Origin of the sequence: Acinetobacter sp. SFB (genome assembly GCF_001647545.1) — a bacterium.
GTDB lineage: Bacteria > Pseudomonadota > Gammaproteobacteria > Pseudomonadales > Moraxellaceae > Acinetobacter.
Window position 1 is genome coordinate 115,344 of record NZ_LSZH01000015.1, and the last position, 57,671, is coordinate 173,014.

Annotated in this window: 44 protein-coding genes, 1 tRNA gene and 2 pseudogenes (2 of these 47 cut by a window edge); 31 read left to right on the forward strand and 16 right to left on the reverse strand. The window is 38.8% G+C overall.

What is annotated here, in order from left to right; translation table 11 throughout:
• Nucleotides 1-1,158 carry the 3' portion of an acyl-CoA dehydrogenase family protein gene (locus tag AY606_RS12850; RefSeq protein ID WP_067869342.1) on the forward strand. The gene continues 24 nt to the left of window position 1, outside the view, so 1,158 of the gene's 1,182 nt are visible here — the last part of the coding sequence; its start codon lies off the left edge, out of view; the stop codon is at nt 1,156-1,158.
• A gap of 83 nt (nt 1,159-1,241) precedes the next feature.
• On the opposite strand, the gene AY606_RS12855 is transcribed toward AY606_RS12850, so the two are convergent.
• The 3 genes from AY606_RS12855 to msuE all read right to left on the reverse strand — a co-directional run bounded on the left by AY606_RS12855 (nt 1,242) and on the right by msuE (nt 3,900).
• Nucleotides 1,242-1,856: a riboflavin synthase gene (locus tag AY606_RS12855; RefSeq protein ID WP_067869346.1), complete on the reverse strand. Its 615-nt coding sequence runs from the start codon at nt 1,854-1,856 to the stop codon at nt 1,242-1,244.
• A gap of 143 nt (nt 1,857-1,999) precedes the next feature.
• On the reverse strand, nt 2,000-3,136 hold the full coding sequence (gene sfnG / locus AY606_RS12860; protein ID WP_067869349.1) for a dimethylsulfone monooxygenase SfnG: 1,137 nt from the start codon (nt 3,134-3,136) through the stop codon (nt 2,000-2,002).
• A gap of 29 nt (nt 3,137-3,165) precedes the next feature.
• A complete protein-coding gene (gene msuE / locus AY606_RS12865) occupies nt 3,166-3,900 on the reverse strand; it encodes an FMN reductase (protein WP_067869352.1) in 735 nt (244 codons plus the stop codon).
• Between the two features lie 377 nt (nt 3,901-4,277).
• On the opposite strand from msuE, the gene AY606_RS12870 reads away from it, so the two are divergent.
• On the forward strand, nt 4,278-4,928 hold the full coding sequence (locus tag AY606_RS12870; RefSeq protein WP_067869355.1) for a response regulator: 651 nt from the start codon (nt 4,278-4,280) through the stop codon (nt 4,926-4,928).
• 97 nt (nt 4,929-5,025) lie between these two features.
• Here the strand turns inward: AY606_RS12870 and AY606_RS12875 are convergent, their stop codons facing one another.
• Together AY606_RS12875 and AY606_RS12880 are read right to left on the reverse strand one after the other, a co-directional pair.
• The gene (locus AY606_RS12875) at nt 5,026-5,793 is read right to left on the reverse strand and encodes a hypothetical protein (protein WP_067869358.1); all 768 of its coding nucleotides are present in this window, start codon (nt 5,791-5,793) and stop codon (nt 5,026-5,028) included.
• Between the two features lie 418 nt (nt 5,794-6,211).
• Nucleotides 6,212-9,703 carry a hybrid sensor histidine kinase/response regulator gene (locus AY606_RS12880; RefSeq protein ID WP_067869360.1) on the reverse strand — a complete coding sequence of 1,164 codons (3,492 nt, stop codon included), beginning with the start codon at nt 9,701-9,703 and terminating at the stop codon, nt 6,212-6,214.
• Between the two features lie 183 nt (nt 9,704-9,886).
• Here AY606_RS12880 and AY606_RS12885 point away from each other — a divergent pair, with 183 nt between their 5' ends.
• From AY606_RS12885 to AY606_RS12900, 4 genes are all read left to right on the forward strand, one after another.
• Nucleotides 9,887-10,213 carry a DUF485 domain-containing protein gene (locus tag AY606_RS12885; RefSeq protein ID WP_067869363.1) on the forward strand — a complete coding sequence of 109 codons (327 nt, stop codon included), beginning with the start codon at nt 9,887-9,889 and terminating at the stop codon, nt 10,211-10,213.
• Nucleotide 10,214: 1 nt separating this feature from the next.
• Nucleotides 10,215-11,930 carry a cation acetate symporter gene (locus tag AY606_RS12890; RefSeq protein WP_067869366.1) on the forward strand — a complete coding sequence of 572 codons (1,716 nt, stop codon included), beginning with the start codon at nt 10,215-10,217 and terminating at the stop codon, nt 11,928-11,930.
• Nucleotides 11,931-12,251: 321 nt separating this feature from the next.
• Entirely contained in the window at nt 12,252-12,944 is a 693-nt protein-coding gene (locus AY606_RS12895; RefSeq protein WP_067869369.1) for an ion channel, read from the forward strand.
• A gap of 174 nt (nt 12,945-13,118) precedes the next feature.
• Nucleotides 13,119-15,089 (forward strand): glycine betaine transporter, encoded by a 1,971-nt coding sequence (locus AY606_RS12900; protein ID WP_067869372.1) that lies wholly within the window; start codon nt 13,119-13,121, stop codon nt 15,087-15,089.
• 63 nt (nt 15,090-15,152) lie between these two features.
• On the opposite strand, the gene omp33-36 is transcribed toward AY606_RS12900, so the two are convergent.
• The gene (omp33-36, locus tag AY606_RS12905) at nt 15,153-16,049 is read right to left on the reverse strand and encodes a porin Omp33-36 (protein ID WP_067869374.1); all 897 of its coding nucleotides are present in this window, start codon (nt 16,047-16,049) and stop codon (nt 15,153-15,155) included.
• Nucleotides 16,050-17,160: 1,111 nt separating this feature from the next.
• On the opposite strand from omp33-36, the pseudogene blaOXA reads away from it, so the two are divergent.
• Nucleotides 17,161-18,024: pseudogene (gene blaOXA, locus AY606_RS12910) on the forward strand (class D beta-lactamase).
• 170 nt (nt 18,025-18,194) lie between these two features.
• Nucleotides 18,195-19,895 carry a GGDEF domain-containing protein gene (locus AY606_RS12915; protein WP_067869377.1) on the forward strand — a complete coding sequence of 567 codons (1,701 nt, stop codon included), beginning with the start codon at nt 18,195-18,197 and terminating at the stop codon, nt 19,893-19,895.
• 18 nt (nt 19,896-19,913) lie between these two features.
• Here AY606_RS12915 and AY606_RS12920 read toward each other — a convergent pair whose 3' ends face one another.
• Both AY606_RS12920 and uvrA read right to left on the reverse strand, forming a co-directional pair.
• Nucleotides 19,914-20,756 carry an AbiJ-NTD4 domain-containing protein gene (locus AY606_RS12920; protein WP_067869380.1) on the reverse strand — a complete coding sequence of 281 codons (843 nt, stop codon included), beginning with the start codon at nt 20,754-20,756 and terminating at the stop codon, nt 19,914-19,916.
• A 66-nt stretch (nt 20,757-20,822) separates the two neighbouring features.
• Nucleotides 20,823-23,654, reverse strand: coding sequence for an excinuclease ABC subunit UvrA (gene uvrA / locus AY606_RS12925; RefSeq protein WP_067869383.1), 2,832 nt, complete (start codon nt 23,652-23,654; stop codon nt 20,823-20,825).
• A gap of 259 nt (nt 23,655-23,913) precedes the next feature.
• On the opposite strand from uvrA, the gene AY606_RS12930 reads away from it, so the two are divergent.
• Both AY606_RS12930 and AY606_RS12935 read left to right on the forward strand, forming a co-directional pair.
• Entirely contained in the window at nt 23,914-24,270 is a 357-nt protein-coding gene (locus AY606_RS12930) for a DUF1304 domain-containing protein (RefSeq protein WP_067869386.1), read from the forward strand.
• A 64-nt stretch (nt 24,271-24,334) separates the two neighbouring features.
• Nucleotides 24,335-24,682: pseudogene (locus tag AY606_RS12935) on the forward strand (GlpM family protein).
• Nucleotides 24,683-25,053: 371 nt separating this feature from the next.
• On the opposite strand, the gene tenA reads toward AY606_RS12935, so the two are convergent.
• Complete coding sequence (tenA, locus tag AY606_RS12940) at nt 25,054-25,725, reverse strand: thiaminase II (protein WP_067869389.1); 672 nt, start codon at nt 25,723-25,725, stop codon at nt 25,054-25,056.
• A gap of 235 nt (nt 25,726-25,960) precedes the next feature.
• On the opposite strand from tenA, the gene AY606_RS12945 reads away from it, so the two are divergent.
• From AY606_RS12945 to AY606_RS12975, 7 genes are all read left to right on the forward strand, one after another.
• Nucleotides 25,961-27,046, forward strand: a complete 1,086-nt coding sequence (locus AY606_RS12945) for a DUF475 domain-containing protein (protein ID WP_067869391.1) — start codon at nt 25,961-25,963, stop codon at nt 27,044-27,046.
• Between the two features lie 147 nt (nt 27,047-27,193).
• Nucleotides 27,194-28,558 (forward strand): MFS transporter, encoded by a 1,365-nt coding sequence (locus AY606_RS12950; protein WP_067869394.1) that lies wholly within the window; start codon nt 27,194-27,196, stop codon nt 28,556-28,558.
• A gap of 51 nt (nt 28,559-28,609) precedes the next feature.
• Nucleotides 28,610-29,212 (forward strand): single-stranded DNA-binding protein, encoded by a 603-nt coding sequence (gene ssb, locus AY606_RS12955; protein ID WP_067869397.1) that lies wholly within the window; start codon nt 28,610-28,612, stop codon nt 29,210-29,212.
• Nucleotides 29,213-29,426: 214 nt separating this feature from the next.
• Nucleotides 29,427-29,990, forward strand: a complete 564-nt coding sequence (ahpC, locus tag AY606_RS12960; RefSeq protein WP_067869400.1) for an alkyl hydroperoxide reductase subunit C — start codon at nt 29,427-29,429, stop codon at nt 29,988-29,990.
• A 434-nt stretch (nt 29,991-30,424) separates the two neighbouring features.
• The gene (locus AY606_RS12965) at nt 30,425-31,312 is read left to right on the forward strand and encodes a pirin family protein (RefSeq protein WP_067869403.1); all 888 of its coding nucleotides are present in this window, start codon (nt 30,425-30,427) and stop codon (nt 31,310-31,312) included.
• Nucleotides 31,313-31,745: 433 nt separating this feature from the next.
• Nucleotides 31,746-33,044 carry an FAD-dependent oxidoreductase gene (locus AY606_RS12970; protein ID WP_212838741.1) on the forward strand — a complete coding sequence of 433 codons (1,299 nt, stop codon included), beginning with the start codon at nt 31,746-31,748 and terminating at the stop codon, nt 33,042-33,044.
• A 3-nt stretch (nt 33,045-33,047) separates the two neighbouring features.
• Nucleotides 33,048-33,881 carry an SAM-dependent methyltransferase gene (locus tag AY606_RS12975; RefSeq protein ID WP_067869410.1) on the forward strand — a complete coding sequence of 278 codons (834 nt, stop codon included), beginning with the start codon at nt 33,048-33,050 and terminating at the stop codon, nt 33,879-33,881.
• 78 nt (nt 33,882-33,959) lie between these two features.
• Here the strand turns inward: AY606_RS12975 and AY606_RS12980 are convergent.
• The 5 genes from AY606_RS12980 to AY606_RS12995 form a co-directional block, all read right to left on the reverse strand.
• A tRNA-Thr gene (locus AY606_RS12980) sits at nt 33,960-34,035 on the reverse strand.
• Between the two features lie 136 nt (nt 34,036-34,171).
• Nucleotides 34,172-34,399: a hypothetical protein gene (locus tag AY606_RS12985; RefSeq protein WP_067869413.1), complete on the reverse strand. Its 228-nt coding sequence runs from the start codon at nt 34,397-34,399 to the stop codon at nt 34,172-34,174.
• Nucleotides 34,400-34,668: 269 nt separating this feature from the next.
• Nucleotides 34,669-35,727, reverse strand: coding sequence for a type II asparaginase (locus tag AY606_RS12990; RefSeq protein WP_081408410.1), 1,059 nt, complete (start codon nt 35,725-35,727; stop codon nt 34,669-34,671).
• A gap of 358 nt (nt 35,728-36,085) precedes the next feature.
• Entirely contained in the window at nt 36,086-36,196 is a 111-nt protein-coding gene (locus tag AY606_RS16170; protein ID WP_131267706.1) for a hypothetical protein, read from the reverse strand.
• 535 nt (nt 36,197-36,731) lie between these two features.
• Nucleotides 36,732-37,700 (reverse strand): hypothetical protein, encoded by a 969-nt coding sequence (locus tag AY606_RS12995; protein ID WP_067869419.1) that lies wholly within the window; start codon nt 37,698-37,700, stop codon nt 36,732-36,734.
• A 220-nt stretch (nt 37,701-37,920) separates the two neighbouring features.
• Here AY606_RS12995 and AY606_RS13000 point away from each other — a divergent pair, with 220 nt between their 5' ends.
• The 11 genes from AY606_RS13000 (at nt 37,921) to AY606_RS13055 (ending at nt 47,930) form a co-directional block, all read left to right on the forward strand.
• Nucleotides 37,921-39,663 (forward strand): helix-turn-helix domain-containing protein, encoded by a 1,743-nt coding sequence (locus AY606_RS13000; RefSeq protein WP_067869604.1) that lies wholly within the window; start codon nt 37,921-37,923, stop codon nt 39,661-39,663.
• Nucleotides 39,664-40,152: 489 nt separating this feature from the next.
• Nucleotides 40,153-41,154 carry a YagK/YfjJ domain-containing protein gene (locus AY606_RS13005; RefSeq protein ID WP_067869422.1) on the forward strand — a complete coding sequence of 334 codons (1,002 nt, stop codon included), beginning with the start codon at nt 40,153-40,155 and terminating at the stop codon, nt 41,152-41,154.
• 42 nt (nt 41,155-41,196) lie between these two features.
• Entirely contained in the window at nt 41,197-42,168 is a 972-nt protein-coding gene (locus tag AY606_RS13010) for a hypothetical protein (RefSeq protein ID WP_067869607.1), read from the forward strand.
• Between the two features lie 594 nt (nt 42,169-42,762).
• Nucleotides 42,763-43,023, forward strand: a complete 261-nt coding sequence (locus AY606_RS13015; RefSeq protein ID WP_067869425.1) for a hypothetical protein — start codon at nt 42,763-42,765, stop codon at nt 43,021-43,023.
• A gap of 18 nt (nt 43,024-43,041) precedes the next feature.
• On the forward strand, nt 43,042-43,611 hold the full coding sequence (locus AY606_RS13020) for a hypothetical protein (protein WP_067869428.1): 570 nt from the start codon (nt 43,042-43,044) through the stop codon (nt 43,609-43,611).
• Nucleotides 43,612-43,622: 11 nt separating this feature from the next.
• Nucleotides 43,623-44,003, forward strand: coding sequence for a YajG family lipoprotein (locus tag AY606_RS13025; RefSeq protein WP_067869431.1), 381 nt, complete (start codon nt 43,623-43,625; stop codon nt 44,001-44,003).
• A 120-nt stretch (nt 44,004-44,123) separates the two neighbouring features.
• On the forward strand, nt 44,124-44,426 hold the full coding sequence (locus AY606_RS13030; RefSeq protein ID WP_067869435.1) for a hypothetical protein: 303 nt from the start codon (nt 44,124-44,126) through the stop codon (nt 44,424-44,426).
• Nucleotides 44,427-44,499: 73 nt separating this feature from the next.
• A complete protein-coding gene (locus tag AY606_RS13035) occupies nt 44,500-45,546 on the forward strand; it encodes a DUF932 domain-containing protein (RefSeq protein WP_067869438.1) in 1,047 nt (348 codons plus the stop codon).
• A gap of 194 nt (nt 45,547-45,740) precedes the next feature.
• Nucleotides 45,741-45,971 carry a helix-turn-helix transcriptional regulator gene (locus AY606_RS13040; protein WP_067869440.1) on the forward strand — a complete coding sequence of 77 codons (231 nt, stop codon included), beginning with the start codon at nt 45,741-45,743 and terminating at the stop codon, nt 45,969-45,971.
• Nucleotides 45,972-46,336: 365 nt separating this feature from the next.
• Entirely contained in the window at nt 46,337-46,924 is a 588-nt protein-coding gene (locus AY606_RS13050; RefSeq protein ID WP_067869445.1) for a class I SAM-dependent methyltransferase, read from the forward strand.
• Complete coding sequence (locus tag AY606_RS13055) at nt 46,917-47,930, forward strand: HNH endonuclease (protein ID WP_067869448.1); 1,014 nt, start codon at nt 46,917-46,919, stop codon at nt 47,928-47,930. Before AY606_RS13050 ends, AY606_RS13055 begins: the two co-directional genes overlap by 8 nt.
• A gap of 4 nt (nt 47,931-47,934) precedes the next feature.
• On the opposite strand, the gene AY606_RS13060 is transcribed toward AY606_RS13055, so the two are convergent.
• Complete coding sequence (locus tag AY606_RS13060) at nt 47,935-49,845, reverse strand: hypothetical protein (RefSeq protein WP_067869451.1); 1,911 nt, start codon at nt 49,843-49,845, stop codon at nt 47,935-47,937.
• Between the two features lie 202 nt (nt 49,846-50,047).
• Between AY606_RS13060 and AY606_RS13065 the strand changes: the two genes are divergently transcribed.
• The 3 genes from AY606_RS13065 (at nt 50,048) to AY606_RS13070 (ending at nt 56,182) form a co-directional block, all read left to right on the forward strand.
• Entirely contained in the window at nt 50,048-51,547 is a 1,500-nt protein-coding gene (locus AY606_RS13065) for an SEFIR domain-containing protein (RefSeq protein WP_249409252.1), read from the forward strand.
• Between the two features lie 9 nt (nt 51,548-51,556).
• Nucleotides 51,557-51,754 carry a hypothetical protein gene (locus AY606_RS16655; RefSeq protein ID WP_249409253.1) on the forward strand — a complete coding sequence of 66 codons (198 nt, stop codon included), beginning with the start codon at nt 51,557-51,559 and terminating at the stop codon, nt 51,752-51,754.
• A 69-nt stretch (nt 51,755-51,823) separates the two neighbouring features.
• Nucleotides 51,824-56,182 (forward strand): NACHT domain-containing protein, encoded by a 4,359-nt coding sequence (locus AY606_RS13070; protein WP_249409254.1) that lies wholly within the window; start codon nt 51,824-51,826, stop codon nt 56,180-56,182.
• Between the two features lie 136 nt (nt 56,183-56,318).
• On the opposite strand, the gene AY606_RS13075 is transcribed toward AY606_RS13070, so the two are convergent.
• Nucleotides 56,319-57,671, reverse strand: the 3' portion of a protein-coding gene (locus tag AY606_RS13075) for a DUF2326 domain-containing protein (RefSeq protein ID WP_067869454.1). It continues 435 nt past the right edge of the window; 1,353 of the gene's 1,788 nt are visible here — the last part of the coding sequence; its start codon lies off the right edge, out of view; the stop codon is at nt 56,319-56,321.

Genomic DNA, 57,671 nt, shown 5'->3' on the forward strand with positions numbered 1-57,671 from the left:
TCAGCTCACCCGATTGAGATCGCCCGACAACTTGCCGAACAGTTTGCAACCACTGCGGCTGAACGTGACAAACAGGGCGGCAACCCAAAATTGGAGCGTGATTTAATTCGTCAAAGTGGCTTATTGGGTCTTTCTATTCCTACCCAACATGGTGGACAAGGGGCAGACTGGAAAACGATTTTTCAAACCATTCAGACCATTGCCCGAGTGGATAGTTCACTGGCGCATGTTTATGGTTTTCACCATTTATTGATTGCAACGGTGCAACTGTTTTCACAACCTGAGCAATATGCAACATGGTTTGAGCAAACAGCACAACAAAATCTGTTTTGGGGCAATGCTTTAAATCCGCTGGATCGACGAACCACGGCAGTCAAAGTTTCCGAAAATGAATACGTATTTCATGGCGATAAAAGCTTTTGTTCAGGCTCGATGGATTCGGATATCCTGCTTTGCTCAGGTTATAACGAGGATGGAAAATTACTGATAGGGGTGATTCCAACTGCGCGTGACGGAGTGAGCTTTTTAGGTGACTGGAACAATATGGGGCAACGCCAGACCGACAGCGGAACCAGTCATTTCGAGCAGGTCAAAATTCAGCAGCATGAATTGCTGCTCAATCCGGGGCCACTCAGCACACCTTATTCGAGCTTGCGTCCTCTGGTGGCACAGCTCATCTTTGTGCATCTGTTCTTGGGCGTGGCAGAAGGTGCCTTTGAAACTGCAAAACAAACCGTACAAACTCAAAAAGCATGGTCAAAATCTTTGGCTGAAAATGCTGTGAATGATCCCTTTACCCAAAAGCATTTTGCCGAGTTTTATGTACAGCTTGAAGGCGTGCGTTTATTGGCAAATAAAGCGGTGGAGACGCTGCAAAATGCCTGGGATATAGGTGAGAAATTAACAGCCGAGCAACGCGGTGAAGTCAGCATTGCCATTGCCACTGCAAAAATTGCTGCGACCCATACTTCGCTATTTATCACTCAGAACATTTTTCAGGTGATGGGCGCACGTGCGACCACAGCCAAACTGAATTTAGGTCGTTTCTGGCGCAATGTCCGTACCCAGACGCTACATGATCCGATTGATTATAAATATCAGGAAGTCGGGGAATGGCTATTGACCGGTAAAGTACCAGATCCGAGTTTCTATTCTTGACGTGGTATTTTATCCGAAACTCAAAAAGCCTTTAGATAAAGGCTTTTTTATTATGCAACTCGGTAAAAATTGAAAAATAAGGCTTAACGCTGATGGATATTTTCTAAGGTATCGACCAAAGTTCGGGTCATTTGGTCAATTTCATAATTTACTTCATCACCAGCTTGGGCATCTTTCCAGGTGGTTAAACGAAGCGTTTCAGGAATCAGATCGACCGAAATTTCATGGGTTTCGCGGTCGACACGGTTAATGGTGAGACTGCAACCATTTAGCCCTATAAAACCTTTTAAGAAGAAATATTTGATATTACCGTTTGGAATCTGAAGGTCAATGTGGAAAGTCTCACCGCGCCGTTCCAGTTGCTTGATCCGAGCAGTGCCTTCGATGTGTCCATACAGGTTATGTCCGCCGTTTTCAGCACCCACTTTGGCAGAACGCTCAATATTAATCTGATCATCGACTTTTAAATTCTTTAGGCTGGTGAGTGCTAGAGTGACCTCGGAAATATCAAAATGAATTTGATTCAGTGCAGTATCAATGGTGGTGACGGTTAGACATACGCCATTAATCGCAACACTTGCACCAATAAAAATATCGCCAAAAAAGTGATGTTGGTTGCTGACCACAATGGTAATAAAACCATCACCTTTTTTAATTTCAATGATTTTTTCCAAGCCTTGAACAATACCTGTATACATTGACATTTTCCTTATTCAGATGACTGCGATTGTAAGTAGCAATCTGTAATATGACTACTGTATTTGCATAAAAAACCCCTCAAGCCGAGCCTTGAGGGGAAAATGGAGCTACTTTTTATTCTTCTTATTATTCTCAAAAGTGGTTAAGCTGACTTGGCTTGAACCCGTTGTTCTTGTTGCTGTTTTGCTTCAAGTTCCCGAACCAGAGGCAATACCTTCGCACCGAAGTATTCAACTTCCTCAATAAAGTGTAAGAAGCCTGACAATACCAAGTCGACACCGACTGCTTTCAATTCCAGAATACGCTGTGCAATTTGCTGTGGAGTTCCAATCAGATTGGTCTTAAAGCCATCGTTATACTGCACTAAATCTTCAAAAGTCGATTTTGCCCAGTTACCTTCACCCTCTAATGTTGAAGCACCTGCTTCACGGCTAGCATCACCAAAAGCATTCACGGCTTGAATATTGGCTTTATCCACAATTTCTTGCAGAACGGATTGCGCTTCTTCTTCAGTTTCACGTGCAATAATGAACGCATTGACACCAATTTTGACACTGTGATTATTGCTTTTAGCCTTTTTGCGAATATCATCGACCTGCTTTTTGATTTCTTCAGGCGTGTTGCCATTGGTGAAGTACCAATCTGAAACACGTGAAGCCATATCACGTGCAGCACGCGAACTGCCACCTTGGAAGATTTCAATATGCGGTTTTTGCACCGGTTTTGGACTTAGGGTGTAATTCTTGAATTGATAATACTTGCCCTCAAAACTGAAATTATTTTGAGTCCAGACTCCTTTTAAAGAACGAATAAATTCTTCTGAACGGGCATAACGCTGATCGTGTTCTGGCCATTCTTCGCCAATCGCATCAAATTCACCGCGGAACCAGCCACTGACCACATTAATGGCAATACGTCCATTGGTCAGATGGTCAATCGTTGCCAATTGTTTGGCAGCCAGTGCTGGTTTCCAAGGGCCGGGCAAAATCGCCGCAATTACTTTTAAGCGTTCCGTTTTAGCCAAAATGCCATGACTGAAGCTTACTGACTCATGTTGATTTTCTGCGTTGTAGCCAGCAGTAAAACGAATCTGCGTCAGTGCATACTCAAAGCCACTTTTTTCGGCAGCTTGAGCCAGTCTTACATTGTACTCATAGCTCCAGTCGGTACGCTGTTCAATATTACTCACCACCAAGCCGCCGCTGACATTCGGTACCCAATAGGCAAATTTTATATGGTTGTCTTGCTGTACTTGTGGTTGTGCGGGTGGTTGGGACATATCTAAACCCTCGAGGTGAAAGTCGCAGATTAAGCGACTTGAGTCTTCGGTACTTTTTTACTGTGCAGGCGAGATTCTGCTGCATCTAGGCTTGGCACTGCCGCAGATGGAAGCACTTCTTCCTGCTCGATTTGTTTATTAATGCCCAAATTTTGGTTGGCTTGTTGGGTTTTTTCTTTCACCACTGCCGCACGTTGTCCTTTAGCCGGTGCCCATTCAAGGATAGGGAGTGCACGTGCCACTGCCAAAGTAATGCGGTCACGCAAGAATTCGCTGTGAATGCTGTATTCAGGAGTGAAATCGCGGTCGGTTGCATAAACACCGATGGGCAAAGTTTGCGCCTGAAAGAAGCTAAACAATGGACGAAGTTGATGTTCAAGAACCAATGCATGACGTTCAGAACCACCCGAAGCTGCAAGCAGGACAGGAACATCCACCAATGCTGTTTGTTCTACAAAATCAAAGAAATGTTTAAATAGACCGGTAAATGATGCGCGGTACACTGGCGTACCTACAATTAACGCATCTGCTGCTTCTACGGCAGCCAAATCATCCTGTACCCGTTGTGGTAATTGATTACGGTAGATCGCACCCCCCATCAATTGACCAATTTCGCTGAATTTAATGAAATGGACATTAATCGGCGTGGCTTCACCCAGTTCGTCCAGAATCGCTTGAACCAAAGCTTCAGTTTTTGACGGGTTGTTCAAACCACCCGATACAGCAACAATATTTAAGGGTTTTTGTGTATTTAAAATAGACATTTTGGGATAACCTAAAACAATAAAATATCGGAATATGGTTATTAATCAGCACCTGCGATAGCCTGTAAACTAAGCAAATACAGAAAAGTTATCTGATTTTGAGATATACAGAAAACTGTCATGAAGTAAGCTTTAAGGAAGCGTTAATTATTTGATTTATAGATTTATATTGATTCTTAATAAGTATTTTGCTTTATGCGATAAAATTTATATGAAAAAGTGATGAGGTTTAAACAAATTAAGAAAATACAGAGTTTTGCTAATTTCTTATTGCGAATATGAGTTTAAATGCAAAAATAGTGAGATCTTGCATATCCTTAAATGCGTGACTATGGTTAGAATAGAAACCACTGTGCACAAAATCCTTCATGTCGCTTATGAATATTTTAATCGTTGATGACCATCCGTTGTTTCGTCATGCCTTAATTCAGGCCGTTCGTTACAGCTTACCGCAAGCTCAAATTCAAGAAACGGCTGCAGTAAATGAGTTGTATGAACGCTTAGATAACGGACCAGAACCGGATTTGGTCTTATTGGATTTAAATTTACCAGGCGCTTCGGGCTTTTCAGCTTTGGTTCATGTACGTGCACAATATCCTTCAATTCCGATCATTGTGGTTTCTGCACATGAAGAAACTTCAATTATTCAACGCGCGATTGCGCATGGTGCAATGGGCTATATTCCTAAATCTGCCCATCCAAGCCATATTGGTGAGGCAATTCGCCAAGTGCTGGAAGGTGATATCTGGTTACCGCCAAACTTGCCTGCCAATCTGAATTTTGATCCACGTGCAGCAGATGAAACTGCACTGGCAGAACGTATTCAGTCGCTGACACCGCAACAATTCCGTGTATTGATGATGGTGGCTGAAGGCCTACTGAATAAACAGATTGCTTATGAGCTTGATGTTTCTGAAGCAACCATTAAAGCGCATGTCACGGCTATTTTCCGTAAATTGAATGTGCAAAACCGTACGCAAGCCGTATTGGCGATTAGTGCTTTAAATATTGAAGAAAAGAGAATGTGATTTTCTAGACAGCACACTGAATGAAAAAAGGCACTTAATGAAAGTGCCTTTTTGTTGTGAGCAGTGTTTTGAAATTCAAAGTATTGAGCGCTTTAGATTAGGCGACATAGCTTTGTCTGGGCGTATGGTCGGTGCAAAATAGTGGATTTAATGCACATTGCAGATCATCAATTTGCTCTTGAGAAACGTAGGCTTTCTCTTTCAGGTATTCAGCCACACTGTCATCGCGCAAACTTAAAAATGCTGCATCATATACACCTAAATCGACAAATAGGGCCGCGGTTTCCAGGCTGTTAAAACGGTCTAAATAGACATCACTGCCATACAGCAGGAAAATATGATCTTCATTGGCATGGGCATTGACACCTAAGCGTTGTGCCAATTCCAAAGGTGGGGTTTTAATAAAAAGCAGATCCGACAATTCATCAAACTGGGTGGTATCGAGCAGGTTCTCATCGGTTTTGACTTTTCCAAGCCATGCTTTAAACACCAGCACCGCACCCCCGCGCAATAACATGCTCCAAATCTGGTGACGTACTGGGTCGGTTAAGTCTTTAGACTCGGCTTTTAAGGATTCGATCAGCTTCTCTTCCTGTTCAGCGAGTCGATCAAATAGACCCAAACCTTGCGGTTTATAGGCGGCAGGGCTGAAAACATCAAAATTCAACTCATCGAATACTTGTAATGCCAGCGGAACAGCACTTTGATACAAGGTGTTGAGTGCCTGAATGTGAGTATCTTTTAAGTGGCTGGGCTTAAATAATTCCGTCCATTGAATTTCAGGTAACAGGGCATTGACACCATATTGACGGTAAAATTGTTGCGATGGATCTACGCCATAGCTTGCGGCTTCAGAAATGTTCATCTTAAACTCCTGTATTTTTCTATGATGATCAGTTTCTTGGGCAGACTTTTAATGTGCGTACTGATAGAGCGATTAAACTGATCATTTGTTGCTCTCATATATGAGCCAGGAAAGCGACGAACGGAATACGACTAAAGTTATAGAGCGCAGTTTTATCAGAAAAATACGTATTAATAATAATGTCTTGTAAAATTGTAACTAATTATACAAGTGTATATTTAAATTTTGATGTTCTTTGCCATAGAAAATATCGGGTTGGAGTTTTTGGTCAATCTAACAGCGCTTAAACGCAGACTTTTTGAACAGTTTGGCCTAGAGGAAAAATTAAAGAGCCAGTACGGGTAATTAGGGGTGTATTTATGTAAAAAAACGTCCATTTCAGCAAAGTGAAATGGACGTCTGATTTTACCATTCAGGTTTAATCACTGGAAATTTTTAATCCGGATAACCATGAACGAAGCGATGCCGGTTTTAACGGTTTTTTCAGCAGCACAATATTCATTTCTTTCAAATATTGTGGAAGATCAGGATCAGAATCTGCAGTAATCAGCGCCACAGGAACCTGTTCCTGACGGTTTTCCTGAATGAAATCGAGACCGATTTTACCGTTATTCAAATGCTGGTCGACCAGCCATACCTGAATATTTTCTTGCTGAATCAGTGCTAGCGCCTGTTCAGGTTCAGTCGCTTTAAACACTTGATAGCCCCATTTGGTCAGCAAGGTCGACATGCCTTCCAGAATGGTTTCATCATTGTCCAAACATAAAATTTTATAGGCTTTGCTTTTCAGTGGAATTGCCTGAACCGGTGTTGCCACCACTTTTGGCGCTTCTACAATCGGGACTTCAATCATGAAGCAAGAGCCTTTGCCATATTCGGAATAGACATGTACTGGATAGTCCAGCACGCTGGTCATGCGTTGTACAATGGCCAGGCCGAGCCCCAAACCTTGTTCACCCCAAGGTGAGGTATGACCGCAGCGCTCGAATTCCTGAAACAGCTTAATCCGTTGTTCTTCAGCAATCCCCGGACCGGTATCCCATACCCCAATCCGAATATGGTTGGGTTTTTCTGCAGAACGCAGCACACCGACAATCACGCGACCTTTGGCGGTATAACGTAAGGCATTGCTGACGAAGTTTTGAATAATACGGCGAATCCATTGCGGATCGGTATCAATCCAGAATTTCACATCATGTACACTGAATTTAATCCCGCGTTGCGCAGCAATCGATTTAAATTGCAGTTCTAGATCACTCAGTAAGTCATGCAGCGGATAAGATTGGCGTTTTGGCTGAATCGTACCGCCTTCCAGACGCGCAATATCCAGCAGGGCAGACAACATGCTTTCTGCACCATACAAGGCACGATCAAGCTGTTGTAGGGTCTTGCGGTCTTCATCGGACTGCACACTTTGTTCTAAAGCTGTACTGAACAAACGTGCAGCATGCATTGGCTGTAATAAGTCATGACTGGCCGCTGCAATAAAGCGACTTTTTGACATATTGGCCCGGTCAGCTTGTTCGCGTGCCAGTTGCTGCTCGGAAAGCGCATTGGCAAGCTGCTGGGTTCGATCCTGAACGCGTCCTTCTAGCACCGCTTCATTTTCACGGAACGCGGTAATATCGGCAAAAGTGGTGACGAAACCGCCGCCTTCAATCGGATTGCCGCGCATCTGAATCACCCGGCCATCTTTACGAATCCGTTCAAATTCATGCGCACTTCCCATCGCCATCCAGTGAATCCGTTTCCGTACATGTTCTTCAACCGAACCCGGACCGCATTCACCGCGTTCTGCGTTATAGCGAATTAAATCTGCAATGGGACAACCGACATAGACAATGTCTTTTGGATAATCGAACAGTTTCAGGTATTGATTGTTCCAAGCCACCAGACACATATTTTCATCCACCACGCTGACCCCTTGGGTCATATGGTCAATCATGGTCATGATCAGGTTCTGGTTAAAACGCTGCCATTGTGAAGCTTGATCCAGAATATTTGCCACCTGACCCAAAGCTAAACCATTATTCACCATTGCAGTGGTGAGCAGAGTACGGGCAGAAGCTGAACCGATGGTACCGGCAAGATATTGCTCGGTGAAGCGCCACCACATGCCATTGGCACTGCTGTTTTCATTCAGAATGACATTGTTTTGCGCACAGAATTGACGGAAAGCTTGGGTCGTAGGACCTTCACCGGTAATCCGTTTGGCCAAGGCAATTAAATCTCCGACTTTCAGACGCGCCACATCATGATTAAGGTAGCTAATATCAGCCGAGCTGGTGTGTGCAGGCAAGGGCTTGGTTTCATAATAGAAGAAGCTTTCTGCCTGAATCTGTTCTGCAATACTGGGACGGAAAATTCGAGAGACCCAAATATATAACAGGATATTCAGCCCTAAAGACCAAACTACGCCATGCGTCAGTGCGGCAAAAGACTGAAAACCGAGCAAAGCTTCTGGCCGTAACCAGTTAATTTCCAAAGGTCCCAGACTCAGGAATTGTTGGGTAAACTGGCTATATTCAGCAGGTAAGCTACGCAGTATGGTCGGTAACAGTAAGGTATAGGCCCATATTGCAAAGCCGGTAATCAGACCTGCATAAACCCCTTGTTTACTGCCGCCACGCCAGTACAGTCCACCAATCAGGGCAGGGGAGAATTGTGCCACTGCACTAAATGCCAGCAAGCCAAAAACAGAAAGTTGGTCGATGTCATTAAAGAAATGGAAGAACAGAAACCCCAGTAACATGACCGCTAAAATACAGACGCGACGGGTGAATTTCAGGACCAGAGGTAGACGTTTGTCGTGACGAGAAAGGATACCGGTGCGCCAGAGGGCGGGCATAATCAGGTCATTACTGAGCATAATCGACAAGGCGACTGATGACACCAGCAGCATACCGGTTGATGCGGAAAAACCGCCCAGAAAGGCCAAAAGTGTTAACCATTCCTGATTATAACTGAGCGGCAAGGACAGAACGGCAACATCGGGAATGGCTAAATAGTGCGGTGCGGCATGTAATGCCCAGCTGGCAATTGGAATAATCGCGATGGTGGTCAGAATCAGATAAGTGGCAAACCAGCGACGTGCCCCACGAATATGTTTTTCATCGCGTAGTTCAACTACAGCCACATGGAATTGGCGCGGCAAACAAATGACCGCCAAGGCTGCCAATAGTGTTTGTACCCAAAACGTTTCCGGTACACCAAACAGTTGAACTTCTTTAAAGGAATCAGCTACATCACTTGAAATTTGTTTTAAATTTTCCGGAGAGTCAAACACAAAAAATAAGGCAACACAGAGCAAAGCAAACAGTTTAACAAAGGACTCAAATGCTACCGCCAACATTAAACCGCCATGCTGTTCGGTATTGGCTATTTGCCTTGTTCCAAAAATCATGGCCAAAATGGCCAATATCCCTGTTAAGAACAGCACGCCATTGGTGGTGCTTTCCATCCCCGAATCCTGCTGTAGAATTACTGCAGCACTTAAGGCAATCGCTCGGAGCTGCAGAGCCAAATAGGGAATAATCGCGATAACGGCAAGAATGGTGACCAGGGACGCCAATGTCCCGCTTTTGCCATAACGGGCAGCAACAAAGTCGGCAATTGATGAAATTGCATGATGCTGACGCACTCGACCCAAGCGCCGCCAAATATCGTATCCAACCCCGACAAAGATTAAGGGCCCTAAATAAATTGGCAGGAAAATAATGCCTTCACGAACAGCGGCACCGGTCGCGCCATAGAATGTCCAGGATGAACAGTACACCCCTAAAGTCAAACTAAAGAGTAGCATACGCCCACGAGTACTCAGCCGACTGGCATGTTTTTCCCCATAAAAAGCGCAGATAAAAAGTAATGCGATATAGAGGGCAAGTACCCCTATGATGAGCCAGCTGTTCATATTGCCTACAGTGTAAAACTATAGCGTAATGATACCCCATCTGATAATCTCACGGTTTTAATTGATCATTTTTTAACGACCAAAGTCTAAATTACAAGAACGTATGATTATTGTTACCTTGCGTTAGTAATAATTCGAATTAAAAAATAGTCAGCCCATGGCTGGGCTAAAAGGAGTGTGATTATGGATGAAGTACAAGTAGATCGAATTCTACAAAATCCAAAGTTTAAGGAAATGGTTGCTAAAAAAAGTCGTCTGAGTTGGACGCTGACTGCAATCATGCTGTTTGTCTATGTTGGTTTCATGCTACTCGTCGGTTATAACAAAGAATTCCTAATGAGTTCTTTTGACGGTGGTGTGATTACTTGGGGTATACCACTGGGTCTAAGCATCATCGTATTGTCATTTGTACTCTGTGGTGTGTATTCCTATATTGCCAATAATAAGTTGGATCCATTGACACAAGATGCAATGCGAGAAGTAGAAGCAATTGCTAGAGGAAAGCAATAATATGAAATGGAATTCATTTAAGGCTCAAGCTCTTATAGCCTCTACGCTACTCATGTCGGGTATGGCCATGGCTAGCCCAGATTTGGGAACAGCCGAACAGCAACCAACCAACTGGCATGCGATTATCATGTTTGTGATTTTCGTTGCTTTTACTTTGGTTATTACCAAATGGGCAGCGAAGCAAACCACCAGTACTGCAGACTTCTATACTGCCGGTGGTGGTATATCAGGTTTCCAGAATGGTTTAGCGATTGCCGGTGACTATATGTCGGCTGCGTCATTCCTGGGTATTTCTGCATTGGTGTTCAGTTCAGGTTTTGATGGTTTGCTTTACTCACTCGGTTTTATGGTGGGCTGGCCAATCGTCTTGTTCCTGGTGGCTGAACGTCTACGTAACTTGGGTAAATTTAACCTATCTGACGTAGTGTCTTTCCGCTTGGCAGAAAAGCCGGTGCGTACCTTAGCTGCAATCAGTTCACTTGTGGTTGTTGCGTTCTACCTAATTGCTCAGATGGTGGGTGCAGGACAGCTCATCAAACTGCTCTTTGGTTTGAACTACAACATTGCTGTTGTCATCGTGGGTCTATTAATGATGGCTTATGTGATTTTCGGCGGTATGCTGGCAACCACTTGGGTACAGATCATCAAGGCAGTAATGTTATTGTCTGGTGCGACTTTCATGGCATTTATGGTTATGAAAGGTGTGGGCTTTAGCTTCACTGAAATGTTTGAACAGTCGATTCAAATCTTCTCTAAAGTACATGATGTAAGCTTGGCTGAAGCGGGCAATATCATGGGACCAGGTAAGTTGGCAGCCAATCCTCTAGATGCTATTTCACTCGGTCTGGCATTGATGTTTGGTACTGCAGGTTTGCCTCATATCTTGATGCGTTTCTTTACTGTAAAAGATGCTAAAGAAGCTCGTAAGTCAGTTGTTGTTGCTACAGGTTTCATTGGTTATTTCTACCTTTTAACCTTCATCATTGGTTTCGGTGCGATCCTTTATGTATCGAATAACCCGCAATTCCTTGATGTGGCAAAAATGGCAATGACCGGCAAGTTAGAACTTGTTGGTGGTAACAACATGGCTGCTGTGCATTTGTCTGATGCACTCGGCGGCGACTTGTTCATGGGCTTTATTTCAGCAGTAGCATTCGCAACGATTCTTGCTGTAGTTGCAGGTTTGACCTTGTCTGGTGCTTCAGCAATTTCACATGACTTGTATGCAAACGTATTCAGAAAAGGACGAACGACTCCTGAATCTGAACTCCGTATGTCAAAAATCGCGACTTTAGGTCTTGCAATTTTTGCCATGATTTTGGGTATTTTGTTCGAGAAGCAAAACGTTGCCTTTATGGTCGGTTTGGCATTCTCTGTGGCTGCATGTGCCAACTTCCCCATACTGGTACTGTCCATGTTCTGGAAAGGCTTAACCACGCGTGGTGCGGTTATTGGTGGTGTTGTGGGTCTAGGTCTTGCAGTACTGTTGATTGTACTGTCTAAAGCAGTATGGGTAGATACATTAGGTATTTCCGATACGCCAATCAACCCATTCAATGGTCCTGCACTCTTCGCTATGCCATTGTCATTCTTCTGCTGCTGGTTGTTCTCCGTGACTGATAATTCAGCACGTGCACAAGCAGAGCGTAAAGCATTTGACGCGCAGTATGTTCGTTCAATGACAGGTATTGGTTCATCAGGTGCATCTGATCACTAAGACTTAAAATTGCAATGATAAAAAAGTCCCTAAGGGGACTTTTTTATTGTCTAGAGATTCAATATATGATTTATCAATAAATTATTGATACAGATGTATGGGTATTATTTAACGCTGGTTTTAAATTTTTCACCTGAGAGAATTTCTTGGTTAAAAATCAGCTGAGCAGCATGGGTAAGTGAATTTTATCGAAAATTTTCATACAAATGTGTTATTCGTCTGCTCGAACATTCATGCTAAGTTGATCCGATCAAAAACAAAGAAACAGTATGACCGACAAAAACAATGATCAACAAAAATAGCAATTTCTTGGAGTGATGAATGCAGGCGTTTATTCATGTTTGGAAAATTTTCCGCTTATTACCTTCAGCCTGGCTGATCCTGCTGCAATTTATCATTTTAATATTATCTGTCATCGGTAATCATAGTGTCACTTATCGAACCTTGACCTGGCTGTTGGGTGTTCTTGTTTTACTTGTCATTGCCAAAGTCATTCGACAAACACCCATGTTTACGATTTTAGGTCTAAGTTTTGTCAGTGGGGCGGTAATTTTTTCTTCAATGATTTTATTGGGGCTGGATCAGCCCATGATTCAGGTGATCGCTCATGGTTTCGAGGCTGCCGCCTATTTTAGTGCTGCCTATGGTTTATTGCGCTATATGTTTGAAGACCGTTACTTAACTCAAGATGAGCTATTCGCTGCCGGTGCAGTATTTACGCTGCTTGCCTGGGGTTTTGCCTTTTTATATAACATTTGCCAGCTTTTGCTACCGGGTAGTTTTCACAATCCGAATATGACCGGCTTACAAACCTGGCTGAATTTACTGTTTTTAAGTTTTAGTTTGCAGTCGGCAACCGGTTTGTCTGATTTAATGCCGATGAGTGCGCCTGCACGTGTATTGGCCATGTTGCAAATGTTTGTGGGTGTCATGTACTTGGCGCTGATTGTTTCGCGTTTAATCGCCCTGCAATACATTGCACACTTGCCCAATCGGGATAAGAATCAGAAATAATCTGAAGTTGTGGCCATATTACAGGAATGTAACTGCACCATGCATGTCATTAATTTACGCTATGTTTGAGTTTTAATTTTGTTCTACTTAGCTCGTCTTTTATTTATCTTTCGATAAATGCTTTATTTGACCGTTTGGTCTGTCCCATTAATTAAAATATTAAATGGAGGATATATGCCTTCCAAAAATCCGTCCTGGTTTGCTAACGTCAATCTAAATGTGTTTTTGAGTACCGTCGCTATTATTTCTATCTTTCTGGTCGTGGTTATTTTAGCCCCAAACTCATTTGAGCTGATTACTAAGCATCTCAATAAATGGGTGACAGATTCTTTTAGCTGGTTCTATGTATTATCGGTCGCGATATTTCTTATTTTACTGATTTATATTGCGTTATCAGACATGGGGGAAATTAAACTGGGTCCCGATCATAGCCAACCCAGTTATAGCAATGCTTCCTGGTTTGCCATGTTATTTACCGCAGGCATGGGGATCGGTCTCATGTTCTTTGGGGTTGCCGAACCGGTCATGCACTATGTATCACCACCGCAAGGGGCGGGTGAAACGATTCAAGCTGCACAGCAGTCTATGCGCGTGACTTTCTTTCATTGGGGCTTTCATGCCTGGGCAATCTATACCGTTGTGGGATTAGCACTGGCCTATTTTTCTTATCGCCACAATCTGCCACTCAAAATTCGTTCTGCTTTATATCCGATGATTGGTCAAAAAATTTATGGTCCTATCGGGGATACAGTCGATACCTTTGCCACGATTGGAACAGTTTTCGGTGTCGCTACTACCTTGGGTTTTGGGGTGACGCAAATTAATTCGGGGCTGAACTATCTGTTTGGAATTCCACAAGCCGCAAGCACCCAAGTGATTCTGATTGTTATAGTCAGTGTAATGGCTTCAATGTCGGTATTTTTAGGCTTAGATAAAGGGATTAAACGCCTATCTGAACTGAATCTAATTTTGGCGCTGATTTTATTGCTGTTCGTGTTTTTTGCCAGTTCATCTATTTATTTACTCCAGACCACCATTCAAAATGCGGGACAATATGTCTCAAATTTATTTGCGATGACCTTTAATCTCTATGCCTATCAACCGAATGGCTGGATTGGTGGCTGGACCATTATGTACTGGGCATGGTGGATTTCATGGTCGCCATTTGTGGGCATGTTTATTGCCCGGGTATCCAAAGGACGCAGTATTCGTGAATTTATTGTCGGTGTCTTGCTGATTCCGACCGGCTTTACCCTGATCTGGATGGGTTTTATGGGAAATGCCGCGTTATATAGCATTTTGCATGAGGCCAATCATTCTCTGGTTCTGGCAGTTCAACGCGATTCATCGGTCGCACTCTTCGAGTTCCTGCATAGTTTGCCTTTTTCCAGCGTCATGAGCTTATTGGCCACTGTTCTGGTGGTGCTATTTTTTGTGACTTCTGCAGATTCAGGTGCACTGGTGACCGACTATTTAACTGCAAAATCTGAAAATTCTCCCCTTTGGCAAAGACTGTTTTGGACCGTGCTGATGGCGGTATTGGCGATTGTTTTATTGTTAGTCGGTGGATTAGGTGCATTACAGTCAGCCACCATGATGAGTGCCTTGCCGTTCACTTTTATTATGCTGTTTATCTGTTGGGGTTTATTAAAAGCCTTGCGTTTAGACGTGACTAAAATGAATGCCTTACAAGAAGCACGCATTACCCCGCGGGCGATTCAGAACCCACGCAGCTGGCAGCAGCGTTTAGGTCTGATTATGCATTATCCGCATACTGAAGCAGAGGTGAAACAGTATATCGAAACTGAAGTATCCCAGGCTTTTCAAAGTGTGCAAAAAGAATTTCAACGGCGTAAGCTGACTGTGAGCATTCGTTCGATTACTGATGGCTTGGAATTGAGAGTCGATCACCATGATGAAATTAATTTTATCTACCAAGTGGTGATACGCGAAACAGTTCCACCGAGTTTCATGCCGCAAATGCCGTCGAATGAAATAACCTATTATCAAGCGGAAGTCTTTTTAAGAGAAGGTGGTCAGAATTATGATGTGATGGATTGGACTTCAGATGATCTATTACAAGATATTATTGATCAATATGAACGCCATTTACATTTTTTAAGTTTGGTTCGGACTTCTGAATAAATCCAGAAAATAAAAAAGGACACATAAAGCGTCCTTTTTTTGAATTCTTTTTCTAATTAAAAATTAGAAACGGAATTTAGCATTAACACCAACAGTTTGAGTGTCACGAACTGTTAAATCATTTGCTTGAGCTGATTCATAGTTAGCATTTACATAAGAAGCGCCAACTGCAACAGCAGGAGTGATGAAGTAATTTACGTTCGCGCCCCAAGCAGAGTCTGGAGAACCATCAAAGCTAGATTCCATGTAAGAAGCAGCAACGCTTAATTTAGGGGTAATAAAAAGAGTAGTACCTAGGTTGTAAGCAGTATCTTCACCATAAACTAAACCAGATTCAAAACCGATAGACATGTTAGTACCGTCAATCGCACCTACGTATTTAGTACGTGCAGTGATTGCATCTTGATCATCAGCAATTGTGTTGGTTTCAAGAGCAGCTTTAGCAATACCGTTATTCATGATATTGAAAGCATCAAGAGAAGCTTGGTCAGCAACACTGGTATAACCCACTGCAACCAAGAAGTTAGGGATTACAAGAGCACCCAGTTCTAATGCATAACGGTCGCCTTGGTCATCGGCTTGACCGCCTTTACCATCAAGCTTAGTGTGGTTATAAGACGCACTTGCATAGGCAGGAACAAATCTAGTTGGAATATAAGCTTCAGCTTTAGCACCATAAGTGTGGGCAGTAAAGTCAGTTTCATCCGCATCAACGTCATATTCGCCATAGCTATAAGCTACAGAAACGTTAGACGCCTGATTTAAAAACGCTGCTTCAGCCAATGGACCTTTTGAAGAATCAACATTTTTAAAGTAGTAAGTACCTTGTACAGCGCCAGTAAAGTTTTTGTCATTTACTGTATTGTCGATGTATTCAGATTGACCTTGTACTTCGAATTGGTACGCTTGAGCACCGGTCATGGCTAATAATAAAGCAGTGGCTAAACCGAGTTTTTTCATAATAATTACCAGTTCTGTTAAAAATGGATTAAACAGTAGGCATTGTATTGTAACAAAACATTAAGTCAATGAACTAAAAGAACATTATTTTATTGAGCTTTTACTCTATATAATGTATATGAATAAAAAATAAACAATCAGCATGTTGACTGTCAACTTTAAAAACTTTTTTCAGAACAAAAGAATATGTGCATTAAAGCAGCTTATTTTTCATGAAATGAAGGAAATTCAAAGGGATTTTTACAATGTAAAAATAGATTAATTTATAGTTATTAATTGTAAAAAACAATTTATATGTGTTGCAGTAGAATGCGCCGTGATCATACTTGTACTATTTTCTGGATCGAAACAATAAATAAAAATTAAATTAGATATTTTTTGTTTAAAAAATAAACATACCAAATAGGAATTTGTGAAATATTTCACATTTATCTGGGATTATTGTGATTCAAGTAAATCCCTATTGTTTTAATAGGCTTTACTTATTTGTTGTTTTTTATCATAATCTATCTATCAGCTCATATTACATTGAAGTAATGTGATGAGGATCTGATTCTCCATAAACAAGTTTTGTTTTTATATGCCCAACTTTCCCCAAGGTTGGGCTTTTTTTTGCCTAAGCTCAGTGTGCTCTAAATAAATCCTGATATTCAATAAAGAAACGATCCAAATACTCGTTCCTGCCATGCAAATTCAAACTAGATTAATTAATTACATAACGATTTATTGCAAGGTTGAAGGCTTTAAAAGTCTCTTTGGAAATATTGACACTATAATTGCCCTGTTTAGGTGCAAAAATAACTTGGATTTCATTTGCGTAAGTAAATTTTAGGCAATAAAAAACCCCAATTTTCAAAAAAACTGGGGTTTTTTAGCCAAAAATCTCAGGTAAATCAAAGATCCTGCTGAGGAATGATTTTGACTTGCCCTAATGCGGTGCATTATGCACTTATTTGTGGCATGTGTAAATATTTTCTTACATCTGTTATAAAAATATTTTTAGATATGGGTAATCCAGACAAAATGGGGTTAGGGAATTTGATAAAAATAGCAGATTAGTTCATTCGAGATTTTTAGATGAAATAGGGATTGTTTTACTTGGGTTGCTTTAATGGCCTTGATGCAATTAACTGCTTGCCACATGCAAACAGAACAGAATTCTAAACCCACCGTGATAAAACCCGTCTCAGAAGTCACATCTGTACGATCAAAAGATATTGCCCCATTATTAAATCAAGCCAATAAACAAGCGGTCTTTATAACTTACGATGGTCATCAGTTTAATCGTTATGGAAATGCTTTAACCCGCGCCAATCATTCCTATATTCCAGCTTCAACGTTTAAAATATTAAATGCATTGATTGGTTTGCAACATCATAAAGCGAATAGCACTGAAGTTTTTAAATCGTATGGCAAGAAACGTACCTTTGCCGCTTGGGAAAAAGACATGACTTTGGCGCAAGCCATGTAGGCTTCTGCAGTTCCGGTATATCAAGAGCTGGCGAGACGGATTGGGCTAGACTTAATGCAACAAGAAATCCAGCGTGTCGGGTTTGGAAATCAATAGATTGGTCAACAGGTTGATAATTTTTGGCTGCTGGGTCCTCTGAAAATCACACCTGAACAGGAAGCGAAATTTGCTTATCAGCTTGCAACTGAACAATTGCCTTTTGATGCTGCTGTTCAAGAACAGGTGAAAGACATGCTTTTTATAGAGCGTTGCGGAGATACCAAATTATATGCTAAAAGTGGCTGGGCAATGGATGTAAGTCCACAAGTGGGCTGGTATACCGGTTGGGTTGAGCAGTCGAACGGACAGATTACTGCTTTTGTGTTAAATCTGGAAATGCATGACACTGATGATGCGAGCGAGCGCAAGCAACTTAGTTTAGATATTTTAGATAAACTGGGTTTGTTGTTTTATCTTAATGAGTTGCCAGTAGATGAAAAATCGAAATTTGAAAATGATATATAAATATAGTCTCTTATCAAAAAAATTATAAGTAACTAATAAGAGGTATAAGTTTACTAAAATCGGTTAAATTTTGTCATTAAATGTTAAAATAATGTAATATATACGATTGTATTGTAAGCATAACCTGATGATGATTGGCCAGCTGTTTTTGTTCGGGGCGTACTGAAGCCATGTATAAATTACGTTCGAGACATATTGCTCAACGGCTTTTGTTGTCGATGATCATCATTATATTTTCCCTTCTTTTTCTTTCTGTTCCTTTGATTATCAGTAGTTATCAGAATTATCAAAAAGCAGATCGCGCCTTGATTGAAATTTCTGCGCTGCGTGCGGTTGCAGATTTAGCCAATCAGGTTTCACGTGAAAGAGCGCCTGCCAATAAGGTGATGTCGAGTAGTAGTACTGATGAATTAGCAGAAAATTTACAAGAATTGCATGCACATCGAAAAGAAGTCGATTTACAGACTGAGCAGACACTACATATTTTACAAGCAGCGGGCTTTTCTGCTCAGGTCCAAGGCTTATCTTCCAATTTAAAACTGTCTTTACATCATGGTCGTCAAGCTGTAGATGCTTATGCTGCTTTGCCCCAATCTGAACGTACTTCAAAACAGCTTGATCATGCGATTAATCAAATGTTCATGGCTTGGGATAGTTGTCACGAAATTTTAAAAAATGTATTGTTACAATCTGAAGCTAAAAGCACTTCTGTTTCTGAATACTACACCCTGATTTTAATTCTGGCAGATTTACGCGATCAGGCAGGGCGGATTGTCTCCAATATCATGCCATCCATTACTTTTGTAGAAAAAATACCTGAGGATAATCTGGCTCGATCATTACAGACTCAACATCAAGCCTATTATTTATGGGATTTGGTCAATACCCTACAACCTGAACAGGCTAAAACCCCGGAATATTTGGCTTTGCATCAGCAAGTAAAGGCAAAGTTTTTAGACCAAGGCATTCCAATCGTAACTCGCTTGATTAATGAAAGTATGCACAGTCAGGCATATTCATTGACCGGTACGCAACTGACAGAAGCAATGGTGGATAAATTAGTGACAGTGGTAAATTTGCAAAACTATATTTTTGATTACAGTGTTAGCGTTGCTCAAAAACAAAAAAATCAAGCACAGCAACAATTTATTCTGACGTTATTGGTTGCAATAATTTGTCTGGTTACAGCATGTTTTACCATGATCTATGCGCGAAATGGGGTATTCAAACCTTTACTTAAAGCCAAAAATACCATTCTTCGTTTGGCACAGCATAAAATTACAGATTATGAGGATTCATCTGCTGACCCGATCACTTTATTGGAGGCAATTAAAAAGTTAAAACGCGTGCTACAGCAACGAGATGCTTTAGAATTTCAGCTCAGAAACATTGCCAATACCGATACTTTAACCGGTGTATCCAACCGTTTGGCACTAGATGAATATATTAAATATGTGGAAAAGAAACCTGAAAAATTCGCTCAAACCGCCCTCATTATTTTTGATATTGATGATTTTAAACATGTAAATGATACATTTGGGCATATTATCGGTGATGAAGTTATCCGGCTGGTGGCGGAAAAATTACAAGTTAATGTGCGAAATTCAGATTTGATCATTCGTTACGGCGGTGATGAATTTTTGGTATTAATCGAACAGGCTGATTTTGATGACGCTTGGGTTGTCGCGAATAAAATTCTGAAAGAAATTGGCAACTCTGAACTGTACATTGCCGAGCTCAACCAGAATATCCAGATTTCTGTCAGTGCGGGTGTGGCGGTGGGTGCAGCATCGTGGATGGCCTTACTGGAAAAAGCCGACAAGTCGTTATTTCAAGCCAAAGAAAATGGAAAGAATAAAGTCGCAGGGTGATGATATATCACCCGTTATTTATTTAGTTTTCTCAATCAAATAATTAATAAAGTTAGTACATGCAACCAACATAAATTTTGCATCAATATAAGTAACGGTGGATGAGTTAGGAGAACCATGACGCACACCATCTTCATCTGATGAATATCCGTATAATTTATTTAAACTTTCCATAAGAGTTGGATGTAAATTATATTTAGATCTTAATTTAGGAATCGCTTTTCCTAAAGTAATCGAATTATCTTCAAGGAGTTGCATTACTAAAGCTTCTATAGCACTAATCGATTCTTTAATTGAATTTCTATAATCCGGGTTTTGACGATCTGACATCAGTTTTAAAGCTTGATTTAGATGTTGTTGAACACCTGAATATGGATTTGTGTTATTTATAGCATTTTCAATAGATTCAATTTCTTGCTCGGAAGTGATAGGAATAATTTCGTCATTTATGATTCGGTAAGCACTATTTTCTCTTTCTAATATCTGATTAATTTGTTCAATAAATTTTTCTTTTTTTTCACAATATTGGGTTGGATAATTTTCTAAAGTTTCTTCAATAAAGCTATAAATAGTATGCCATTCAAATTTAAAAAATAAATTTCTGATGATAGTAATTGATTCATGAGAACGAAGCGGAATTGTATCGTTAGGTTTTTTAAAAAAATTGAACCAATATTTATTTATTAAGTTATTTAGATTCGAATTTTTTGTATATGAGTAAATAGAAGGGTGATGAGAAATTTTGCTCCACAAACATAGATGAAAAACACTCCAAATCCCATTTCTTAAATGATCATCTATGCTTTCTTTTTGAATAATGTCACGAACTGGTTTATATCCATATCTTTCTGAAAACCGCATGATTTCCTCAAATAAAAAACGGTGAATGAATCACCGTTTTATCATGCATTTAGCGAAAATAGAAAATTATTTCAACAGTGGCTTCAAGAACTTCGCTGTATGTGAAACTTTAGATTTCGACATTTCTTCAGGTGTACCTTCAGCAATAATCATACCGCCACCAGCACCACCTTCAGGACCAAGATCAATCACCCAGTCGGCAGTCTTAATCACATCCAGATTATGCTCAATCACCACAATGGTATTACCCTTGTCGCGCAGCTGATGCAGAATATCCAGCAGTTTGGCAATGTCATGGAAATGCAGACCTGTAGTCGGTTCATCCAGGATGTATAAGGTTTTACCCGTATCACGCTTAGCCAACTCACGGGCCAATTTGACACGTTGTGCTTCACCCCCCGAAAGGGTTGTCGCAGACTGACCTAAACGGATATAACCCAAACCGACATGAGTCAAAGTTTCTAAACGACGGTGAATCACTGGAATGGCTTCAAAGAAATGCATGGCATCTTCAACAGTCATGCCCAAAACATCGGAAATGTTCTTGCCTTTATAACCGACTTCCAGCGTTTCACGGTTATAACGGTCGCCATGACAGGCATCGCAAGGCACATACATATCGGGCAGGAAATGCATCGCCACTTTAATCATGCCATCGCCTTCACAGGCTTCACAACGACCACCTTTGACGTTAAACGAGAAACGACCCGCAGCATAACCGCGTGCTTTGGCTTCAGGCGTTTGCGCAAACAACTCACGAATCGGAGTGAACAAACCTGTATAAGTCGCAGGGTTAGAACGTGGTGTACGTCCAATCGGGCTTTGGTCAATATCCACGACTTTATCAAGAAACTGTAAGCCGTCAATCGAATCGAATTTTTCAGCAGTTAAAGTGGTTGCACCATTCAATTGCGTTGCGGCAAGCGGTAAAAGGGTACGGTTAATCAGGGTGGATTTACCCGAACCTGAAACCCCCGTCACACAGGTCATAATGCCTAACGGAATGGTTAAATCAACATTCTGTAAATTATGACCGGCAGCACCCATCAACTTGATTTTTTCTTCCGGTTTTGGCGGTTGGGTACGAACTTCCGGCACTTTAATTTTTAACTTGCCTGATAAATACTGTCCAGTAAGCGAGTCAGGATTTTCCAAAATTTCTTCATAGGTACCTTCGGCAATAATATGACCGCCATGTACACCAGCACCCGGACCAATATCAATAATATGATCGGCGGCACGAATCGCATCTTCATCATGCTCGACCACCAAAACGGTATTGCCTAAATCACGCAGACGAACCAGAGTTTCAAGCAGACGGTCGTTATCACGTTGATGCAAACCAATTGACGGTTCATCGAGGACATACATCACCCCCATCAAGCCTGCACCAATTTGCGAAGCCAGACGGATACGCTGTGCTTCACCACCCGACAAGGTTTCGGCAGAACGCGAAAGACTTAAGTAGTTCAAACCGACAGAAACCAGGAAGTGCAAACGCTCCCGGATTTCCTTGAAAATCTTGTCGCCAATCTCGCCTTTGGCACCTTCAAGTTGCAGGTCTTGATAATAAGCTTCGGCATCGCCAATCGACATCTTGGTAATTTGTGCGATGGTTTTATCTTTGACCCGGACGTTACGTGAAATTTCATTTAGACGCGAACCATCACAGGCATCACATGCAGCATTGGATAAATATTGCGCCAAATCATCACGGACATAATTCGATTCGGTTTCACGGTAGCGACGTTCCAGATGCGGCAAAATCCCTTCAAAAGCTTGCACACGTTTATGCTGACGACCGCGTTCATCGATATAACTTAAATCAACTTTGTCTTTGCCTGTTCCGTAAAGGAATTTCTTTTTGGTGTCGGCATCCAGTTCATTCCACGGCGTATCCAAAGAAAAGCCAAAATGTGCTGCAACTTTTTCAATCATGCTGTAGTAATACGGACGTTGTCTGTCCCAGCCACGAATCGCGCCTTGGCTAATTGAAACTTCATTGTTTGGAATCAGTTTTTCAGCACTAAAATGGCTGCGTGTGCCCAAACCGTCACAGACCGGGCAAGCACCAAATGGATTGTTGAACGAGAACAAACGCGGTTCAAGTTCAGCAACCGCACGATCACATTCAGGGCAAGAATGCTTGGCAGAGAATACACGTTCAGGTTGTTCACCCTTCATCCACGATAAAATCGCGATGTCGCCGCCTAAGCGCAGTGCGGTTTCAAAAGATTCGGCAATACGGTTGCCTAAGTCATCACGGACTTTAAAACGGTCGACCACCACTTCAATGGTATGTTTTTTCTTTTTATCCAGCTCGGGTGGAGTGTCAATTTCAACAATTTCACCATCGACACGGGCACGGACAAAACCTTGGCTTTGCAATTGCTCAAACAGGTTGGTGTATTCGCCCTTACGTTCACGCACTACAGGCGCAAGCAGCATTAAAGCGGTACCTTCCTCTAAGCCTTTAACCGCATCGACCATTTCAGAGATGGTTTGAGCCACCATCGGCAAGTCATGTTCAGGACAATACGGTGTTCCGACACGGGCATATAAAAGACGTAAATAGTCATAAATTTCAGTGATGGTTCCCACAGTTGAACGTGGATTGTGACTGGTTGATTTCTGTTCGATTGCAATCGCTGGACTTAAACCTTCAATAGAATCGACTTCTGGTTTTTCCATTTGCGAAAGGAACTGGCGCGCATAGGCAGAAAGTGATTCTACATAACGGCGCTGACCTTCAGCATATAAGGTGTCAAAAGCTAAGGAAGATTTACCAGAGCCTGAGAGTCCCGTAATGACCACGAATTTGTCACGTGGAATATCGAGTGACACATTTTTTAAGTTATGGGTACGTGCGCCTCGAATACGGATATGACTTTGGCTCATAAAACATCTCGGTAATGTGCAAATTGAAGGTTATATATGATAGCGATTTAATTTTGTTCAAGCTGAAAAAATCGTTTTTTAACGACATATTATGTCGGCCGAATGACTTTAGTTAAAGTTTATAAGACTGTAGCGAGCTTTTTAAGGAGTAACAAGCCTGAATAATTTACTTTTAATGTGAATATTGTTGACGAATGTATCGCTAAAAAAGCAAACTCACAGCACAATAACATGAAAATAATAAGGGAAATGAAAAACAATGATCGCCAAAATTTTAATCACACTGATTGCACTGCTGCATGTTTATATTCTGGTTCTTGAAATGTTCCTGTGGGATAAACCGCTTGGAATGAGAGCCTTCGGCAATACTCTCGAAAAGGCAAAATTGACCCAAGTTTTGGCGAAAAATCAGGGCTTATATAATGGTTTTTTAGCCGCCGGGTTAATCTGGTCGCTATTTGCACCGGATGCTTATGCCATGGCACTGGCCAATTTCTTTTTAGGCTGTGTTTTGGTTGCCGGAATTTATGGTGGCATAACCGCCAGTAAAAAGATCATTTATATTCAGGCGGTTCCTGCATTGATTGCCTTGCTTGTGGTGAATTTGATGATTTAAGCGAACGATATTGCGCAGCGTAGACTAGGTGATTCAATCAATTGATCTTTTCGGATGGATAGCGATGCTGGCTTTATTTTTAAAATGTAGTTTAGATGCAGCCATTATTTTAATTATTTCTATCCTTTCCAAGAATAAAGCTTTTTATATTGCAGGATTGGTGCCGTTATTCCGACTTTTGCCTTGATTGCGCATGTAGTTGTCTCGCAACAGCAGGGTGCAGAAGCGTTGCGTACAACTGCATTATTCGGTTTATGGTCGCTTATTCCTTATTCCTTATTTTATTTATTTGCTGTTGATGTATGTATTGGCAACCAAAATGTCAATGTGGTCGTGCCTGGGTATAGCGACGCTATGCTGGATAGTTGCTGCGGCAGGACTGGTTTATGGCTGGCAGATGTTTCAGAATTAAAAACAAACAATGCATTTTTATGACGAGTAATTAGATAACGTGTAAAAATCAAAAAATATTCAATATTGGATTTTTAAAAATCAGCACTGCTTTGTTGAACTGATTCAATTTCTGTATCTTTGCCTAGGTATTGACTCTACTGTTGAGAGGGCAAAATGAGGATCTCAAAATATATTTTGACTCCGCAAGAAAAATATTTTGTTTCCTATACAGGACATCCTGAGTCAGTTTTAAGCCCTGCTTTAAAATGCAGCGCAAGGGATGGGAAACGTGTGGCATCCATGCCACACGCATCACTTGCTAAAATCTATTTTTAAAATTAACTTTAACAACAACTTACTATTAATTGAAAGATAATTTATGAAAAGAGTTTAGGCATCCAATCCTAACCACTGTCTTTGATCATAGGCGCTATCCCAGAACAACCATTCCAGTTTGGCAGCTTGAGTATAAGCCTGATGCATTTTTGCAAGCGTATCGGCATCACAGCGCGCTGCGACTCTATCAATGGTGGCAATCACATTTCGCACGGCCTCATTGAATTCTTCGCCTGCATAGGTATCGACCCAAGCTTGATATGGATTGTTTGCAATAGAATTTTCGACAATATCTTTACCGACTTCGGCATAAATCCAGAAACAAGGCAGTAAGGAAGCCAACACCACCGGATAGCTTTCAGACCATGCCGTTGCAGTTAAAAATGAGGTGTAGTGATGACAAGCCAAGGTAAGTGGAGTGGATTCAAATTCTTTTTTGCTGATATCAAATTCCTGCATGAAACCGTCATGCAGACTGCGTTCAACCACAATGGCAATGCGAGCAGCTTCTGCAAACTGAATCACGTCATCGGCTTCAAAGGCTTTGGCAGCACAGACCGCAAGTGCGCGACCATAGGCCAGTAAATAATGTGCATCCTGAATTACATAATGACTAAAAACCTCTTTGCTCAAAGTACCTTGTGCAAGTTCCTGGTTAAATGGCAGGGCTAAAGTTTTTTGATATAAAGCTAAATTTCGCTGCCATACATCTTGAGAAAAGCTCATGTCATCATCCTGTTGAGAATAAAAGAAAATATACCAAATGCCGACTATATCAAGAGTTCTTAGATGAAGATATCCAGCCACATAAAGTGTGGCGTGGTCTTGAAAAAAATCATACGAAGAATTTTGGATTAATATTAAAAAGTCGTCATAATTGTGCGCATAAAATCTTAAACTCCTATTTTTAAGTTTTACCGAATTTATTCTCCATACATATTTGTTCATAGGTCGATCTATCATGATGAAACATTTTGGTTTCTCAATCATTTTTACGATCGTGTGTCTGGCTATTTCTGCATATTGGGGCTATAGCCATGGCCCAGAAGCAGGTTTAAAGACCATGTTCACGGCGCTCACCATTACTGCCATTTTAGCGGTGATGGAAGTGTCACTTTCTTTCGATAATGCCGTGGTCAATGCCTCGGTACTACGCGGTTGGGATCATTTCTGGAAAATGATTTTCTTGACCGTCGGCATTGTTATTGCTGTATTTGGCATGCGTTTGGTGTTCCCGATTGTGATTGTTGCTGTCACTGCGGACATGGGCATGCTTGAAGTCGTAAAAATGGCGATCAATGATCCTATTCTTTATTCAGAGAAATTGATGGCACATCATGCTGAAATTGCAGCATTTGGTGGCTCGTTCCTGTTGTTGGTCTTCCTGAATTTCTTTCTGGATAGTGAAAAAGATACGCATTGGTTTAGGTGGATTGAAGCGCGTTTGTCCAATCTTGCCAATGTACCTGCAATGTCAGTATTCCTTGCATTAATTGGCTTGCTGATCATGGCGGCCAATGTAGCTGAAGCATCACGTTTGGTGGTAACCATGGCAGGAATCTGGGGCATTGTGGTTTATATCGGGGTTCAAGTACTCAGCCATTTGTTAGGTGGTGAACCTGAAGTTGATGAAGATGGCAATGCGGTGGCACATGATGCCAGTGGTGCATCTACCGGAGTGATTAAAGCAGGCTTAGGCGGTTTTATTTATCTTGAAGTACTGGATGCATCGTTCAGTTTTGATGGGGTAATCGGTGCTTTTGCGATTACATCGGATGTAGTGATCATTATGCTCGGTCTAGCAATTGGTGCCATGTTCGTGCGTTCAATGACCATTTATCTAGTTGAAAAAGGCACATTAGATGCTTATATCTTCCTTGAGCATGGCGCGCATTATGCCATTGGTGCTTTGGCATTCATTATGCTGGCGAGTGGTGCTGGGTTGCATATACCAGAAGTCGTGACTGGTTTGATTGGTGTCGCGTTTATTGTCTGGGCAGTGATTGCATCCATTCAATATAGTAAGCGTCAAGAACGGATCGGTTAATCCTTTTTTAAGAAAAACGGTTACAATAAGGGCGCATAAAATGCGCCCTTATTTATGGGGGCTGATCTTTGAATAACTCAACATCCACAACATGAATGTTGTAGGATAGCCCATCGAAATTAAACTCATAAACCTAAGCTTATTGATATGATGAATGCTTTAGAACGCCGTTCAACCTTTGCCTTAAGCAGTATTTTTGCCCTGCGTATGTTGGGCTTGTTCATGATTATTCCTGTTTTTTCTGTAGCAGGCCAGTCATATCAAGGGGCAACACCTGCGCTGATTGGTTTGGCGGTCGGTGTATATGGTTTGACCCAGGCCATTTTACAGATTCCATTTAGCTTGCTGGCTGACCGTTTTAGCCGTAAGCCCTTGGTCGTTTTAGGCTTATTGTTGTTCGCACTCGGTGGTGCAGTTGCCGCAATGTCCGAAACCATTTATGGCGTGATCATTGGTCGTGCGATTGCTGGTGGTGGCGCGGTTTCTGCTGTGGTGATGGCACTGTTAGCCGATGTCACGCGTGAAGAACAGCGCAGCAAAGCCATGGCGGTGATGGGGATGAGTATTGGCTTCTCTTTTATGCTGGCGTTTAGCCTTGGGCCTTGGCTCACCAGTCTGGTCGGTATTTCCGGACTATTTTGGGTGACGACCATTATGGGCTTGGCAGCAATTTCCATGTTGCTGTTGGTGCCTAAAGTGACCCGTCATCATAAAAATTATCAGCAAGGTTATCTTGCACAACTGAAACAGGTGCTGAAAATGGGCGATTTGAATCGCTTGCATGTTTCAGTGTTTGCGCTGCATTTGTTGCTGACTGCGATGTTTATTTATATGCCATCGCAACTGATTCAGTTTGCTGATATTCCATTGGCCAGCCATGGTCTGGTGTATTTACCCCTGCTGGTTATTAGCCTGTTTTTTGCTTTTCCAAGCATTATATTGGCAGAAAAATATCGTAAAATGCGCGGTATTTTCCTGACTGCAATTGGCGGGATCATTCTGGGTTTACTGGTGCTGATTTTTGGCTATGGATCCAAATACATTTTATTGGCAGGTTTGGGATTGTTCTTTATTGCCTTTAACGTGATGGAGGCTTTGTTGCCTTCATGGCTATCTAAATCCGCACCGATTCAGTCTAAAGCCACAGCCATGGGTGTGAATGCCAGCAGTCAGTTTTTAGGGGCATTTTTTGGCGGTATGATTGGTGGCCAACTCTTGTTACTCAATAATACAGCCTTGGGTTGGAGTATCTTAAGTGGCATCGCAATTGTCTGGTTGTTAATCAGTTTTGGCTTGGCTCAACCACGTTATCTTTCATCCTTGGTGCTGAGTTTACCCGAGACGAAACAAACGGATGAGTGGACTTCTCAACTTTTGGCAATTCGTGGTATTGAAGAGGTTGTGGTGATGTCTGATCAGCAATTTGCGTATGTTAAAATTGATAAACAGCTTATAGATGAAGCTGCGCGACAAGATTTAACGCAGTTGTTAGGTAAAGATGTAGCCATTTAAGCATAACTCTTATAAAGTAAAATATAGAAATAGATAGGAAGTGTACGTCTGATGCGTGGTGTTAATAAAGTAATTTTAGTCGGAACTTTAGGCAAAGATCCTGAAACCAAAACTTTCGCGAATGGTGGTTCGCTTACTCAGTTTTCAATCGCAACCAGCGATTCCTGGACGGATAAAACGACCGGTGAACGTAAAGAGCAAACTGAATGGCATCGTATTGTGCTGCATAACCGCTTAGGTGAAATTGCACAGCAATATCTACGTAAGGGTTCTAAAGTTTATATCGAAGGTTCATTGCGTACGCGTCAGTGGACAGACCAAAGCGGTCAAGAACGCTACACCACAGAGATTCGTGGTGAACAAATGCAAATGTTAGATAGCAACAACCGTCAGCAAGGTGAACAAGCTGCGGGTGGTGACAACGGGGGTTATAATCAACCACGTTTCAACAACAACCAAGGCGGCGGTTATAACAACAATAATAATAGCAATAACCAAGGCGGTTATGGCAATAATCAAGCTGGTGGTTTTAATAACAACCAACAAGGCGGTTATGCAAACAATAATCCGTCTGCTTTCCAGAAAGCACCGCAATCTGCACCTGCTGCGCCTGTCGCTGCACCTGCTGATTTAGATGATGATTTACCGTTTTAATTGATTCAAAACGGTAAGTCGTCATCCAAAACCCTTTGTAACAACAAAGGGTTTTTTATTGTCTAAAACAATTAAATCTAGAAATATGATAGAAATATTTAATCTATTTTTTCGATTGTTTTTATGAAAAAGTACGGTTTTATCTATTTTAGAAACTTTCGTATTCTAGCTTCACAACATAAGCAATCCCAGAAACGAGCTAGAGGAATATCTCATGAGTTTAATTAATACTGAAGTAAAACCATTCAACGCAACTGCTTATAAAAATGGTGAATTCGTTGCAGTGTCTGAAAAAGACATGATCGGAAAATGGTCAGTGGTATTTTTCTATCCTGCAGACTTCACTTTTGTTTGTCCAACAGAACTGGGTGATTTGGCAGACAACTATGCTGAATTCCAAAAAATGGGCGTTGAGATTTATTCAGTATCGACAGATACCCACTTTACCCATAAAGCTTGGCATGACAGCTCAGACGAAATCAAAAAAATCCAATATGCAATGATTGGCGATCCAACCTGGACTTTGGCGAAAAACTTTGAAGTTTTAATTGAGTCTGATGGCTTGGCAGACCGCGGTACTTTTGTGATTGACCCTGAAGGTAAAATCCAAATTGTCGAAATTAATGCCGGTGGTATTGGTCGTGACGCTCAAGAACTTCTCCGTAAAGTGAAAGCTGCGCAATATGTACATGCGCACCCAGGTGAAGTTTGCCCTGCAAAATGGAAAGAAGGTGATGCCACACTGGCGCCTTCAATCGACTTGATTGGTAAAATTTAATTTCAAGTTAAAATACTCTCCCAAAAAATCCAGGACTTAGCACCTGGATTTTTATCTGTAAAATTTAATAAATAAAGCGAGATGGCTAGGCTTTGCCGCTCAATTTTTTGGTCTTCTCTTTTTATTTTTTAATGAAGGATTTCTACATTATTTTGTTTATTAACTGCTTAAAGCAATCCATATATTTTATAGAGTGACTCATCCTGAACGGCACTTTGCTCCACCGTATTAAAATCAAAACATTGAATGGCGGATTTAATGATGGAAAAAGAGGCTTCTGCTTAAAGCCGTTTATGCAGATTTTTATCATTTTAGAGAAATAGTCAGAAGATTATCCTATTGTTGATACGCTGTATATTGCTCATGCGCTAGGCTGACGACTTTAAAAGTTTTAAGATAAATCCATATTATTTCCTAGTGATAGGAGCTTTGAAATGAAAAAAATTATTGGCGTTTACCGTAACCAGAACATGCATTGGGTAGGCGACGGCTTTCCGGTTAAAAACCTGTTTTCCTATGACCGTTTAGGGCAGGCGATTAGTCCATTTTTACTCTTGGACTATGCAGCACCGTATCATTTTAAGCCAACTACACAGCAGCATGGCGTCGGTTCACATCCACATCGTGGTTTTGAAACGGTGACGCTAGCCTATCAAGGTGGGGTGACTCATAAAGATTCAGCAGGCGGTGGTGGTCAGATTAAAACCGGTGATGTGCAGTGGATGACGGCGGGTGCAGGTTTGGTGCATGAAGAGTTTCACTCTGAAGAATTCGCCCAAAATGGTGGCTTGTTTGAAATGGTACAGCTTTGGGTGAATTTGCCTGCGGCAGACAAAATGACTGCACCTAAATATCAGGCCATTGAAGCCCAAGAGATTCCTGTGATTGAACTGGAACAGGGCGCAGGGCATATCCGTGTGATTGCAGGGCGCTATATACAGGGTGATACAGAACATAGGGGACCTGCATCTACCTATAGTCCTATAAATGTATGGGATGGTGAATTAAAAGCAGATCAGGTGCATCACATTCATGTGCCTGTCGATCACAATGTCTTGGTTGTGGTGTTATCAGGTGAAATGCAGCTGAATGGAACGCAGCATGTTCAAGACAGTTCCATTGTCATGTTTGCTCAAGATGGTGAAGCCGATATTCAACTGCAAGCGATGAAAGACAGCAAATTTCTGGTGCTCACCGGTCAGCCTTTAAATGAGCCAATTCAGGGCCATGGTCCTTTCGTGATGAATACTCAGGCTGAAATTATTCAAGCCTTTAATGACTTTAATAGCGGCAAGTTTGGTGAGATTCCGGTGGCCAGTTAATTTTAGCCATTGATGGATTGGTCATTCAAGAAATAAAGAAGCCCCTAAAAAACTTAGGGGCTTTTTGCGAAATAATTTTTTTGTTTTTACAGCATTTGATAGTTATAAGGTCTTAAAAGTGCGTCTGATGGTCAAATTATTATGTGATGTATCATAGCTGTATTTTATGAATTTGTAAAACGATCGTTATAATATTGGTTAATTTATATATCCTTTTTTTAAAGGTTTTTAATATTTATATGGGTGAAATTATAATATTTTAGTATATTTATTAGGTTTTATTTAATCCCTGAATCAATCTAAAAAATCTTTCTAATATTTCTGATGATGACTTTTGTTAAAAAAACATATTCTGGAATATTTTAATACCCCCTTTTAATCTCGCTTGGTTCATAATTTCATTAATCTTATGTGTAACTGACGGATAATAATTTTGGATATTGCAGTTATTGGTAGTGGCATGGCTGGGCTAGCTACCGCCAGAATTCTTAAAGATGCAGGGCATAGCATAACTATTTTTGAAGCATTGCCTGGACGTGGTATGGATAGCCATAGCATAGAGTTTGAAGGCGGCTTAATTGATGCACCCTTGCGTGTCATGAATCCTCATTTGTGGAAAAATACCCTCAGTTTGGCAACGTATTTAGGTATCCCCACTTTCCCCGTGCGTACCTATATGGCATGCAGCTGGTTATTTGAAGATCGCACTGAAACATGGTTAACCACTACGCGTAGTCGGATTGGTAATTTCCCGATTATTAATAACCGCAAAGGGCTGCAACAATACGGCTGGCGCTTGGTCAAAGGCATGCTGCAACTGAAAGCGGCCATTGCCAGATTCTTCAGATCAAAGAATCAAGAGATTACTCTGGCTGAATTTATCAATAATAATGATATTGAGGAAGTATTCTGGCATGGCGTAGTGATGCCGGTGCTGTATACCATTTGTACCTGTAACCCAAAAACCATTGGGGACTGGCCTGCCAAACCGTTATTGACCTTCTTGCGTCAATTGACCGATGGCGATGCTTTGCTGCGTCTGCAAGGTGGCACACCGGCATTGGTCGACAAGCTAATTGAAGGCATTGAAATTCATAATGGTTCAGCCATTACCCAAGTCAAAGAGCAAGAAAATGGTGTTTCAGTTGAAAATGCATTGGGTGAGCAACGCATTTTTGATCGTGTCATTGTGGCCACACCGACCAATAAAATTGAAACCTTTTTAAATAATGAACAATTTGCAGATGATATTGTGCTGTTAAAGAAATTCAAATTTGAACAGGGTCAATTGGTCATTCACACCGATCAAACTGTGATGCCACCCAAGCGTAAAGACTGGGCGGTCCTCAGTTATATGATGGATCGTAAATTTACTCGTCAACAGTTTACCGTATGGTTGAATTCGGTTGAACCGAGTCTGGTGGGTAAAACGCCAGTGTTCCAAACTTGGCGACCGGTGACTGACATTGATCCTAAAAAAGTCATTTCCAGCGTCACTTTAACCCGTGCGGTGGTGGATTCTCAAACCGTTGCTTTAAACAAAGAGCTGCAACAACGCCATAAAGATCTCAACCGTAAAGTGTTCTATTGTGGTTCTTGGTCTTGTGATGGGTTGCCGGTGCTCGAATCTGCAGTGACGTCAGCAATGCATATTGCAGAAATTTTGGGTGCCCCATTGCCGTTTGTGGGATTAAAACCTAAAGTTGAGGTTGCCCCACAACTCGGCTACTAATCCATGAAATGGCTTCAAGCGATTCAACAGCAATTTTCACAACATAAGTATGCGATTAACGCAAAACAGTTAGGGGATGATGCTGAACTCGCTTGGAGTAATTTGGGCTATTGGGATGATGCAACATCCTCCTATCCTGACGCTTGTCGTCAATTGGCAGATCAGTTGGCGCAAGCAGTTCATTTAACTGCACAAGACAGATTGCTCGATTTAGGCTGTGGACAGGGTGCAAGTCTGCTTCATTGGCAACAGCATTATCATGTTCAGAATATTGAAGCCGTGGAATTACAATCCAGTTGTGTAATTCAAATTCAAAAACATCTTCCTCAACTTACTGCAATTCACCCACATTCTTTTTTAAATTTAAAACAGATTCAGTTCACATCTGGCTTTGATGTGGTGCTGTGTATCGACGCTGCCTATCACTCCAATTTGAATTCATTGCTCGATTCAGTGCGGAGTGTTTTAAATTCAAAGGGCAGATTGGGTTTTCATTATTTAATCTGGTCTGAAAAATGGCTGGATTTAAATTCATTGCAAAAACGAAAGTATCAGTGGTTATTAAAAGCTGCGGATGTAAATTCAGATAATTTAATGACTGAATCGGCTTTGAAGCAAACTTTGCAGGGCTATGATTTTGCGGAGATTGAAATCCGGGATTTATCTAAAGACGTTTTGCAGGGTTTTGCAAATTATTTTCAGAAAATTCAGCAATTACCACACCAGACTGCAGATTTGGATGCATTTAAAATTCGCATGACAGCCAAGTTATGTCGCAAGCTGTATGCGGAAGGTGTGGTCAAGTACGTGCAAATTAGTGCGAAAAATAATAAATAATGAGCGTTTAAATATTCTGAAAAAAGATTAATTGCAAAAACAACAAAGCCTCACTAAAAAGCGAGGCTAAGTATAAAATGGTGCCGGCACACGGATTCGAACTGTGGACCTACTGATTACAAGTCAGTTGCTCTACCAACTGAGCTATGCCGGCAACGTGGGATGAATGATAGCGAATTTCGCTGAAAACGCAAGCCAAAAAATGAACGATCGATTTTCCTGCTTTAAGATAAAAAACTTACCCACTGCAAAGGTGGGCAAGTCAAAAAGAATTTAAAAGATAACACTGCTTATTTGGGCCTCAGGATCTGGGCTAAGTCTTGTGCACATTCTTCCAAGGTTAAAGCCATGTCAATTTGCATTTGTGGCTTCAGTTCGTCTGCAAGCTTTCTCCACTGTTCTATTAAACGTAGCGCTTTCTGAATTTTATGTTTATTCATGTCTTTGGCAAGGGTTGGGGTATAACCACCACGTTTCGTATTCTTGATCTGTTTTACATAGTTATCGCTGGTATTCATGCTTACTCCCGAATAGCAGTTTTTGATCTGCTGAATGGACTTTTATGCCTTGATCTAAAGTTCTGTAAGATGATTATTATCAGCTGAATATTGCAGTTTGATGATCATTTTTTGAGTTTTTAGGTTCTCTTGTAATGAGGTGAATAAATGTGCAAATTTTTTTAAAAAATGGAAGTCGTTATTTTAAAATTTTCGATCAACAGATGAAGACTTTTAATCTCAGGAATGAAGAAAGTATCGCTACATACTTTCTTCATTTGGCCTAAATATTAATATTCCCAAAACATGCGCTGAATTTCTTTTGCATCTCGAGTTTTGGTAAGCGCCAGGGCTGCCAGTAGTTTTGCCTTCTGTGGATTTAAGTCATGCGCCACCACCCAGTTATATTGATCATCGGGCTGCTCTGCATTTCTTAAAACGAAGCCTTGGGGCACACGTGAGGAACGGATAATTTGCACCCCTTGTTTTTGTAGCTCATTTAAAGTCGGCACAATATTTTTTGCCACTGATCCATTGCCTGTTCCTGCATGAATAATGGCTTTTGCCCCAGCTTTTGCATAAGCATTATATGCATCAGGAATCATATTGCCGGAACCATATACAATTTGGACTAAAGGTAGCGTATCACCCTGAATATTTTCAATATTGAACTCTGAAGTATTGTTAAAGCGTTTTGCGACATTTCTAAACCAATAGGTTTTACCTTCGACCAGTGTACCTAATGCCCCCCACTGACTAGCAAAGCCATTGGTGTGAATGTTAATGGTTTTGGTCACATCTCGTGCTGCAAAAATATCATCATTCATGAGCACAAAAACGCCTTTAGCTTTTGCATTATCGGCAGCAGCCAGCGCAACAGCACTATATAAATTTAAAGGCCCATCCGCAGATAGTGCTGAAGGTGGGCGCATAGAACCCACCACCACAATGGGTTTATCCGTATGCACGGTCAAGCTTAAAAAATAAGCTGTTTCTTCTAGGGTATCGGTACCATGGGTGATCACAAGGCCATTTACATCTGGCTTTTTCACCAATTCATTGACTTTTCGTGCAATGGTTAAAAGTTCTTTATCTGTAATGCTTTCCGAAGCAACTTGAAGTGCCTGTACACCTGTAACATTTGCCAGGTTCTGAATTTGAGGAACGGCCTTGAGCAAGTCATCTACAGGTACTTTGGCTGCGGTATAGGTTGCACTGTTGGTGGAACTGGCACCTGCACCTGCAATGGTACCGCCTGTGGCAACCACCACGACATTATTTTTAGCAAAAGTTGAAAAGGGGAGTAATAAACCCAGGCTTAAAGAAAGTGCTGTAAGTGTTTTTTTCATCATTTTTCCTTATTAAAGTTCTGTACAATCCAAGCTTTTTTATAGCACTTATAACGTAATATAAAGAAACTGGATTTGCCTATACCTAATTTAAAATATGGATTTCATAATCAGAAATATAACAAATGATGATTTTTAGATGTACCAAATAAACTAGGACTAAATGTTAAATAAATTATTTTTATATTGATATGAATGCGGAATTTTGACCGAGGATGTCTGTATGGTAAGTACCTAAATGAAGATACCCATAAGATTCAATTATCCTTTAATTTAAACCTAGGGAGCAATCACCCAAATAACATATCTTGTCTATCTAGGTTTAGGACATTTTAGCAGGGACAGCACAAGAACGCTTTTAGAGAAAATATTCCCAAATAATATAACCCAGACCGAATCCAATAAATGAGTAGAGCGTGATGATAAAAAATACAAAGCTCGCTTTATTTTTCTTCGTTAAAAAACTCATATTAATTCCTCAATATTGGGCCTAAGTTAGATTATATTATCCCATTTATTCAGGAAAAGTGGTCTGCTTTACTGCTTTTAAATATCTGAATTGGTATTAATCATTCTATTTTTAATAAGTTAGATTTTTTTTCGTCCATCATCGCTAAAAAAATTTAAAGACTGCTAAAAATATGCAATCCATGAGGAATAAAACAATGTACCGTCAAATGTACCGATAAATATGTCGGTTTACTACTGTATTGCACCCTAATGTATAGGCGTAAAAAAGACCTAAACCATGCGGTTTAAGTCTTTTTTAAATTCTGGCGAGAGAGGGAATTACATTGTTAAGTTAAGATATTGAAAAAAAATATATTAATATATGTGATTTTTATTTTTACCCCCAATTATACCCCCAGATTAATCAAGGTGGTAAAGCTTGTATAGTTAGGTTTATGAGTTTGAAAATAATTATACAAAATAAGGCACTTGCCTGCTAGTCTGAATCTGTTTGTTGGATTTTTACACAAATCTAATGAGTTTGTTCAACCTATTCAATTTTTAACATTAGATCGCTCGTTATTAGAAATGACTTCAACTTCATCGTCATTTTGTACGGTATTGTCATATTGACTATGCTGATCAAACCCTAAAGCATCATTTAAGTTGGACTGATTTTTCATTATCAAAAGTTGCTTTTGCTCTGTGCAATTTTTTCGAAATTGATCTTTTATTTCATTAATTGCTTCAGGTGCAAGAGCCCCATTTATACTTTGTTGGTCTACTTCGGACATATCACCTACATAAGCTTTAATTTTTTCTAACTCAATGGTTTTGCTTACAGCTATTTGTACTAAGTATTCCTCAAACTCTTTTGCAGATTTGCTCATGTTTTCGTGGATGGTGTTTTTTTGCTGCTCAAGCTTGGTTTTAATTCGAGCAATTTCTTCATCCTTTAATTTCAGCTCTTTCCTTAAAATAGAATCATTATTTTTGCTTTTCTCCTTTTTAAGAGTTGATATTATTTTATTTTTTTCTGTTAATTGTGAGTTTTGCCTGTCAATTAAAAACTCTAAACAGTTTTTAAGGCTTTTAAATTTATATTTTTCTCTAATTCTATCAAGTTCTTTTAATGTCTTTTGATCAAGTGTGATTTGTTTAATGATGCAATTATTTTCTTTGTTATTGTGGTTGTATTTAAATGATGGGAATTTCTTTTTTAAAATTTCAAAATGCGCATCATTTATTTCAACGATAAATTCATCATTTTCAAATTTTGGAAGGTAAGGGAATATTTTATTTATAAGATCTGACTGGTTTTGACTGTTTAGGGAAGTAAAGTCTTGATCATCACTTAGCCTAGTCGATGAATCCTTTTTAGATAAATAGTGATCCTTTTTTCCAGACGCCACAATCTTTCTTATCAGGCCAGATTTCTCGCTGGATTCTAAATCTAAGAATTCTTTTTTTAAATCTGTGTAAGAAGATAACCATTTCTCTAAAGTTAAATGCGGTCGTGCCATTGTTAATTTTCATTAATATTTACTTAATATTAATGTATATCAAAAATAAACATTAAGTAAATGTTAATTAAATGATAATTATAAAAATACCAATTATTAATTATCATTTTGTGCCTATCACGTTTAGTGTATGATACCTATGCCTGAGATATAGGTTAATTAAGTAGAGATTTTTATTGTGGATCGGAAGATTTCTGAGCAGCATTTCTTAACCCTATTTATGGCTTTTTATCAGAGGGTGGAGGGGCAACTTTCAGCCTACGCTGTTTGGGCGCTAATTACTTTTATAAGAAATTTTGGAGCTGAGAGTACATCATTACCGCTTGCCCAATTGGCTAAAGCTACTGGCATACAGACTAAAAAATTACGGGTTGTATTGAATGAATTAGAGCAGCATGGAATATTAAAAATAGATTTCCCTGAGACGGGAAAACGTGCCAGAGTCCGTCACTTACAGCTTAATCTTGCTTATATTGGCGATGATTTAATAATGTCTGTTAATAGCCTGGATAATACTATTATTAAAAGAATGTCTAGAAAATTTCCGTTATTAAAATTTATTGCACTTCTATTTATAAAAAGTGCTGAGATAAAAATCAGCAATTTACCTAAAAAAACAGAGACTGATTGCAATCTTGATTATCGAAGTTATCTTGTTTTATTGCGGTTAATTTATGGTGCAGATTCGTTTGGGATTGTTATAGGGTGTGGAATTGCTGAAATAGAGCGGGCAACAGGGTTAAACAAACAATCTATTTATCGGGCTATACAGCAGCTTAAACAATTCGGATTTATTCGATGTCAGGCAAATGGAGCAATTCGAAATAGTTTTATTCAGATAGAGTCTCCAATTTACGCTTTAAACCTTTCACATAAATTTTGGGGCGATGTTGCAATTTACGGTAAATTTTATATTTTAAAATACCCGCAGCCACATGCTTTTGAAGTCCAGAAGGTAGCCTCTATTTTTACTTTGCTTGATCAAAAGGGTGGCTTATTTTTAAACAATGAAAGCGAACATTCAGATGCTGGTTTGAATATTCTAAAACATAAAAATAACTATTTGCTGTGTGATCCTTTGTGTTGGATGAAGCCTGTTCTATATGAAAAGAATAATAATTTTAATGTAATACAGAGAGCGCAAGTCATGAAATTCTTCGATCATTATTTAGAATTAAAGCAATTGCATCCTGAGAATTCATTATCCACTGCTTTTAATTTAAAGCCTCATGAAAATATTCTGGATGATGAGGTGGCTTTAGACCGTTTAGAATCTACCAAGGCTATAAAACTCAGTGGAATGCATAACCGCTTAGGTCTTTTTCAAAGTTTACTTGAGCAGTGGTGCTGTCAGATCTATAGCCAGAATAAATCCTTTTTTAAAATGTTAAGAGATGCTAATCCAGTAGTAATTGATGATGAAAGTTTTGAACGTTTAGAGTGCATAGACTCTCTCTATCCGTATTCATTGCATGATAACCAAATCAAAATAATCAAAAAAGAAATGGAGTTAAAGAATGAATCGGATAAAACTCCATCGAGGATCGTAGCCAAATTAAAAGCAGAACAGTTCAGGGTTCATCAGTTTTTAATGGCTCTTATGGATCTCATTGCATACAACCAAATTTACTTTTTTCAGCAATGTATGACTAAATATTCCGCTATTGATAATACGACTAAGAGGGGGTTAGACCGAGTATTTGCTGAGGCAAGAGAAATAGTAAAGCCTTTTAGAATTCTACCTCGGTCGTTTATTCAGAACACGTACAGCTGTTGCTTTGTTCCTGATCAGGATGCAAAAGCGGACGAGTATTTCTTATGCGAATTGGAATTTCAAAAAGCATTGCAAGATGCGACTCCATTCGACTTTCCAGTACAGCAAATGACAGAAATATCGCCAACACTGGAAGAACTTAAAAATTATGGATTACTGCAGCATCGCTGTTTATCATTATTTGAGTAATACACATGCTTGATTTAGGTTTATAACTAAAATATTCAAAAAACATTTTTCTGACTTAACTATCGTAACGATGAAATATCTAAAAAGCCTAGCTTAGCCGAAGGTTTGGAAATCGTGCTGATCGGCTAGGCTATCATTATTGCTTTTGCGCTAAGACGGTTTTATCTATTATTTATATAGATAATTAATTACTATAGGGTTACTAATTACTATAGATACTAAGATAGATAATAAAACTATAAATACTAGATATATCAATACAATCACGATTACTCATGCACATAACAAGAACAATTAGGTATGTCCTACAGATCTGAATAGATATCCCAATATAAATGACGCTATTGATCAATAGTCCATGTAGGATCAGATCACTATTCGATACGTGTAAATATTGGATGATGTGTCCTTACACTAGATCAGGACGCCATTTAAAAAAATAAGTCGATTGCTTAACTATGACGTTAATCATAGTTAAGGAAATTCAACGTGTTCCCATTCAATTTAGATCATCAGGCAGGGGTGATGTATGCCATTCATACCTTTGTGGATGTATGTCTTAATTTTGATATGCCGAATGAAGCGTTCATTTTCAACCTAGAACACTTATGGTGTGCATTTGAAGCGTTTAAACAAGAAGGAATTGAGTACGCAGCATCGATTAGGGCGTTTGTTGCAGTCACTGAATACGTCAATAGTCAGCGTCGCATGCTTAATTTTGGTGAATATCTATCAGGGTTGCCTATAGGCGAAATTAAGGCATTAAGACGAATCCTGCATGCGCATCGAGGGGTGATACGTGAGGAGATCAAAAGCTTTACTAGACGGAAAGAATTGAATCGAGTGGCGTTACTTGAGGAGTTCGAAGGTGCAATTAAAGCCTATCATGAAGTATTGGTGATCAGGGTAGATTTATACTATTCCAAAGATCGTCTGATCGAAATTACCATACATGACTTCTATCAGCATGTCGGAAAACTACGTGATTTGATTACGGATAAGAATGGATATTTTGATGCACTTTTGACTTATGCGATTGCGCTGGAGCATGGAATAACCAAAGGCTTTCATGTGCATCTGGCATTGGTTATTAATGAGTCCAAATATCGCAACGATTATAATATTGCTAAATGGGTGATTGAAAAATGGCAGGAGATCACTCTTGGAAAAGGGTATGGATGGAATAACAACACGACAGAAAACAAAAAGAATTATCGCGATCAAGGTACTTTAGGGATTGGGATGATTCGTCGTACAGAGCCTGATCAAGGCAATAATGCTTTAAAAACCGTTGCATATCTCAGTGATCTTGAAAAATACAGGCAGACGTTATTGGTTAAACCACGAGGACGCAGAACCTTTTATAAAGGGGATTATCAGCATCATGGTCGCCCTATACCTGATACAGAGGAAAATAGAAGAATCAAAGAATGGAATGCACAGACTGCTTTAGCAAAGCTGGAAGAGGAGGTTTGGTTTAAAAAAATATGAATGTGCCAGTTCTATGAAATCAATTCATTCATAGGACAACACATGAGTAATTTAGCATTAGAGTTTACAGCTGCACGCTTAGAACAAAACATGATTGAGCATTACAAAAGACTCAAATTTGAGCGGGTTCCAGAAAGTGTTGAGTTCAACGATTATAAAAATTCTTTAAATCAGGAGTTAAAACAAAAACTTATGAGCTACTTTGATGATTGGCGTATCCTGATGGTGGCTTGTGGAGGGCAGCACAAGTTTTCATTTTGGGTGGATGCTTTTTATCGTGCTTATAGCAGTGTGTTACTGGAATCAGGTGCTCCATATTTTACAATGGAGGGTACTACCACAGCTTCTCATTACAATGATCAAGCATCTGCACATATTGATAAAATTTTGAAGCGTCTGAATAAGTTATTTAAAAGTGCAAGCTTTTTAGAACAACTTCAGCAGCATAATCAGCATTACATGAAGCAGATCGACAAAATTCGTGAATCCTATTGTGCGGTGAGTGAAATATATCCCAATGCTATTGATTTGAAATTTGAACTGAGTCTAGAAGGATTGCACAATCAATGGATTGATATCTCTGGGTGGAATAATTTGCTTTATCACTTTCAAAAGCAGCTCAGACAACTCTCTTGGTATAACGCCCAAGCCGTATTTACGTTTTATCAGGTTATTCGGGTTGATCAACGCTATATTGTGAAATTCTTTCTGACCCTAGACCCCTTATTGTATGGCGAACCTTCAGTGTATAGTCGAGAAATAGATATCTGGTGGAAAAGGGTAACTCAAAATAGGGGGATTTCGTTTTGTCCACTAGTAGACTTTCAGCAATATCAACATGAAGACGAATATCAACTAATTATCAAAAGGAATACTCAGGATCAAGTTTTAGACCCTTTAAGTGCCTTAGATGAGATGCCTGATCGAGAAACCAGTAGCGAAGGTTTAGCCAATAGAATCTGTGTTTATCCTAAAGGTTTTAAATGGTTTCACGGCGCACCCGTACGACGCTAAAAATTCATATTACATTCCTGTACTTGCTTGACGCATCTAAGATGCTCAGATTATCCTTAGCCTGCTGACCTACATCGTCAGTCGGTTTTGACAGACCGTTATCATCTAGCACATCAAAAAAGTAATTTTTTGGTGGCGAACTCGTTCGTCCCCCTTCGTTGCGGTAGGGCGAGGGAGGGACGCCTTGTGCGTGCCGGTTCCTAGATGACTGGTCTGTCAACCCTTTCTCGTTCTGCCACCATCATTTGACAGTGACTTGGTAGAACTTCTATATCATCTAGGAGTACGCCATGCGCTTACATCAATACCATCCCTTATTTTTCTCTTTTTCAGTATTTGTGCCGTTGGGTGATTAGACCTGATGCTGTGCAGTCAGTGCATAGCTGTGTCTATCGCTTTTTAAGAATAAAACTTTTTCAAATACATATTACCGATATGAAGATGAATCTCTAATGCTGTTTTGAGCTAAGTAGATCTGTACGCTTTATCGTCTATAAAAAATTCAAAAACTTAGATATTCATTCCAACCAATATTGCATGGGGGACACTGGATCTGCTGAAGACCAGTGATGCCTGTAAAAAGAGAAAATGACTATGTTAAAAACTTTCCTAAAAACTACCCTGATTTCATCACTACTTGCAGGTGCATCATGGGCGCAAGCAGGCTGGTTTGCGCAAGCCAGTGAAGCCTATTTTGTTCAGGCCCGAAATTTGGGTGGCGGGGTCTATCAGTGCATGTATAAAACCAATCCGGGCAATCGCGGCTGGCGGAATTTCACGGTGAACTTTCAGGGTGGCTGCCCGCGCTTCGTTCACTTTAATGCTCAGAATGGTCAAGTCTCTGTACCGAACTAAATGGTGGGGAGATTTGAGATGAACCAAAAAACCATATTGGCCTTAGCTGTTATTCTGGCTTTGACTATTGTGATTGTGTCCGGATTCTATTTTTTCAGTACTAAGCCGAATGTTCAGAAGCCTGTGCAAACAGCTGAAACCGCGGTGCGTGATATGCCGGTCTCAGAAGCTGCTGCTTCAGAAGGCATTCCTGCTGCGGAAGTTGATGGCATTGATGTGGAGGAATTGACTGCTGGAATTAAGCAACCAAGCTCTGTACAGCATCAACCTAAGCTGCTGAAATTTGAGCTGGATCAAAGCCTGAAAGCGACAGATACCTTGCTGTCCATGCTTCCTTATGCAGACCTACCTGAATTTGAACAGAAAAATGTAGATAAGTATCAGCAGCTCGTCTTTGCCAAAGCCTCTCAAGATACCGGTAAGCCCGTGAGCGGTTTTAGCTTGCAGGAACACGGCGCATTAGAGTCGGAACAGGCGGGCAACCGTTACTACGTCTATAAATTTGATAATGGCGCAGACTGTAAAATTCATCTGGTCAGTATTGATTTAGAGACAGGTGATTACGGCGTGAGCTACAACTACTGCTGAGGATAAATTTTATGAATACATTTTTTAAATCGATCCTGCTGGCAGTAACGGCTGCTGCAGGCATGATGCTGTCAGGGTGTAGTTCTAGCCTTGATCCTAATACTTTTACCGTTGAAATGAATGTAGTAGATACCAGCAACTGGTATGCGCAAAACCAAGCGGCAAATGTCATCACCATTCGTTCCAACAGTCCAGATCCGATTAATGTCACCAATGTGCTGATTAACAACGGTGAATGCAGTTATGAAGGCTATCGCAGATCGTTGGAGTATCCGCAGCATTTTAAAATGGGACTGCGTTTAAGGCTGAAATTAACTGGCTGCAGTTACGATAATGTCGTACGTGTCGATGTTGAAACAGAACAGGGAACAGCGAGCTATAGCTTTCAATAGCGGTTTTAAACACTAAACGACGAACTTAAATCTAAATCAAACCGTGTCCTCAATGGGCACGGTTTTTTTATGCCCTTAATTCAGCTCGTCGTACTCAATTCATTTCACAAGGAATATTCAATGTCCTTAATTCAATGCCCTTATTGTCAGTCCACTCATGTCAGACAGATGGATTCAAGTCATGCAAACGCCAACTATTTCGAACAACTGCAACGCTGTATTTCACCCACACAGATGGCGCTGTTCGGCATGCAGCTTGCCAAAAAAGCAGGATTTCCACCTTTTACAGGCGCAGCCATCGGTGTTGTTGTCGGTGGTGTATTGGTCATCGTCAGTCAGTACTGCTATGAAAAATATTATAGCAATGCAGAGCAGTATATCTGTCAGGACTGCCATCAGCATTTTGCTTGGGCCCAGTCTTAACAGAAGCAGATTTTACAGCTGATTATTTTTAAATATTTTAATTCAATCAATTATAGGTACAGGAATTAACACTATGGCACATCAAATTGAAAAAATGGCTTATGTCGGAGACACCCCTTGGCATGGTCTTGGCAATCAGCTCGCGCAAAACCAGCCGATTGAAGTCTGGGCGAAGCAGGCAGGCATGGATTGGCGTATTGAATCATCCAATGTCAGCTACATGGCACAAAATGAACGCGGGCAAAGCATCATCATGCCCTATGAAGAACAGCGCGTACTTTACCGCTCGGATACCCATGCACCTCTATCTGTGGTCAGTCAGCGTTATCAGGAAGTCCAGCCTGCTGAGGTATTGGAGTTCTACCGTGATCTAACTGAGCAATCAGGTTTTGAATTGGAAACAGCAGGCGTATTGAAAGGAGGTAAGAAATTCTGGGCTTTGGCTAAAACTGGGCAGACTACAGCACTTAAAGGCAGGGATGTCAGTAATGGTTATATCTTGCTGGCAACGGGTTGTGATGGAACACTAGCGACTACGGCGCAATTCACCTCAATCCGTGTAGTCTGCAACAATACTTTGGCGATTGCGTTAAAAGGACAAAACAGCAGTGCAGGCGTGGTCAAAGTCCCGCACAGCACTCGCTTTGATGCAGATAAGATCAAGCAGCAGTTGGGAATTTCTGTCCGAGCATGGGATGAACATATGTATGAAATGAAACAGCTCAGTCAGCGTAAAGTGACTCAAAGCGAAGCAGCAGCTTATTTTGATGCCGTGTTTAACAATATTAGCTTGAGTCCAGCGGAACAGGATGAAGGCATTATTCAATTCTACCGCAATGTCGCTACCCAAGCCAATTCAGCTACCAAAACTGACAAAAAGACGGAGCCGAATGGCCGTGCAATGTCTAAAGTCATGACTATGTTTAACGGGCATGGACGCGGGTCAGAACTGAGTTCAGCTAAAGATACCGCTTATGGTTTGTTATGCAGTATTACAGAATTTTCCGATCATGAACGTCGCGCCATGAGTCAGGATCATCGCCTAGATTCTGCATGGTTTGGTGCAGGTGCAGGACTCAAGCAGCGTGGGTTGGAACAGGCTTTACGCATGTTGTCGTAAAACGGGTCTAGCCTTGCTGCTCAGGACTTCAAATTTAAAAGTGGATTTGTGTAGGGTACTTAACTGTAATTGTGGGATGCATAAATACCGTGGATTAGATGGAAATGGACAACATAAGTTTCCGTAAAATTTTATGGGACTGCCCTATGATCTGAGCGAATACCCGCTCGCATCAATGATTAGGAGTAAACATCATGAATGCGTTCACAGGTCAGACATTTCAGATGAATCAAATTATTAATATTAAAGAAGTAATTCAATTTACAAGTATTAGTCGGGCAAAGATCTATGAAATGATCAATGTAGATTCAAAGTACTATGATTCAAGCTTTCCAAAACCCGTACGCTTAAGTGAATCACGTATTGGGTGGGTGGCTTGGGAAGTGAATCAGTGGATTGAAGATAAGATACAAAGTCGTGAATAAAATGGGAGCGAAAGCTCCCTTATTTCACACTTAATTTTTTATGCGCCACCAATAACAATTTCTTTTTTATCTGTAACTAGGTAATAACTGAGAGCAATTTTTTTAAAAAGTAGATTATGTTGACAATGAGAACATGGCTTAATTATAGAATAAAAAGGTGAGTCTTTATGTTGAGAAAGTTCATCCATGGCAGAGTTGAGGTAATCGTTATTGAGTTCATTTTTACATATAGGGCAAGCAGTCATCTTCTTTTAATCTTTAACTAATTGTCTTATATTAGTTTTTAATTAAATTTGTGGCAACCTTTGTTTATAATTTCTAGTACATGCTTATGGTGTACGTCTAAACTCTTTATATAAAAGATCATGAATAAAACTATCAACTATTACAATGAAAATGCTGATCAGTTCTTTGCAACAACTTATCAAGTTGATATGAGCAGTTTGTACCAATCATTTTTAAAATATCTACCAAGATACGCTTCTATTCTCGATCTGGGCTGCGGCTCAGGTCGAGATGCGTTAGCTTTTAAAAATTTTGGTCATCAGGTAGAGGCAATTGATTATTCAGAGGTGCTCGTTGCAAAAGCCAAACAGCTCACGGGAATCAATGTAAGACAGCAAAGCTTCTACGAGCTGGATGAGCGAGATAAATATGATGGGCTTTGGGCATGTGCGTCGTTGTTGCACTGTGAGCGTGAATGTTTAGCTGATGTGATGCTAAGATTATTAAAAGCACTTAAAGTGAATGGTGTCTTGTATATGTCATTTAAGTATGGCGATGGTGATCGAGAAAAAGATGGACGTGCATTTACGGATTTAAATGAACAGCAGGCGCAGGATTTGCTGGATCAGGTGATGGGCTTTCAATTATTAAAACAATGGATCACTGTAGATCAAAGACTGGACCGAGAAGAAAAGTGGTTAAACCTGCTGTGGAAAAAGCATGCTTAATTTAGTCCCAACTGCTCAAGAGCAATTAAAGTTTTTGAAAAATATTCAGCTGATTTTGCAATCTGGCAGTTTTAGTAGCACCTATAAGTTTGCTTTACTTATTAGCCTAAGCAGATTAGCTATTGAGAAGGGACAGGATTCAGGTGAAGGTCTAGCGCTAGAGTATGGGGATATTGCTGAGAAATTTATTGAGCTGTATTGGAAGCAAGCAGTTCCTTATACGTTTAATGAGGGCAGCAAGCTAATACTTAATCAGAATAATGGTAAACAAGCGGCAATTGTAAATAGAATCATTTCGCTGAGGCAGGCTTATGCATCACTCGGCTTGCTGCGCCGTGATTCCTTGGTATGGTTTAGTTTATTGAAAGATGTAGCAAGAACTGTAAAAGAAATGCCAGTGCGCTATCTGCAAAATATAAGCGGTCAAAATTTCGAATTCTTATATAGGCTTGAGAAGTGTGGAAAGCAGTTGATCCTTTTGCCGCAGGTTATGTATTGCTTAAGACAGTTCAGTGAAATTATTGAGGAGTTATGCCAGAAGCGCTGGATCGACTACATCCGTAAGAATAGCAACAATGCGCCAATTCTGAATAAATTGCCGAACCTCGAACAATTTATGTTTGAGCCCAACCGGAATCAGCTTAATGCAGTAGCCCATATTTTGGTAGAATTACAAGAGTGCAGATGCTTCTATTGCAATAAGTCAATGAAAAAAGGCAATTATGCCGTTGATCACTTTATACCGTGGTCTATGTATCCATCGGATACAGGGCATAATTTCGTGTTAGCAGATGCGAGTTGTAATTCTAAGAAGAGTAATTTTCTTGCCACAGATGAGTTTTTACATAAATGGCAGGAACGTAATCACACTCAGGATTTGGTCATTATAGATCGGATATCTGTACTGGGCTTTCTCACAGATAAGGATAGATCACATAAGGTTGCAGAATGGGCATATGCTCAAGCAGAAGAAAATGGCTATTTGCTATGGTCCAATAAGCTGTAAGTATCTACATATATGTCGAGTATCGATCTATAAACAGTTGATGGTCATAAAACTTTAAGAAAGGTTTAAGAGCCAAGTAAATATCTTCTTTCAACTTAATATCTATCCATGATTCATCCGAATAAATACATTCAGCCATAGCTCTGAAGATATGTTCAATTTCTTGGTTATTCATTAAAAACTCTTCATTTTTTACTCTTTTCTGAAGCGCTGTTAAAAGTTCTTTAAAATTTGAAAATTGTTCATTATAAAAATCAAGTTTTGATGAAATATATGAAAAATATCCCTTCGCATTTTCGACCAAAGGGATTAGGCATAGGTACAATTGAGCTATTTCATTGACAGTGAAATAGGCACGATTACTTTTAGGGGAAATATAAAAACTTTGTAGAACATCGATAGTCTTCAATATGCCTTGGGTTCGATAGTGGTGATCTTTTAATAATGAAAACTTACGAATATCTCTAATATAACCATAACTTTCTAAATCTTGAATATTTTGAACTTTTCTTGCGGAACTAAAGTAAAAAAACAAACTTTTCTTTCTATTCCAAGCAATTACTTTGGGAATGAGCTGGTTTATTAACCATTCAAATGATGTTTGACAAGGCCACCATTTTTCTTCAGATACAGGGATTTTGCTGAGAGGAGGTTGCCACAATAAAGTAAGTTCATCGGTATCATTGATGCCTTCTATATTTTCTGCCCAAAACATACCATGATAAACATCTTCTATAGGTTTTCCTCTTTCTCCAGTGTAAAGCTGTATGAAATTTCTAGATGCTGAAAAAATATGCCATTCAGTATTGCCTTTATCTACATCATGGGCATTCGTAAATTTAATCAGTAAGTCCCAAATTTCCTTCGGCAAAGCAAATAAGGCGATATAAGTTTGACCATGCCATGTAATAAAGGGAAAGTTATGAGAAGCCCATTCATTTTCAATTTTTTGTATTGCTGCTAGATAAGCTTGCGTGAGATTATCTGCGACCTCAATAAGTTGCTGTATAGCTGCATTAGGTAGGTTAAATCGACAATTTTGTAAATCAATGATCTCAGAGTGGGCTATATCTTTACCAACATAAAATGGTCTATAGCGAGAGTTGATAGGTTGTCCTAAGTTTCCTAAAAAATTTTCTAACATCCATTTATTTTCTAGAATAACACTTACCCCGTGAGCATCATGAGTTTTAATCGTAAGATTGGCAGAGCCGACATGGTTTTCTGTGGGTAAAAGAGCTGAAATTTCTACCCATTTTTTTTTAATTTTCCAAATACCATCTTCAGAATATGTTTCATCAAAGTCAGAATAATTTATTGAAGAAAAATGTAGAAATTCATCAGCGGCACCTCTATGGTTTTTGACTGGATCAATTAAGGCTTTATGTAGTGTTGAGATAAAGTGGGTTCTAAGCATCCATTCATTATAAAATCGGCTTTCTGGTGCCATCGGAAAGAATTTGCTGACAATATCTGGATAAGGTTGAGATTTTATTGTTAGCGTTACGCCAGTCCATAGTTCTGCCTCAATTCCTAAGCAATGTAGTTCATGATGAATTTCATCCCATTTTTTTCGAATATTTCTTGGTAAATCTTCTTGGGCAAGGATAATGACATATTTTTTTATATTAGAGATTAAGTCATTTTGCTTGAACTTTTTTACAGTGTTGCCTAATTCTTGAGTCGATAATTTTTTCCAACATTTACATTCATATGCAGCAAGTTTGTTAGAGGATTTCACAATATTTGCGCATATATCAAGTCCTCCTTGGTAGTACCCATTGCCTGCTATTCGATGAACATTTGTCAATTCTTTATCTTTATATAGCAACCATTCGCAATATTGCTCAAATTGTTCACTTGAAAGTTGCGAGAATGGTAAAGTTGTAGCATCAAACGGGATGTAATTTTTCATAAATTAAAATTAAGTCGATTAAATTTTACTTTTGAGTATTAAATTTTAAAGACCATCATATTTTATTTTCAACGGATTCTAAACTATTTTAAATCCTAATTATTTGATAGTGCTTATAACTTAAGTTTAAAAATTAACGACTTCTATAATCTATTGAATACTATTGTTTATTTAATTGTTTTTGCGCTTAAAGAATAGTAAGTTGATTGAAGTTTGGATAAAAAGAGAAAAATTTTTCATGTCTGCGCCAAAGTTATTTATTTCCTATAGTTGGACTTCTACTGAGCATGAGGATTGGGTTCTGAGGTTAGCTCATGATTTAACAGAGTCAGGTGTAGATGTTAAATTTGATAAATGGGATTTAAAAGAAGGGCAAGATCCTTATTACTTTATGGAACAAATGGTTGCAGATGAGACTATTGCTAAAGTCATTATGATTTGTGATCAAAAATATAAAAGTCGAGCTGATGACAGGGAAAAAGGGGTTGGTATTGAAACGCAGATTATTTCTTCAAAAATTTATAATGAGGTTAAGCAAACGAAATTTGTAGCTGTTATTGCAGAGGTTGATGATAACGGGAACCCTTTTATACCAGTATATTACTCGGGAAGAATCCATATTGATTTGAGTAATGATGATAAATATACGCAAAATTTTGAACAGTTAATACGATGGGTATTTGATAAACCCTTGCATCAAAGACCACAGCTAGGTAAGCCACCACAATATATTTTAGAAGAAAAAGTTTCTTTGCTTGGGATTGATGCACTAGCAAGGCGATGTATAGATTTGCTCAAGAGAGGAAAGCCCAATGCTCAAGGAGCGATAAATGAATATTTTGATACATTATTAGAGAATTTAAATAGATTTAAATTAGAGTATTCTGATGATTTAGAACCAGTTGATCATGCAACATTAATTTTTAATAGAATTGAAGAGTTTAAGCAACCTCTAGAACAAATTATTAGAGTGCTATATACAATCGCTTCACATGCTGCAACTGAGGATAGTATGTTAACTCTTCATCGTTTTTTTGAGGGAATGTCACAATATTTCTATCCAGATTCAAATGGAAAAACGAGCTATAGCTATAGAGAGTGGGATTTTGATTTTTATAAATTTATTGCACATGAACTATTTCTCTATACATTAGCAATTTTTATAAAAATGGAAAAATTCTCTATAATTTCATTTTTACTAAACCACCCTTATTATTGTTATAGGGGATCTAGCCGATCAAAAAAGATCAAGCAATTTGACTTTTTAAATGAAGATATTGAATCTCTTAAATTTTACTTTTCAGAAGTTGAGGGGAAAAACTGGTATTCATCATTTGCTGAGCTTATTAAAAGAAGATTTTCAATAAAATTTATAGGACTGGATCGTTTATGTCAGGCAGACTTTATTTGTTATTTAAATTTGATGTCTAAAAATATAGAAAGTAGTCGTTATGATTATTGGAATCCGACCTTGCAGCTATATCATGATGGACATGATTCTTATGAAATTTTTGCCAAATCTATTTCAAAGAAATACTGTGAAAAAATACTGCCATTATTAAATATTAATGCAACTTCTAATTTAAAAGAGTTATTGGAAAAACTATCTAATAATCCAGATATGATTCCAAGAGTAGGAGAATGGGGGAAGTTACCTATTAAGCGATTGTCCAATTATGACCTACTTTTAACCTTACCTTAATTTTTAGATATGCCAGAATTAAATTTTTCAAATATAAGAACTTTTGACGGTAGTAAAGATGGTGGATTTGAAGAGTTGATCTGCCAGTTGGCTCATCTGTGTCCTCCCGCAAATGCTCGAACCTTTGAAAGGAAAGAGGGGGCTGGTGGAGATGCTGGTGTAGAGTGTTATTGGATACTTGATGATGGTACAGAACATGCTTGGTAGGCTAAATACTTTTTAGAGAATATTGATGATTCTCAATGGACTCAAATTAGTGATTCAGTTTTAACAGCATTGGATAAACATCCCAATATCACAAATTATTATGTTTGTATTCCTCAAGATTTACCAGATAGCCGAAAAATGGGGCGTGGAGGAAAGCAGGTCGTAAGTGCCAGAGATAAATGGAATATTCATTGCAATAAATGGGAAAAGGAAGCTCTAAAAAGAAATATGCAGGTAAATTTCCATTTTTGGGGGAAGCATGAAATTTTATTAATGTTAAGCCAACGGGATAATCCATTGTTTAATGGACGAGCAAGATATTGGTTTGATGAATTAATCCTAACTAAAGATATTTTTGAAAAAATCATTAACAGGTCTAGGTTTTCCTTAGGTGATCGTTTTACGCCAGAATTTCATGTGGATCTACCTATAGCTAAAATATTTGAGGGCTTAGGACGAACAAAAGAATATACAGAATTATTGAACTATAATGTGTATGAGTGGCTTTCCATAGTTGGTGAGGTTGAAAAATCTATTTTACGTTTGGAAAGTTGTGATAAAAATTATTTTAAATATTTAGTTGAAAATATAAGTTATCAAGATAAATGGAATTTAATAAATACTACTATTAAAGACCTAAAAAATAGTTTGAAAAATAAAGATTGGTTCTCTAAGTTAGAGATATATGTTTCAGTATTGACTGAAATTCAAGAATTTTGTTCTGAACTTGTTAAAATTTATCATATTGCTTCTGATTATAAAAAAACTGTAGAAACCGTAAGAATACATCAAAGTGATATTTATAAATTTAGTGATATAACAAATAAACTATTGAATTTTCTTATAGATAAAATTACTCAAGCTGCTTATACAAGGCAGTTTTTATTACATGGTGATGCTGGGAATGGTAAGTCTCATATGTTGTGTGATATTGCTTTAACGAGAATGGGTAAGGGATTATCTACAGTATTTATGTTAGGGCAGCATTACCAAGGTGGTAATCCATTAGATTTTTTAAAAAGAGAATTAGATTTAGCAACAATAGATGATAGTACACTTTTAGGAGCATTGGATGCTTGTGGAGAAGCAGATAAGTCTAATCTTCTGATTATAATTGATGCAATTAATGAGGGGCGGTTTAGTCGAGATTGGAATGACTGGTTGATCAGCTTTTTTCATCAAATTAGCCAATATCCACATATAAGTATAGTTGTCAGTTGTAGATCTACCTATCTTAATTATATATTTCCTGAAGATTTAAGAAGTAATATTACTCAACAAGAACACAATGGATTTAAAGGGTTTGAACATAGAGCTGCTTCGATTTATCTAAATAGACAGGGGATTGTTAAGCCATCTGTACCTATATTAGCTCCTGAGTACACGAATCCCCTTTTTCTTAAGACATGCTGTAAAGCAATAAAACAAGCAGGTCTGAGTGAGTTTCCTAAAGGGTTACATGGAATAGTAAATATTTTTGAGTTTTATATTCAAAGTGCTCAAAATAAGATTTCTAAAGTTAAGGGATATAGACCGCATGAAAAGGTTGTTTATAATGCCTTACTGCGGTTAGCAGAAAAACTCTTTCCAGAAAATGTTTATGGGTTAAAATTTGAAGAAGCATTTGAATTAATTAATAGTGTAGACTCGCGTAATGGTTCAGGTGAATATTTATATGATTTGATGCTAGAAGAAGGGCTGATATCTGAAGATATTGAGTATAATAGAGCAGATGGTCAAACGAATTCTGATGTGGTGGTTCGTTTTACTTTTGAAAGGTTTAGTGATTACTTAATTGCTATTAGTATAATGGCTGGCATACAAAGTATTCCTGAACTAGAAGCAGCACTTTATGAAAATTATAACTTTCAACTTCTAAAATCAAAACAGAACAGCTTTAAATTTTTAGGCATCTGGTCTGCACTTAATATTATCATAGCTGATAAATTTAAAACTGAGTTGATTGACCATTTTCCTATTGAAACTCTAAACTATTATTTTTTCGAAGAGATTTTTGTTAAGACTCTAATAAGTCGAAGCACAAGTTCATTCACTGATAGAACAATAGAAATTTTTAACCAAATTCCTAATAAGTGTTATGAAAATCATAGGATAAATATTTTATTTGCATTAGCAACAGAACCTACTCATAAATTGAATGCAGTTTTCTTAAATGATTGGCTTAAAAATATGTCTCTCTCTTCAAGAGATTCTTATTGGTCAACTTATGTGGCATATGCTGATGAAGTTGAAGAGGAACATGAAACAGAGTCCAACCTTAGAGCATTAATCGAATGGGCTTTGAGTAAAGAGATTTCTTTAGCAGAAGAAGAACGTCTATACCTATGTTCTATAACATTAACTTGGATAACATCAACTACAAATAGAAAGTTACGAGATGAAGTAACTAAGGCAGTTGCCCATTTACTATGCTTTATTCCAGAGGAAATAATCTTATTTCTTGAAAACTTCTATGAAATAAATGATCCTTATATTAATGAAAGAGTTTACGCTATTGTCTATGGGGTCTTAACAAATCTTCAAAATAACTCTTATACATCTAAAATAAGCCAATGGATTTTTGAACATCACTTCAAAGATAAATATCCATATCCACATATTCTATTAAGGGACTATATTGTCAGTATATTGCTGTATGCAGAACATAAAAAAAGTCTTCCTACTGATATAAAAAGGGAATCTTTTTTACCACCTTATAAGCAGAAATGGGCTTTAAACGACCCTATTGATGTCCTGAATATTGCTGATCAAGATAAAAATGAGATTTATTACTCTGTTATGAGTTCTATGTCAGATTTTTACTGCTACAGTATGAGAGCTATTGATGAAGTTACTTGTACTGAATTAGATATAGAGGATATGAGGGTAGGATTAGATGAGAAAATAAAATTTGCAAAAGAATTACCTGCAAATTTAGCTACTGAGTTGGAAGCTTTGATTTTGGAAGAAGCAGATTATCTTTTGATGAAAAAATTAGAAGAATCTAAATTATGGAAATCTTTAAATTTTGATAAAATTTTGGAAGAAATTTCTAATAATAGAACAAAGCAGATTGCTCTTGATCCAAATCCAGAACCTAATGAAATTATTAATTTTAATAAAAATAATGAGAAAACAAAAATACAATTATTTTTAGAAAATAACAAAGATAAATTGAATTCATTGCAACAAATTAGAGCTAAATGGATATTTAAATTATCTAATTTCGAAATTGTAATGCAATCAAAAAAGCAAGCACAGCGATGGATTTATTTTAGAGCAATGCAACTTGGTTGGAATAATGAACTATTTGAATCATTTGATAGAAACTTACCTTCTAGTGGAGGAAGTAGACCTTTGATAGAGCGAATCGGTAAAAAATATCAATGGATTGCTTATCATGAATATTTAGCCTATCTAACAGATAGCTTCCAAGTGAAGCCTGATAATCATTTCCTTGAAGCGGTTTCTACTGATTATCTTGGTAGTTGGCAATTGGGTGTAAGAGATATCGATCCAACATTATTGATTAGAAGAACAGGAGATGATGGTTGGTCAGTAAATAACACTAATACATGGTGGCAACCAATTTCAATAAAATTTGCTATGAGTGATAAAATAAATGAATTACAGGAATGGCTTTGGACTGAAAAGAACTTACCGCAGTTTAATAATGCTCTTATAGTAAAAGATGAGTGCGATATAAATTGGTATGCTTTAGCAGGCTTTGTAAAGTTTAGAAAAGAACCAAAATTGGACAAAGATAAAATTCCATATCAAGATTTCTGGTATAGAATTAATCCGGTTTTGATATCTAATCAATGTTTTTCTGAATTTAAACAAAAAATTTTGGGGCAGGAGCTTTGTAATCCTGATTTAATTGAAACGCTTCGAATTGGATATCACTCTTTTCTAGGTGAGCATTGTTGGCATCCTTGTGTAGATGATTATCTAAAGGATTTATCAGACGGTTTTGGATGTAGATTGAATCAGATAGAAGAAAAATTAGAAGCCTTTTCTCCAATTTCAAAATATGAATATGAGAGTAGTACTAATGATGCTTCTGTTAAAGAAGGTATAAACTTTTTTCTTCCTTCACCACAATTGATTCATTCATTAGGTTTAAAGAGAAAAGCTTTGTCTGTTAATAATTGGGTTGATTCTTCAGGTCGAATTATTTTTCAAGATCCAAGTGTTGATGAAAGTGGTTCAAGCTTTGCTTTGTGCAGAAAAGATATCCTTGATAATTGGTTGGAAAAAAATGATTATCGAGTGGTTTGGTTAATAGGAGGTGATAAGAAAGTTTTAACGGAATTTAATCATGATTTTTATGGGCGCTTAAATTTTAATGGTTTTTTTTCAGTAGAAAAAAATATTATAGATGGTAATGTTTGGACAACAAAGACTAAACCTAATAAGGATAATTAACTAGTTGAATATATAAGTAGCTGGAATGATAAATATTTAACCCTGTTATTTAAATCCTTTTAGGAGTAGGAAAATTTAATCTTCCAAGGTTTATATGTGTTAGTTCAGACTTAATCTGAACTAACACAGTTTCGGGTTACCATGTTTGCATTTTAAATAATCTACCTTTTTCTCCATCGTCATGTAGAAGAACAGTAATTTCTGTGTCAGCAATCCACTCACGAACTTTTTCATAATCATTTGGTGTATCTGATTCAATCATAGTAATGACTTGTTGGATTCCTTCATTTCCAAGAGAGCGCATCTCTTTAAGTAGATTTTCTTTCTTCCTATCATCCAAAGTTTCAAAAACTCCGTCATGAAAGACGAAATGAGGGAAATTTTTAGTTTGATAAGTTTTTAGTAGTGCTAAGTCAAAGGCAATACATAATAGTTTTTTATAAGAATTACCTTTATCAGCACTTGTTTTGTTTCCTGTAGAATCAAGAAGGTTTGCAGAAAAGCTAACATGATTTTCATTATTGAGATTCACAGAGATCATGGCTGGTTCTGAAATTACAGAATTGACTAAATCGCTAAAATATAGTCGAATATTCGCAAATGCAGATTCAGAGTTTGAAGCTGTATTTGATTCAATACTATTTTCTATTGTTGATATTACTTTTTCGTAATCTGATTCTTTTATGCGAATCAAATTTTGTATTTCTTTGGCTTCTTGAAATACTAGGCTTTGATCTTGAAGATAAGAAATATTGCTTTTAATAGTAGCAATTTCATTAGCAAGAATTTTATATTTATCTAAAATATCATTAGAATTTAACAGCTCTAAGCTTTCAGAACGTTGAATATTTAAGTCTTTTAGAGAGTTAGATAATTCATTAATTTGCTGTTCAAGTCGGTTTTTTTCTTTTAATAAGAAAGAACGTCGTTCTTTCAAAATATCATTGTGAAACTCAATCAACTGGTTGTAATCCTTAACAACCTGATCATTAAAAATAATCCCAATATCTTGAAAAAGCTGTTGAGTTTCTTTTACATTAAATTTGATTTTTGAATCAGACAATGAAATGTTGATTTGGTCTAAATTAGCTTTTTGATAGTACAGATCATTATTGATCTTACGGATATCTTTTCCAAATTGCTTCACTAAATTGTCAGTAGTAATTTGATCAACAGAACTAAAGTCTAGAGAATTCAATTGATCCTCTTTAATCTTTAGGGTCTGATTTTTAATTGCAATTAAACCTTCAATTTCGGATATATTTTTTGCTTCAACAGTAGGTAAGATTTTTTTCTTCTTATCTTTAAGATCTTCTAATTCAGATTCAATCTCATACGACTGTTCAATTGCTTGAGAGTCTAAACCTAAGATTTTAGCTAATAATGGTTTCCATTGAGAATGTGCCCCTTTAAAACCTAGGTCAAATGGGTCATCAAAATCATTTTGACTTCTTAGTAAATATCCAATCACTTTCCTGAAAGAGTAAGG

Excerpts from the sequence above, each read along its gene's own strand:
- AY606_RS12855 (WP_067869346.1), bottom strand. The coding sequence starts at position 1,856 with ATGTATACAGGTATTGTTCAAGGCTTGGAAAAAATCATTGAAATTAAA.
- sfnG (WP_067869349.1), bottom strand. The coding sequence starts at position 3,136 with ATGTCCCAACCACCCGCACAACCACAAGTACAGCAAGACAACCATATA.
- msuE (WP_067869352.1), bottom strand. The coding sequence starts at position 3,900 with ATGTCTATTTTAAATACACAAAAACCCTTAAATATTGTTGCTGTATCG.
- AY606_RS12870 (WP_067869355.1), top strand. The coding sequence starts at position 4,278 with ATGAATATTTTAATCGTTGATGACCATCCGTTGTTTCGTCATGCCTTA.
- AY606_RS12875 (WP_067869358.1), bottom strand. The coding sequence starts at position 5,793 with ATGAACATTTCTGAAGCCGCAAGCTATGGCGTAGATCCATCGCAACAA.
- AY606_RS12880 (WP_067869360.1), bottom strand. The coding sequence starts at position 9,703 with ATGAACAGCTGGCTCATCATAGGGGTACTTGCCCTCTATATCGCATTA.
- AY606_RS12885 (WP_067869363.1), top strand. The coding sequence starts at position 9,887 with ATGGATGAAGTACAAGTAGATCGAATTCTACAAAATCCAAAGTTTAAG.
- AY606_RS12890 (WP_067869366.1), top strand. The coding sequence starts at position 10,215 with ATGAAATGGAATTCATTTAAGGCTCAAGCTCTTATAGCCTCTACGCTA.
- AY606_RS12895 (WP_067869369.1), top strand. The coding sequence starts at position 12,252 with ATGCAGGCGTTTATTCATGTTTGGAAAATTTTCCGCTTATTACCTTCA.
- AY606_RS12900 (WP_067869372.1), top strand. The coding sequence starts at position 13,119 with ATGCCTTCCAAAAATCCGTCCTGGTTTGCTAACGTCAATCTAAATGTG.
- omp33-36 (WP_067869374.1), bottom strand. The coding sequence starts at position 16,049 with ATGAAAAAACTCGGTTTAGCCACTGCTTTATTATTAGCCATGACCGGT.
- AY606_RS12915 (WP_067869377.1), top strand. The coding sequence starts at position 18,195 with ATGTATAAATTACGTTCGAGACATATTGCTCAACGGCTTTTGTTGTCG.
- AY606_RS12920 (WP_067869380.1), bottom strand. The coding sequence starts at position 20,756 with ATGCGGTTTTCAGAAAGATATGGATATAAACCAGTTCGTGACATTATT.
- uvrA (WP_067869383.1), bottom strand. The coding sequence starts at position 23,654 with ATGAGCCAAAGTCATATCCGTATTCGAGGCGCACGTACCCATAACTTA.
- AY606_RS12930 (WP_067869386.1), top strand. The coding sequence starts at position 23,914 with ATGATCGCCAAAATTTTAATCACACTGATTGCACTGCTGCATGTTTAT.
- tenA (WP_067869389.1), bottom strand. The coding sequence starts at position 25,725 with ATGAGCTTTTCTCAAGATGTATGGCAGCGAAATTTAGCTTTATATCAA.
- AY606_RS12945 (WP_067869391.1), top strand. The coding sequence starts at position 25,961 with ATGATGAAACATTTTGGTTTCTCAATCATTTTTACGATCGTGTGTCTG.
- AY606_RS12950 (WP_067869394.1), top strand. The coding sequence starts at position 27,194 with ATGATGAATGCTTTAGAACGCCGTTCAACCTTTGCCTTAAGCAGTATT.
- ssb (WP_067869397.1), top strand. The coding sequence starts at position 28,610 with ATGCGTGGTGTTAATAAAGTAATTTTAGTCGGAACTTTAGGCAAAGAT.
- ahpC (WP_067869400.1), top strand. The coding sequence starts at position 29,427 with ATGAGTTTAATTAATACTGAAGTAAAACCATTCAACGCAACTGCTTAT.
- AY606_RS12965 (WP_067869403.1), top strand. The coding sequence starts at position 30,425 with ATGAAAAAAATTATTGGCGTTTACCGTAACCAGAACATGCATTGGGTA.
- AY606_RS12975 (WP_067869410.1), top strand. The coding sequence starts at position 33,048 with ATGAAATGGCTTCAAGCGATTCAACAGCAATTTTCACAACATAAGTAT.
- AY606_RS12985 (WP_067869413.1), bottom strand. The coding sequence starts at position 34,399 with ATGAATACCAGCGATAACTATGTAAAACAGATCAAGAATACGAAACGT.
- AY606_RS12990 (WP_081408410.1), bottom strand. The coding sequence starts at position 35,727 with ATGAAAAAAACACTTACAGCACTTTCTTTAAGCCTGGGTTTATTACTC.
- AY606_RS16170 (WP_131267706.1), bottom strand. The coding sequence starts at position 36,196 with ATGAGTTTTTTAACGAAGAAAAATAAAGCGAGCTTTGTATTTTTTATC.
- AY606_RS12995 (WP_067869419.1), bottom strand. The coding sequence starts at position 37,700 with ATGGCACGACCGCATTTAACTTTAGAGAAATGGTTATCTTCTTACACA.
- AY606_RS13000 (WP_067869604.1), top strand. The coding sequence starts at position 37,921 with ATGGCTTTTTATCAGAGGGTGGAGGGGCAACTTTCAGCCTACGCTGTT.
- AY606_RS13010 (WP_067869607.1), top strand. The coding sequence starts at position 41,197 with ATGAGTAATTTAGCATTAGAGTTTACAGCTGCACGCTTAGAACAAAAC.
- AY606_RS13015 (WP_067869425.1), top strand. The coding sequence starts at position 42,763 with ATGTTAAAAACTTTCCTAAAAACTACCCTGATTTCATCACTACTTGCA.
- AY606_RS13020 (WP_067869428.1), top strand. The coding sequence starts at position 43,042 with ATGAACCAAAAAACCATATTGGCCTTAGCTGTTATTCTGGCTTTGACT.
- AY606_RS13025 (WP_067869431.1), top strand. The coding sequence starts at position 43,623 with ATGAATACATTTTTTAAATCGATCCTGCTGGCAGTAACGGCTGCTGCA.
- AY606_RS13030 (WP_067869435.1), top strand. The coding sequence starts at position 44,124 with ATGTCCTTAATTCAATGCCCTTATTGTCAGTCCACTCATGTCAGACAG.
- AY606_RS13035 (WP_067869438.1), top strand. The coding sequence starts at position 44,500 with ATGGCACATCAAATTGAAAAAATGGCTTATGTCGGAGACACCCCTTGG.
- AY606_RS13040 (WP_067869440.1), top strand. The coding sequence starts at position 45,741 with ATGAATGCGTTCACAGGTCAGACATTTCAGATGAATCAAATTATTAAT.
- AY606_RS13050 (WP_067869445.1), top strand. The coding sequence starts at position 46,337 with ATGAATAAAACTATCAACTATTACAATGAAAATGCTGATCAGTTCTTT.
- AY606_RS13055 (WP_067869448.1), top strand. The coding sequence starts at position 46,917 with ATGCTTAATTTAGTCCCAACTGCTCAAGAGCAATTAAAGTTTTTGAAA.
- AY606_RS13060 (WP_067869451.1), bottom strand. The coding sequence starts at position 49,845 with ATGAAAAATTACATCCCGTTTGATGCTACAACTTTACCATTCTCGCAA.
- AY606_RS16655 (WP_249409253.1), top strand. The coding sequence starts at position 51,557 with ATGCCAGAATTAAATTTTTCAAATATAAGAACTTTTGACGGTAGTAAA.